Consider the following 57671-nt stretch of genomic DNA (forward strand, 5'->3'; position numbering starts at 1 on the left):
ACTAAATTTACCAAAATGGGAGACAATTTGTTCAGCAGCTTCTTGGTAGCTAATCTCTTTCGTATCCTTGAAAACTGGTGCTTCAAGGTCATACCAAGCTAGTTTTTCGACATGAAGAAGCTGAGCTTTTCGCTCTAAATATTGATAAAAGGCAGGCTTATTCTTAGTAATCGTATCCCACATAGTGGTTAACGTCTGCTTGCTCATACGGTTGTATGTAAGCGGCTCTTTAAGTACATCATCCCAACCACGGTGCTGGTAGACATGAAGTCTGAAGCCTGCTAAATGATTAAGCGTTTCTGTCATTAATTCGGCTTCTTCCTGCCATGCCTGTTCAAGCTTAGAAAAGGCTAGCTCACGGACTGATCGATCAGAATGATCTAATTTATTATTAACTTGTCCAACTGATAAACTCGCTCCCTCCCATTCTATAGTCATTTTACCTACAATCGTATCATACATTTCTTCCCAGGCTTGATAGCCGTCAATGCCAAGATCTGTTATTAATCCTTCCTGCTCTTCAGAAAGCTTGTCTTGTGCATGGGCACGATATTCATTTAACACAAAAGAAACTGATTGAATACTGGGGTGACTAGTCAGAGCCTGCCACTCTTTTGCTGGGATTTTGGCTAAGGCAAAACTAAAGCTATTTGTTAGCTTATCAAGTCTTGCACCTAGTTGTGCCCGTTTGGTTAACAAAAGCTTTGCTTGTTTATCCTTGACATCTTGTGCTGTTAAACAGCTAACAAAAGAAGCTATTTCATGAACAGATACGACCGATTGTCTTAAAAAGTTGAGCAATTCTTCAAAGTCATCAATCAATACTTGAGTTTGACTTTGTTTCAAATCAACTAGGCACTTCTCAAGCTGATCCAACCCCTTCTCTGCTTCCTTAACATATGAATTTAACTCATTAGACTGACTCCCGCCTTTAAAAATACTGTCTAAATCCCAAACCATAGAAAGATTTCGTTTCATTACTACCCTCTCCCTTCTAGATTAAATGCGCCTTGGCGTATTGCACCAGATTTTATCAAGCTTCACTCAATAAATGGCCGTTGAAAATCTGTGACACCTGCCTAAGGCTTTACTTTTTTACTTTTATTCAGCCTAGGTTTGTACCCGACTGAATGGAGGACAAATAAGCTCACCACTTTTAGATGCAAAAAAACTTCTGCTGAATAAAGTTAATTTTTATCGTAGTGTAACTGGCTGGGGCTGCGATTACTCGCCCCATCGAAGGGATTTTGTAAGGCTCCCCCTTCAAGAAATAAGGGAACATGTCATGTCTAAGCGGGAGATCCAACAGCCAGTAACGGCCCGATTGGTTCAACTAACGTTCAGTGGGGAGAGAGGAAGCTGACTAAGTTCGCGACGTCGTGTCGCAACGTCTGCACGAGTACATCCGTTGCGTCGTAACCCCCACTAAACGAAGATTCACTTTATTGTAACATATTTCCTTTATATGATGGGTCTTAATGAATCGACTTGTTGTTTACAATTGCCTGTTTTAAGCGTCTTTGCATATCCCCAATCCCTTTTGTCCCTAACAATGGATAGAATAACGGGACATTTGAGTTAAAGGTTCGATCAATAATCTTTTTATGCTTTTGACCAGTTAAGGCTATAATTTGATCATATTGATCTAATTTCTTTTGCTTAATTTGATTCATCAATGTTTGATGACTGATCACTAAATGTGTATTATTTGTTCTAAATGTAAGATCATAATTCCCTTTTATTATATCATTTTTTGAACAATAACCATACTTAGCTGACAATATTACCCAATCCGTGCAAAACTTCTCTGCGTATGCCCGTGTTAAGTGGTGTAGTACACCACAATAAGCTTCAGCAACCGTAACTGGACCTTTTGTAGGGTCTTTATCCCATATCTTCTTCTTCCCACAAGGGATAATCGCTAGTTGACGCATGATTAATCTTCCTCCCTGTCTATTCTTATTGTCCAAAGATTAGCTTGCGCTAATCATTTTAAGATGTCAACTATCTAAATTAAAGCCCTTCCAATCAGGATTTTTTAGTTCGTATTAAAAATTCAGAAAATTTTCACTAAACCTGTTGACCAATATAAAATTTGATTGTATGATTGTCGACAACTAATAAATTATTTTACTATTTAGACAATTAAAAAGCTTTATTTATAAGTATGTCTATTCAAAAATACCGGATTAGCAGTAAGCAGATTGAGACGGCGATGCGTTGATCAACGGAACGTATGCTTTTAAATACGTCAGTAGCATAAACGCGAGCCAACAATGAGATATCACGCTTATCATTTGGTCATTTTTGAACATCCTCAATAAAGCGATAAAGTCGTGTGATTGTCAAGGAAGGAGCATACAATATGAGAAGTGATATGATAAAAAAAGGTATGGACAGAGCTCCTCATCGCAGTTTATTGCACGCAACTGGGGTAAAAACAAAAGATTTAGATAAACCATTTATTGGTGTTTGTAACTCATATGTTGATATTATTCCAGGTCACAAGCATCTTAATAAGTTTGCTGAAGTTGTTAAAGAAGCTATTCGTGAAGCTGGAGGAATCCCCTTCGAGTTTAATACAATTGGCGTGGATGATGGGATTGCTATGGGGCATATTGGCATGCGGTACTCTTTGCCAAGTCGTGAAATTATTGCAGACAGTGCAGAAACCGTCATTAATGCCCATTGGTTCGACGGTGTCTTCTATATTCCTAACTGTGACAAGATTACACCAGGAATGCTAATGGCTTCGGTTAGAACGAATGTCCCTTCTGTATTTGTATCAGGAGGTCCAATGGAAGGTGGCGTGTCACCCACTGGCGAACACCTTTCTCTTGTATCGATGTTTGAAGGTGTGGGTGCTGTAAGTTCAGGAAAAATGACTGAAGCAGAATTAAAAGAATTGGAAACACTAGCCTGTCCAACCTGCGGCTCATGCTCAGGAATGTTTACCGCCAATTCTATGAACTCACTTATGGAAATGCTAGGGATGACAGTGCCCGGTAACGGCACCATTGTTGCAACTTCTGATGAACGTCATGATTTAATCTATCAAGCAGCACACCATCTGATGGACCTAATCAAAAACGATATTAAACCGAGAGACATTATTACCAAAGATACAATCGATGATGCCTTTGCTTTAGATATGGCTATGGGTGGTTCAACCAATACGGTTCTTCATACCTTGGCAATTGCTAATGAAGCCGGTATTGATTACGATCTAAAACGCATTAATGAGGTCGCCGAACGCATCCCCTATTTAGCAAAAATAAGCCCTGCTTCAGACTATACGATGCATGATGTCCATTTAGCAGGCGGTGTTAGTGCAATTATCCGTGAATTATGCCGTTTGGATGGAGCGATCCATCGAGATCGGATCACGATTACTGGCAAAAGTATCTATGAAAATGTGAAAGACCATAAAATTCTAAATGAGGCTGTTATACGGCCAATCGAAAATCCATATAGCCCAGTTGGAGGATTATCGATTCTACACGGGAACTTAGCTCCTAATGGTGCTGTCATTAAAGTCGGTGCTGTCGATCCTTCGATCAAACGTTTTGTCGGGAAAGCGATCGTATTCGATTCACAGGATGAAGCTCAGGCAGGTATCAATGATGGGACTGTAAAATCTGGTGATGTAGTTGTGATTCGCTATGAAGGACCAAAAGGCGGACCAGGGATGCCAGAAATGCTGGCTCCTACAGCTGCTATTGCCGGAAGAGGCTTAGATAAAGAGGTTGCCTTAATCACAGATGGCCGTTTTTCAGGCGCATCACGAGGGATCTCAATTGGGCATATCTCGCCTGAGGCTGCTGAAGGTGGTCCAATTGCTTTAATTGAATCAGGTGATGAAATTATTATTGACCTCCCTGCTCGTACCATAGAGCTAGCTGTCAGTGATCAAGAATTAGCAAAACGAAAAGCAAACTGGGTTAAACCAGAACCAAAAATTACAACGGGCTACTTAGGAAAATATGCTAAGCTTGTTACTTCAGCTAACACGGGTGGCATAATGAAATTCTAAAAAATAAATATTAGAAACACAATGATAAGAACAAAGGAATAAAACCTAGTGTATTAACAGAGAGCCGGGGTTGCTGGAAGCCCGGAAATACACTTTATTCTGACATCGTCTTGGAGTTACTGAGTTGAACGGATCACATCCCTTTAGATTCAGTCGGGTCAATCCGTACTGACCCGTTACCAAATTGAGCCAATCTTTGGCTTATTGAGGTTACATTCGTAAGAGTGTAATAAATCAAGGTGGTACCGTGAAAAGCATAAGATCTTTTCTCCCTTGCAATCCTGTAATCATTCATTACAGGTTATTCGTGGAGAATTGATCTTTTTTATTAGCTTTAAAATCAATGATTGACATGTGATCATCATCGATTGCTAACTTTCACTATAAATCTGATCTATTGGATTAACTTTGACTAATAACTAAAACAGGAGGAATTGATTATGGTAAAGTCAAAAGAAGAACAAAGTAGAACCATTACCCACCCACCAAAAACAGGGGCTGATTTGCTCATTGAGGCACTGCGTGATGCTGGCGTCGATACCTTATTTGGCTATCCAGGTGGAGCAGTCTTACCTATTTTTGATGCCCTATATAAGAAAAAGAGTTACTTTAATCAGGTCTTAGCACGTCATGAGCAGGGCTCCATTCATGCAGCTGAAGGTTATGCCCGCGTTTCTGGTAAACCCGGTGTTGTTATTGCTACGTCGGGCCCTGGCGCAACCAACCTTGTTACTGGAATTGCTGATGCAATGATTGATTCTTTACCATTAGTCATCTTCACAGGACAAGTGGCTCAAAATGTAATTGGAACTGATGCATTTCAAGAAGCTGATATTATTGGGATCACGACACCCATTACTAAACATTGTTATCAGCTTCGTAAGATCAGCGACTTACCAAGGGTTGTCAAAGAGGCCTTCCACATTGCAACAACTGGACGTCAAGGTCCAGTGCTGATTGACATTCCAAAAGATATCGCAGCTAATCCTTGTGCTGATTCATATGATAGTAGCTTTGAACTACCAGGCTACCAGCCAACGATAAAGCCAAATCCGTTACAGGTAAAAAAGCTAAAAGAAGCCCTTCTCGCATCTAACAAACCGGTAATTTTAGCTGGTGCAGGTGTCCAATTTGCGCAAGCCTCTGAGCAACTGATTCAATTTGCAGAGAAACACCAAATTCCTGTGGTCAATACGTTGTTAGGATTAGGCACCTTTCCTGGTGAACATGAGCTATTCCTTGGGATGGGTGGTATGCATGGAACGTACGCCGCTAATATGGCACTTTATGAAACAGACATGTTAATAAGTATCGGCGCACGCTTTGATGATCGTCTAACAGGAAACCTTGAGCACTTTGCTCCTTCTGCTATTGTAGCACATATTGATATTGACCCTGCTGAGATTGGAAAGAATGTTAACACACATATTCCCGTTGTCAGTGATGCTAAGTTTGCATTAGAAGAAATGCTCGATCAAATTGAAGAGACACCTGACTTTTCTGACTGGCGCACACATGTCTTTGCCAATAAGCACGATTATCCGCTTTGGTATAACCAACCTAAAGATGCCATGATCGGCCAATGGGTGACCGAACAGATTTATCAAGAAACCAAAGGCAATGCGATTGTAACCACCGACGTTGGTCAACATCAAATGTGGGCAGCTCAATATTATAAATTTAGTCAGCCAAATCGCTGGGTGACTTCAGGTGGACTAGGAACGATGGGTTTTGGTTTTCCAGCAGCAATCGGCGCTCAATTAGCCGCACCAAATGATACAGTTGTGGCAGTAGTCGGCGATGGTGGTTTTCAAATGACCCTACAAGAATTATCGATCCTACAGGAGCGTCAACTACCGGTTAAGATCGTTATTGTCAACAATGCTGCCTTAGGAATGGTACGTCAATGGCAGGAAAAATTTTATTCCGAACGCTTTTCTGAATCTATTTTCAGTATTCAACCCGATTTTGTTAAGCTTGCAGCGGCTTATCAAATTAAAGGAGTAAAAATCGAAAGCCCTGAGGAATTTAGTCAACAGCTTCCAGAATTGATTGCCTACAATGGACCAGTATTAATTGACGCACGCGTCCTACAACAGGAAAATGTCTATCCAATGATTGCTCCAGGTAAAGGCGTCCATGAAATGATAGGAGTGAAACCATGAAGCGAATTATAACAGCAAAGGTTAGAAATCGTAGTGGCGTATTAAACCGAATCACTGGCTTACTTCAAAAACGTCAATTTAACATCGAAAGTATATCTGTAGGTAGAACCGCATCAGAAGGAATCTCGCGAATTACCTTTGTCGTTGACGTCGAAGACTACCAAAAGCTAGAACAAGTCACTAAGCAACTCAATAAACAAATTGACGTGCTCAAAGTATCCGATCTTACCGATAAAGCAATTGTTGCAAGAGAACTCGCATTAATCAAAATCACCAGTAATGCACAGCTACGCACGGAAATTCAAGGTATCATCGAACCATTCCGAGCGAGTGTCATTGACGTTAGTAAAGATACACTCTCTATTCAAGTGACTGGAAAATCTGAAAAAGTTGAAGCTTTAATTGAATTATTAAAGCCTTATGGCATTAAAGATATTGCTAGAACAGGTGTTACTGCCTTTTCACGTGGTCAACAGCCACAAGCTAACTCAGACCAAGCACCATTTTCTTTACTCAATTAACTTTTAGTTAAATGTTTTAAACATTTACAAATACAAAAATAAAAAATGTGAGAGGATTGATTATTATGGCAAAAGTAGTATATAACAAGGACATTAATGAGGATATTTTAAAGGGTAAAAAAATTGCAATTATCGGTTATGGCTCACAAGGTCACGCTCATGCCCTTAATTTAAAAGAAAGCGGCTTTAATGTGGTTGTTGGTTTAAGAAAAGGTAAGTCTTGGGATAAAGCCTATGAAGACGGAGTTGAAGTCAAATCGGTAGCTGAAGCAGCGAAAGAAGCAGATATTATCATGGTCCTTCTTCCTGACGAATACCAGCCACGTATATATGAAGAAAGTATTAAGGATAATCTTGATGAAGGTAATGCCCTTGTTTTTGCTCATGGCTTCAATGTGCACTTTAGTCAAATTACACCACCTGAAAATGTTGATGTTTTCTTAGTAGCCCCTAAAGGGCCAGGACACCTTGTTCGACGGACTTATGAAGAAGGCGCAGGCGTACCAGCTCTATACGGTATCTATCAGGACTACACCGGAGAAGCTAAACAATTAGCACTCGCCTATGCAAAAGGAATTGGTGCAGGTCGTGCCGGTATTTTAGAAACTTCCTTCCAGGAAGAAACCGAAACAGATTTATTTGGTGAACAGGCTGTGCTTTGTGGTGGTGCTACTAGCTTAGTCAAAGCAGGGTTTGAAACTTTAACCGAAGCAGGTTATCAGCCTGAAGTGGCTTACTTTGAATGTCTACACGAGCTTAAGTTGATCGTAGATTTAATGTATGAAAGCGGACTTGAAGGAATGCGTTATTCCATTTCAGATACAGCACAATGGGGTGATTTCGTCTCTGGTCCACGTGTTGTTAATAGTGAAACGAAAGCACGCATGAAAGAAGTGCTAACAGATATTCAAACAGGAAAATTTGCTAAAGAATGGATCTTGGAAAATCAAGCAAATCGTCCTCAATTTAATGCTATTTATAAAGCAGAAAACAATCATCCAATTGAGAAAGTAGGTCGAGAACTCCGTGAGTTAATGCCTTTTGTTAAGCAAAAAGCCATTGCTAAGAAAGAAGTGATCTCTGATGACACAAATTAAGATTTTCGACACAACCCTTAGAGATGGAGAACAGTCACCCGGGGTAAACCTGAATCAGCTTGAAAAGCTCGAAATAGCTAAGCAGCTTGAGCGACTCGGTGTTGATGTGATGGAAGTGGGCTTTCCCGCTTCCTCACAAGGTGATTTTGATGCCGTTAAGAAAATTGCTGAGACAATTAAGTCTTCAACAATCGCAGCACTTGCACGTGCAAACAAATTAGATATCGATCGTGCTTGGGAGGCTATCAAAAATGCTGCTAAACCACGTATCCATGTATTTATTGCAACCTCCCCTATTCACATGAAAGATAAATTACGTAAAACACCTAAGGAAGTCATTGATATTGCAGTCAATATGGTGAAATATGCCAAGTCGAAGTGTCAAGATGTGGAATGGTCAGCAGAAGATGCTTCACGCTCAGAGCTTCCTTTTTTAGCGACCATTATTGAGAAGGTTATTGATGCGGGCGCAACAGTTATCAATTTACCGGATACAGTTGGTTATACGACACCAAAAGAATATGGAGACATGTTTAAATATATAAAAGAACATGTGCCCAATATTGACCAAGTAGATCTATCTACACATTGTCATGACGATTTAGGGATGGCACTTGCGAATTCAATTGCTGGCGTACAAAACGGTGCCACTCAAGTTGAAGGCACGATCAATGGTATTGGTGAGCGTGCTGGTAATGCCGCATTAGAAGAATTAGCCGTTGCATTTGAAATAAGGAAGAATTTTTACCCGTTTACAACACAATTGACGCTTAAAGAAATAAAACGGACCAGTGATCTTATTAGTAAGTTTACCGGTATGATGGTACCTGGAAATAAAGCGATTGTTGGCCGAAACGCCTTTGCTCATGAATCAGGTATCCATCAGGATGGGGTACTTAAAAATGCTCAAACTTATGAGATCATAACTCCCGCCCTAGTTGGTGTACAAAATAACGATCTTGTTTTAGGTAAGCATTCCGGACGCCATGCCTTTAAAGATAAACTCCAAAAACTTGGCTATAATTTAACCGATCAAAAGTTATCTGAAGCATTTGATGCCTTCAAGCAATTAACTGACCGTAAAAAAGAAGTAACAGATGATGACTTATTTGTAATCTTAATGGATATTCAAACAGATGTGTCAAATCGAAAACAGTATCAGCTCCGTTCATTTCAGGTCGATTATGATTCTGAACAGACACCTAGCGCAACTGTATCCTTGATTACTCCAGATGGTAAAGAAATTTCCAATAAGCACTCAGGCGCAGGAAGTGTAGAAGCACTTTATAATACAATTGAGTCTCTTATTGAAGAGGATATTCTGCTTACTGATTTCACTTTAAGCTCGATTGGCAGAGGTAAGGATGCTTTAGCTGAAGTCCATGTTAGCATGGAGGTAGACGGACGAACAGTAAGTGGTCGTGGCACCGCTCAGGATGTATTAGAAGCTGCTGTCTATGCCTTTCTCAATGCTGTTAATCGTATTTTTATTACTTAAAAAATGGCCTGATGGAGGAAACACTGATGAAAAAAAATATCGTACTTCTACCTGGTGATGGTATTGGACCCGAGATAATGGCAAGTGCTGTTAAGATCTTGGAGCAAATTGAAAGGAAATATAACCATCAATTTCATCTAGAGGAACAACTAATTGGTGGCATTGCGATTGATCAGGTCAATAATCCTTTACCTGAACAAACCTTAGCAGCAGCCAAAAAAGCAGATGCCGTATTACTTGGTGCAGTAGGTGGCCCAAAGTGGGATCAAAACCCGTCGCACCTTCGTCCTGAACGTGGTTTGTTAGGGATACGAAAAGCTTTAGATTTATATGCCAACCTCCGTCCAGTTAAAGGCTTTAAGCAATTACTTTCAGCCTCCCCTCTTAAAGAGGAGGTTATCTCAGGAAGTGATTTGCTGATTGTTCGTGAATTAACCGGTGGTCTTTACTTTGGAGAGCCTAGTCATCGAAGCAATGATCAACAATCTGTCATCGATACACTATCATATACCCGACAAGAAATTGAACGCATTGTCATTAAAGGATTTGAAAGTGCGCGATTACGAGATAAAAAATTGACATCTGTGGATAAAGCCAACGTGCTGGAATCAAGTAAACTATGGCGTGAAATTGTAGAAGAGCAAAAAGTGAATTATCCTGATGTTGAAACTGAACATATTTTAGTAGATGCTGCTGCGATGAAATTAATTACTCATCCAAGCTCATTCGATGTCATCGTCACGGAAAATATGTTTGGTGATATCTTGAGTGATGAAGCTTCTGTTTTAACTGGGTCACTAGGAATGCTCCCTTCTGCAAGTTTAGCAGAGAACGGTGTAGGGCTATATGAGCCCGCGCATGGATCAGCTCCCGATATCGCTGGATTAGGCATTGCTAATCCCATTGCAATGATTCTTTCAAGCGCAATGATGCTTCGCTATTCCTTTAACATGACAGAGGAAGCAACAGCGATTGAGCAAGCTGTTGAAGCCTGTATCAATGATGGTTTCCACACTGCAGATTTAAAAGTGGCCAAAGGTACACAACTATCGACAACTGAAATGACTGAAGCCATTGTGAATAAATTAAAAACTAACTAGATCAAAATTTGATCGTTTTAATGATTGATCGTGTAAAGGAGTGAAAAACGTGTCAAGTCCTAAAACAATCATAGAAAAAATTTGGGAGAAGAATGTCGTATATGAAGAATCAGGTAAACCTGCCTTATTATATATTGATTTACATCTTGTTCATGAAGTCACCTCCCCGCAAGCATTTGAGGGCTTGCGTTTAAAAGGAAGAAAGGTACGTCAACCTAAACGGACATTTGCAACAATGGATCATAATGTTCCTACTATCCATACCAATGTCATTAAAGATGAAGTTTCCAAGCTGCAAATGGATACCTTGAAAAAAAACTGTCAAGAATTTGGTATCCCAATAGCGGCTATGGGGCATAAACATCAGGGAATTGTCCATGTAATTGGACCAGAACTGGGCTTAACCCAACCTGGTAAAACGATTGTCTGTGGAGACAGTCATACGTCCACCCATGGTGCATTTGGTGCATTAGCTTTTGGTATCGGTACAAGCGAGGTAGAACATGTTTTAGCTACGCAAACAATTTGGCAAGCAAAGCCAAAAACATTAAATGTTAAAATAGACGGCCAGCTTGGTACAGGAGTAACCGCTAAGGATCTTATTCTAGCCTTAATTGCTAAATATGGTGTTAATTTTGGCACAGGATATGTTATTGAATATACGGGGGAAGCCATTCGGACTCTATCTATGGAGGGTAGAATGACGATTTGTAATATGTCGATCGAAGCTGGTGCCCGCGCTGGCCTTGTTAGCCCAGATCAAACAACAGTTAACTATCTTGAAGGTCGGGAATATGCACCTAAAGGGACAGAATTTGAGCAAGCAAAAGCCGAGTGGCTTAGTCTGGCTACTGATCCTGGTGCAAGATATGATCACACGGTCACGCTTAATGCTGATGAAGTCGAGCCACAAGTTACTTGGGGAACAAATCCGAGTCAATGTATTCCGATTAGTGGTCAAATCCCGAATCCGGATCAGGCTAAAAACCCCAATGAACAGAATGAAATTAAACATGCTCTCACTTATATGGGACTTGAAGCTGGAGTTCCGATTAATTCTGTCCCAATTGAACATGTCTTTATTGGTTCTTGCACTAACTCTAGGTTAAAGGATTTAGAACAAGCTGCAAGTATCATTAAAGGTCGTAAAGTGAATCCAAATGTTCGGGCAATTGTTGTACCTGGCTCCCAATCAGTCAAACAACAAGCTGAACAAAAAGGCTTGGATCAACTTTTTAAACAAGCAGGTTTTGAATGGCGCGAACCTGGCTGCAGCATGTGCTTGGCCATGAACAGTGATGTTGTACCACCAGGTGAACGCTGTGCTTCAACATCAAATCGAAACTTCGAAGGACGCCAAGGAACCGATGCTCGTACCCATCTCGTTAGTCCTGAAATGGCAGCAGCAGCGGCGATAGCGGGCCATTTTGTTGACGTTAGAACATTTGCATAAAAGGAGGCTCTTCTCATGGAACCGATCAAACAACATTCTGGGTTGGTCTATCCGTTAAATCGGGCCAATGTTGATACGGATCAAATCATCCCAAAACAGTTTTTAAAACGGATCTCTCGGCAAGGCTTTGGTCAGTTTTTATTCTATAACTGGCGTTTTGATGAAAAGGATCAGCCAAGGAAAGATTTTTCTCTTAATTCACCTAAATACAGTCATGCCTCAATTTTAGTGGGCGGTGAGAACTTTGGCTGTGGTTCTTCACGTGAGCATGCCCCTTGGGCACTTCAGGATTTTGGTTTTCGAGTCATTATCGCACCAAGCTTTGCTGATATTTTCTTTAACAATTGTACTAAAAATGGCATATTACCTATTGTATTAAAAGAAACTGAAACGCAACAACTGATTAAAAATGCGGAAGCAACTGATTATCAACTTACAGTCGATTTGACCACGAACAAGGTCTATGATCAAAATGGTTTTGAAGCAAGCTTTGATTTAGCTGAGTATCCAAGACAGATGCTTCTGAATGGCTGGGATGAAATCTCTGTTACCCTTACCCATGCCGATAAAATTACAGAATTCGAAAAAAGCCATATCGTCTACTAATAGAATAAGATAACAGATAACCCACTCATGAAATTGAATTTTATGAGTGGGTTGTTCTGTTTTAGGGGAACTAGCTTAGTGACATTGGCTTACATTCCTTTTTACAGTTACTATCAAATGCACCTTAGCGTATTTGCAACCAAATTTATCGAGCATCGATCAATAAATTTCCGCTAAAAGTCTATGGCACCTGCCGAGGCTTTAATTTTTATTCAGCCAGGATTCGAACCCCCACTGAATGGTAGACAAATAGACATTTATCTCACCACTTTTAGAAGTAGGAAACTTCTGCTAAATGAAGTTAAATTCTTTTGTTGTTCCTCCGTTTCTTGCAATAGTGAGATGACAGCAAATCACTCCAATAATGTGAGAATGCAGACGTTGCGGCACGACGTCGCGAACTTAGTCAGCTTCCTCTCTCCCCCACTGAACGTGAGTTGAACCAATCGGGCCGTTCCTGGCTGTTGGATATCCCACTTCCCCTATTTCTTGAAGGGAAGTCTTACAAAAGCCCTTCGATGTGCGAGTAATCGCAGCCCAAGCCTGTTACACTGTGATAAAACGGCTAGACTTAGCTTTTCTTGAATCAATAATCAAAACCCAAATATCAACTAAAAACATTTCAAATTTTATTCATTTTAAATACTATTTTGGAATAAAATTGATTAGTATTCAAATGTGAATAAAATGAATTTTCTGAAAAAAACATTGTAAAAAATTCTCACATGATCGTTCATTTGGACTTACATGTACTTTACAATCAATATTAGTTATTTACTTTTTTATACACTTTTTATTAAGGGGGACCATGATTTATGAAAGGTAAAATGAAATTAATCACATTCCTACTCTCGATTACCTTGATTGGTGCAGTACTTTTAGTAGGATGTTCGGCAGAAGGAGACGAAACAGCTGCTGAACCAAATGACACAGACCAAGCAGATACGACAGATGATAAAAATCAAGATGTAGATGGTAACACGTTAGCCACTGTTCTCGATCGTGGATATGTTATCGTCGGTGGAAATAACCAATTACCTGGATTTGGTTATTTAAATTCAGATGGAGAATATGAAGGATTTGATATCGACTTTGCTAAAACAATTGCCGCTGCCCTTTTTGATGACCCCGAAGCGATTGAAATTAGACCATTATCCGCACAGGAAAGATTCACAGCCTTACAAACTGGAGAAATAGATCTCTTAATTCGAAATACAACTTGGACGCTTGATCGTGATGTAGCCTTAGGTACGAACTTTACACCAACTACCTTCTATGATGGTCAAGGTATTATGGTAAGAGCTGATAGTGGAATTACATCAATCGAAGAGCTAGAAGGCGCACGGATTGGTGTGGAGACAGGTACAACAACAGAATCAAATTTAGCGGACGAATTCCGCAAGTATGGAATTACGTATGAACAAGTTTTATTCGACGATAGTGATGCTGTTGTTGAAGCATATGAATCAGGCAACATTGATGCATGGACAACAGACAAATCTGGGCTTGTATCACGTCAGGCAACGATGCAAGAGCCATCAGCACATGTCATTCTATCCGAAAGCCTTTCCAAAGAGCCTTTAGGACCTACTGTTAGACACGGGGATGACCAATGGTTCGATATTGTTAAATGGGTAACGTTAGCCACAATTGAAGCCGAAGAACTAGGTATTACATCAGCTAATTACGAAGATTTCTTAGACAGTGAAGACCCTGTTATTCGTCGCTTTATGGGTGATGAGGGTGAACTTGGTCAAATGCTAGGCATTGAAGATGATTTTGCCGTTCGTGTTATTAAGCATGTAGGAAACTATCAAGAAATTTACGATCGCAACCTAGGTCCAGATACAATCTTTAACTTGGAGCGTGGACTAAATGATCTTTACACAAATGGGGGAATTCTTTACTCTCCTCCATTCCGTTAACAATTTGGTGGTGAAAGAACCTGCTTACTGTATACATGCAGGTTCTTTCCATTAACTTTTTGATATTGAGGTGAATGAAAGTGCAAAAAGAAAAGCGTATATCTACTCCCTTCTGGCGTGATAATCGCATCCTTCCTATCCTGTTTCAAATCGTCTTTGTCATTATTGTTGTTGCCATACTTAGTTATTTTCTAAAAAACGCTATAACTGGATTAAATCGACTAGGGATTAATTTTGGTTTTCATTTCTTACGTCGAACGGCGTCCTTTAATATTTCAGAATCTTTAATCGATTACCAACCAACTGACCCGTATGCTCGAGCATTTCTTGTCGGGATGTTAAATACCTTACGGGTAGCCCTGATTGGTATTATGCTGGCTACTATTCTGGGAGTGTTCGTAGGAATAGGTCGTCTGTCAAAAAATTGGTTAATTAGAAAGTTAACTGGACTATACATTGAAGTATTTCGTAATACCCCCCTACTCGTTCAAATCTTTATTTGGTATTTTGCTGTTATATTACCTTTGCCGCAGGTTCAGGAAAGCTTTTCAATTGGGCATTTTTATTTTAATAATCGAGGTATTTCCATCCCTTGGTTTACTACGAACGATGCAACAGTCATTTGGATAGTCTGTTTTGTTCTTGGAATTATTGGTACGGTTTTGATGTGGAAATATCAATTGAATAAGCAAATGAAATTAGGTAAGCGCCAGTTCCCATCGATCTGGGCAGCTGGAGTATTATTCGTTAGCCTACTTGTCGCCTTTCTTGTCACACAATCGGGACCAGCTCATATTTCCACACCAGAACTCGGAAATTTCAACTTTACTGGTGGTTTACGTTTATCAGCTGAATTTTTAGCTATTCTTTGTGGGCTTGTTATTTATACTGCCACATATATTGCAGAGATTGTTCGTGCAGGTATTCAATCTGTTGCTAAAGGACAAAGTGAAGCAGCACAAGCATTAGGATTAAAAAACTCAATAACCATGCGACTTGTCATTTTACCACAAGCGGTTCGGATTATTATACCACCAATGACCAGTCAGTATTTAAACCTAACCAAAAACTCTAGTCTTGCGATTGCAGTAGGATATCAGGAATTAGTTAGTGTTGGAAATACTTCGATGAATCAATCGGGGCACGCAGTTGAAATCTTTATGCTAATCATTCTTGTTTATTTATTGTTAAGTTTAACAACCTCATTTTTTATGAATATTTTTAATCGAAGATCCCAACTTGTTGAGAGGTGAAAAGGATGAGTGTAGATTTGAAGATTATTGAGGCTAAACAAATCGCTCCTCCTAAGACATCTACAAATGCTTGGGAGTGGGCGAAAAAGAACTTATTTAATAGTTGGCTTAATACGATTTTAACATTTATCGCATCGGCGGTACTGTTTCAAATTATTTATGCAGTGTTTGGTTGGGTACTGACTGAAGCTCAATGGGATGTGATCACAGAAAATTATAAACTATTTATGGTTGGACAATATCCTGTTGCACAGTTATGGCGAATGTGGGCAGCGTTAACAACGCTTACGTTAATGTTTGGTTTATCAGCAGGCCGTTTTAAGGGAACCATGTTACGTCTCTCTGGTATACTACTTATCGTTTACCTTATCCATCTTGGCGCTCCTTTTACTAGCGGAAGCACTAAAATTTGGCTAGCGACTCAGATAAGCATTCTTGCTCTTGGCTATCTTATCGGACATTATTTCGTTCGTGCCAAACGATTTACCTTGATTGGTTGGGCGCTTAGTATACCTTTAATTCTTTTTTTCATTCAAGGCTTTGGTATTCTACCTGCTATCCGAACAAATGTATGGAATGGATTAATGTTAACTTTATTAATTGCTGTATTTGCCATATTGGTTTCATTTCCGATCGGAATATTATTAGCATTAGGACGGACCAGTCATTTACCTGTAATCAAATACTTTTGTATCGCTTATATTGAATTAATTCGAGGCATCCCACTGATCACGATTTTTTTCATGGCTCAAGTACTACTTCCATTATTTTTGCCAACTGGGCTAACGATTGATAATGTCATACGAGTTATGCTTGGTGCTACCTTATTCACTTCAGCTTATATGGCTGAAAACGTACGCGGTGGCTTACAGTCAATTCCGAACGGCCAATATGAAGCTGCTAAAGCAATTGGCTTAAATCCAGTACAAACCACCTTTTTTATTATTTTACCTCAAGCATTAAGAGCCATTATCCCAACGATCGTTGGGCAAAGTATTGCCATGTTTAAAGATACGTCATTAGTCGCTATCGTTGGTTTAGTCGACCTGCTCGGGATAGCACAATCCGTTAAGTCGAACCCTGAATTTTTGGGTAGACACATGGAGGTATATGTATTTGTCGCCTTTGTTTATTGGGTTATTGCTTACTCAATGTCATATTCAAGTAGACGAATTGAAAAGTCATTAGGCATAGGAGAACGATAAAAATCAGGCAAGGAGGAATGATGAATGGCACAGACACAAAGAAGTATCGAGGTGGGACCCGTGACCAAAACAGATAAAATGATTATTAAGTGTGAAGGGATCAACAAATGGTATGGTGATATGCATGTGCTTAAAGATGTTAATTTAAGCATAAATAAGGGTGAGGTGTTAGTAATTTTAGGTCCATCCGGATCAGGGAAATCAACGTTTATTCGAACGATAAATGGATTAGAGCCGATTCAGCAAGGACACATTGAAATTGATGGTGTCAGTTTGACTCATGATTTAAAGGATATAGAAGCCATTCGCAAAGAAACAGGCATGGTGTTTCAACAATTCAACCTATTTCCTCATATGACCATACTAAAAAATATAATGTTAGGTCCAATTTGGGTAAAGAAAAAACCGAAAGCAGAAGCCGAAAAGCTTGCGAGGGAATTATTAGACCGTGTCGGTATTCCTGAACAAGCTGATAAGTATCCAGGTCAATTATCTGGTGGTCAACAACAACGTGTAGCGATCGCAAGAGCTTTAGCGATGCAGCCCGAAATTATGTTATTCGATGAACCGACCTCAGCCCTTGATCCAGAGATGATTAAAGAAGTTCTTGATGTAATGAAAGAACTGGCACGGTCAGGGATGACAATGCTTTGTGTTACACATGAAATGGGTTTTGCCCGTGAAGTCGCTGATCGGATTGTCTTATTTGATGGTGGTGAAATAGTTGAAACAGGGACACCTGAGCAATTATTTGATCATCCTCAGCATGAGCGAACAAAACTATTCTTATCTCAAATCTTATAGTGCAACAATAACCAAACAGGTGAGACGGCACATTGTTGGGCATTAAGTGCTTAGATGAGAAGTGAATACGTGAGATTTGATAAAGTGAAACTTCATTCAGTGGGGGTTCGACACATAGAAGGTGCTCGTGCAGACGCTGCGACACGAGTCACGAACTTAGTCAACTTCCCCTCTCCCCCACTGAACGTTAGTTGAATCAATCGGGCCGTTACTGGCTGTTGGATCTCAGACATAACATGTTCACTTATTTCTTGTAGCGGGAGGCTTACAAAAGCCCTTCGATGGGGCGAGTAATCGCAGCCCCAGCCAGTTACACTGCGATAAATCACAACTTTCACACTACAACAAAACAATTTATAAATAGCTCATTACTGAAACGTAAGGAAGCATCAAAAAACTAAACGCTAAGGACCGACGCTTTTAAAGTTATAGTAAATCTAACTTTGCTGTCGATACCTTAGCGTTTGCTGTTGAGACTTACAGATCAATCAGACTTATAGGAACTTAAACATTAAACAATTTAACACAGACAACTTCTGGTGCAAATACTTCTGACTGCTTAAGTGTTAACGCTCCTGTTTCTAGATCTCGCTGAAATAGGGCTAATGAATTTGATTTTTGATTAGAAACGATTAAAAACTGATCATCAGGTGTCAAAACAAAATCACGTGGCCAATCCCCCTCTGAAGATGTCCATCCTATTAACTCTAATTGATGAGAGTCCTGATCAATTTTAAAGGTAGTGATACTATTGTGACCTCGATTTGCGACATAAACAAATTTTCCGTCTTTTGTAATATGAATCGCACTTCCATCATTAACTGTTACATGGTCTGATGGAATTGATTTAATAGCTTGTAATTGATTAAATTCACCAGTTTGGGCATTATAAGCTAATGTAAGAACTTCTGATGAGAGCTCGGTCATAACATAAGCATATGCCCCATTAGGTGCAAAAGCAATGTGACGAGGGCCACTACCTGCAGGTGCTTTAAATACATGTCTTTTGATTAATTTACCTGTTTCTAACTCATAAGTTGTAATTTCATCAGAGCCTAAATCAATAGCAATGACAAAGCGCTCATCCGGTGTAAAACCTGCAAAGTGCATATGCGGCTTTTCTTGGCGTTCATGAGGTCCTGAACCTTCATGTTCAGCAACAGTTACTTCTTGCTTAAGTGATCCATCTGAATGAGTTAAATAAGAGATAATTTGCTTTGTATGATAATTTGCTGTAACGACAGTTGAGCCATCTCCATTAACACTGACATGACAAGGAGCAGAGCCAACTTGTCCTAAGCTATTCAGTTTTGTTAATGCTGAGGTTTCTGGGTCGATCGAAAAAGCGGTAATACCACCCTCTTCCCCCTCTTTAGAAACAGCGTATAGATAATTATTATCATTTGAAAGTGTTAAATAGGTTGGATTATCCAATTTAGCTGCTAAAGTTAGTTCCGAAATTTTCTCTTCAGCTAAATCAAGGGTAAATTTGTATACACCTTGACTTTCAGCTTTAGTGTATGTACCAACAAAGCCCGTTAGCAAGTTTGTCATGATTAAACTCTCCTTTTTTCAAACATATTCTTTGGTCATTATAACAAAAAAAACAGACAATCACTATGAATACGATTGAAATTGCTAAATTTTCTGATATTATAACGATCGATATTGACTGAAAATAGTGGTTATACTACATAAAGTGAAACTTCGTTCAGTGGGGGGTTCGACGCATAGGGTTTGCTTGTGCAGACGTTGTGACACGACGTCGCGAATTTAGTCAGCTCCACTGTGATAAAAACAAATATTTAAAAGCACCGACATCTGCAAAATGTCGATGCTTTACGCATTAGTTCATTTTATCTGTGGCATTTCTAAACATCTGCGTCATGTTTTGAAAAGGATGGAAGTTCCCGTTATTTCTCATACTGTAATAGGTTGCACACCCAATACCGATTGAAGCAATTAGTGGGATAATCATGTTATTTCTTTGATTCATTGTCCATCACCTCCCTACTACTAGCTTACCCTGTTGGAGGCAAAGTATCTAAAGTAAATAATGTCAATCGTTATGCTGAGTAGATTTCTTTCAATTGTTTCCGTGCTCGGTGTAATCTCGTTTTTACAGCAGCTAAGGAAATATTTAACTCGTTCGCTATTACCTTATCCTTACTGTCATGGATTAGCTTCAATTGTAAAACTTCACGTAAGCTTTTAGGTAAGGTATTAATTGCTTGTTCCACTTGTTCATATTCTAATATGCGTTCAAATTGATCCTCTACACTATTACCTGTATAGCAATGCTCTCGACCGGCTTCTGTTTCCTCTTCCAGTGATAAGCAGGGATATTTTGTTTCTTTTCGATAAAGGTCAATAGCGGTACGGATCACAATTGTTCGTAGCCATGCTCTACGTTTAGAAGCATCTGTTAAATAAGTATAGTTTTTATAAGCCTTTAGGTAGGCCTCCTGGACAACATCTTCAGCACTATAATGATTATGGACAACGCGCAAAGCAACAAAATACATCTCTTGGTAATGATCATTGAAATAGGTATCAAAATCAGGAATAGCTTGCTCGACAGTTGCGTGCATAAGCGCGCACCCCTTTCTTTTTTTGAATTTTCTTAAAATACTTTTCAAGGCGTTATCACAAACGCCTTTAACCTTCTTTTAACAGCTTAATTAAAGTATTCCGTTACAAAATCTGGTACCAATACTGAATCCACATAAATAATGATTGGATCTAGTCGCTGTTTCAAATATAGAGCTACTATATATGTGTCATCTTCAACATACCCCATTTGTGTCTGATCTAGAATATCCTGCATAGCTTCCTCATCAGTTACTAATAATGTTTTAAAATCCTTTTGATCAAAATTGTGATTTTGAGCATATAAGATCTCCTCATAACTGGCACTATCAGATAAGATCATTCGATCGATATCATTTACGGTAATCATAGCTTGTTCATAGAGTTTGTTTTGCTTTAACCAGTTAATAATACGCTCGTCCTCAACGTAGATATACCTACCTAAATCAGCTTGATCGACCATATGAATATCGATATATGTCATTGTTTCTCTTGCATATTTAGGTTCTTCTAACACATCCTGTCTAAGTAACTCAATAAATTCTACTATTTGATCACGATCCGTTATCGTTAGTTCCTTATATGAGCCAATCGTAGAAAATCTCAACGAACTCGCCAATTGCTGATCAATTAAGAAAATAGGTTCGGTATATAATTTATATGTTGTACTATTGATAAGCTCTGTATAAATTGGAAATCTCTCAGGTAAATCAAGCATGTGATACTCCCTGACAAAATCTTTACCATTTTTTAATTTGTAACGTACGGTGATGTCCCAGCGATTATGATCTAAAAAGTCTGCTCGCCTTGATTGATCAATAAACTGGCGATGTAATGCTTGGACTTTTTCGATATCGGTTGGATCGGTAAAACCATTAAGATTACCGTAAAAAGATTCCCGATTGTTAAACATGTAAGTATCTGTAATCAAATAAGCCGTTTCAATCTCCTCTAGCTTTGGAATTCTATTCTCAAAACCAGTTATATCAAATACAATTAACACCATAAATATGATTGCACCGATACAAAAATAAAGATATTCACGCCATTGATGGAAAACACGCCATGTCTTTTGGACGATAACTTGACTGATTAAATAGCCAATAAGCGAGAATAATCCATAGCCAAATAAAATCCATCGAATATCAGTCTGGATTATCCCATAATAAAACCCACCAATTAAAGTAAAGCAAAAAGTAAAGCTATAGATAAAGATAGGTTTTAGTACTTGAAAAGCAATCGGTTGAGTAGCTGCTTCAACCGGGCGTTTCTTATATAGAAATAACCCCAAGCCTAGCATAATGATTGTCCCTAAAATATAAACCATCACTTTTAAAGGACTGGCATACTCTTCAACGGTTAATTGAGCCACATCTGTTATAGGTGAAAATTTATCCAATTCCCCTAAATAAAAGCTCTCTGGTATACCAATTAAAGCAAAATTCATATTAAATATGAGTAGTAAAGTAAAGCCAGCAGGGAAAAATAGAAAAATAAAAGTGAAAATCCCCTGTATAATTGAGATACCTGTCAACATTCCGACGACAATACTAACGCTAAAAGTAATGCTTAATATCAGTAGACTCATAAGGATCCAATAAGCTAAATTACTTAATGTGTATATGTGTGCGACATTGCTTACATTGGCAATGATAAATAAGATGAGACCCGTTAATAAAATCGGTAACCACAATGCAATAAAACCAAACCCTACATGATGAACGAATAGCTTCGTTCTAGAAATAGGGAGACTATGCATAAAATCACTGGCGTCTTTTTGATGAAGATAACGTAAAATAAAAATGGCCATAAGAACTGGAATCAAAAATAGAAAAATGAGTTGAAAACCAGCACCTAAGTGAAATAATTCATTGCGCCAAAGCTCATAATAATACTCTTCAACATTGCCTATATTCAAAATCACATTCATGACGACGAAAAAGAATAAGGAAACCATGTAAATTAAACTAATCCAACCAACTTGGCGAAAGTTTTGCTTAGCTAACTCATGACTAAACAAGGATGTTTTCAATCGCATAGCCAACACCCTCCATTTCATAAACGAAAATTTCTTCTAAGCTTAAGGGTAATAAATCATATACTAATGGTTCGAGCGACGCAATCGTTTCATCGATTTCGACACGGTCACCTCTGATAATAACCAAATAGACACTTCCACGTTTTTCTTTATGCAAAATTTGAAAGCTATCGATCAACTTGGTCGGCAGATCACCTTTGAAGGCAATTTGAATTTTATGGATATCAGATTTTAAATCATCTAAGTCTTTTTCAAAAAGAAATTGACCATGGTGTAGAATCCCAATATAATCGCAAATATCTTCAACTTCTCTAAGGTTATGCGATGAAACGATAACCGTCATTTGCCGCTCCGCAACGTCTTGGATAATTAAGTTTTTTATTTTCTTTCGGACGACTGCATCCAATCCATCAAACGGTTCATCTAAAACCAAGTATTCAGGCATTGCACTTAAAGCCAGCCAAAAAGATACTTGCCGCTGCATTCCTTTGGAAAACTGATGTACTTTATTATTTATATCAAGCTTTAAAATGCGTTGGATTTGCTGGAAACGTTCATGATTCCAATTTGAGTATAAATCTGCGTAAAACTCAGCCATTTGTTTCACGGTATAATGTGAGAAGAAATAGGGCTGGTCAGGTATAAAAATCATGCGCTGCTTAATTCCCACCTGATCAAATACCTTTGAATGGTCGACCATGACTGATCCTGTATCTTGTTTGATAATACCTGCAATGATTTTTAACAGTGTTGTTTTCCCGGCACCATTAGAGCCTAATAAACCATATATTGATCCTTTATTTACATGTAAATTAACATTTTCCAATACTGTTTTTTTGCTAAAATTTTTGCTTAATTCTTGCACAGTAATCATGAGTCGTTCCCCCTCCCTAACTGTTGCTCTATTTCATCAATCATGGCTAATATTTCCTGCTTGGTTAACCCTAAAAACATAGCCTCTTGCAAAATTTTCTTTAAGTCACTTTCTATTTCTTTTAGTGATACTTTTTTTTCAACGTCAACAATTGGAGCAACAAAACTCCCTTTGCCTTTTACTGAATAAATATAACCTTGAGCTTCCAGCTCTCGGTATGCTTTTTGAATCGTATTCGGATTAATCGTTAATTGTTGAGCCAGCGTTCGTACAGATGGGAGTTTTTCATCTGTCTCAAGTACATTATTAATAATAAGCGTCTTAAATTTATCAACCAACTGTTGATAAATAGGATCACGACTACGCAAATCTAAATCGAACATGAGACCCTCCCTTTCAACTGAATTATCTGTATCACGTGTATTAAGTGTATTAGATTATGTAATACAGTTAGTATAATACGTGATTCTATCCTTTTTGTAAAGTCCTAATTTTAAAAAAATCATGCATCGATAAAAGGAGCTAAGTTTGCCTTAATTCACTACTTGCAAAATTGAGAACCTTCTGCAAGAAGCTAAAAAAACGGGTAAGTAGCTATTACAGCCACATACCCGTTTCAATAACTGAGAGAATCTAAATAGTTTTAAAATTTAAAAATAACAACAAACTTGATCTTGTTTAAATCCAGACTAGGCTAACAGACAATGCGCACCCGTCAATCTTTTCTAAGTCTTGCAAGGAATTGAATTACTTAATATGGGTTTGATACCACTCATGGGCAGCCATTATTTCCGTCCTTGACAGCTGATGTCCATTCATTTCCCAGTGTAGGCTAACTTTAGCTCCACTTCCTAAAAGTAAATGAGCTAACTCTACTGATTCCCTTTGCGGACACAGTGGATCATTTTTGCCTGCCCCAATAAAAACAGGTAAGCCCGTTTGATCAGGTAGCTTGATATCCCTTCTCGGAACCATTGGGTGATGCAAGATCGCAGCTCGAAGTGGTTTGGAATAGTGAAATAAAAGACTTGCGGCTATATTTGCCCCATTTGAGTACCCTACTGCCACGATATTCTGGCGATCAAATTGATATTGTACACTAGCTTCATTTAAAAATGTGTTTAATGTCTTAGTCTGTTTAATTAAGTCCGCTTGATCAAACACACCTTCACTTAAACGTTTAAAGAAACGTGGCATACCATTTTCAAGAATATTTCCTCTTACGGCTAATATATTGGCCTCTGGATCAATCATTTCAGCGATCGGAAGTAAATCCCTTTCCGTTCCACCAGTTCCATGTAATAAAAGCAATGTATTTTGACTATCTTTTCCCTCTATAAAGATATGTTTCATCATTTTGCCTCGCTTTATATTTTGAATTCAAGATAATAATAACAAAAATAGCTGATAGACGTCAAACTATCAGCTGTTTTGCTTTACCAACCTATAAAAAACTTTATAACCATATCCAATATTATAACCTACCTATGTAAGCATTAATTTTTTTCCAAGAAGTTTAAGTTCACTTTAATCTGGAAATATTATAGTAAGTCACACTAATTAAATTGCCTTACAATTGCAATATACACCCAAATAATCAAAACAGTTAATGTTATTGTCCCTGTAATTGCACTTTTAATTCGATTAGATAGTCGATTAGGTATGATAAAAAATAATAAGGAAATAATAGCAATAGTCAAAAAAACTAAAAATGTTAAGTAAAGGAATATACCTAACAAATTATTAAAGGGTGATTTTAAAGCCTCTCCTATTACGTTCATTCACTCACCTCAGCATCAAAAAGCTTAAAAAATTTATACTATCAATCATAATAAAGGATTTTGACTGATTAGACAACTCTAGATTAGCCAAAATATAGTTATGATTTATTTTCTGAATTTTCAATCTTAAAAAGCGGATAAAAGAGGGATCGTTGATGCATCATTTAACTGATGAACAACTACTAGAAGCTTATTACACTGCGATTGCACTTAAGCTTGATCGAGATTTCATCTTGCTATTGAAAGCTGAAATTGTGTTTAGGCGCTTAAAGACAGCCTTCTAGCCTACAGGTTTGTACCCCCACTGATGGAATACATATTTGCACCTTATAGCAATGGGAGACTGCTGAATGAAGTTAAAATCTATATTAAGAACACCAAAGAAACTAGCTTTCCTCGGTGTTCTAGGCATTTATTTTATTGCAATGGTCATCTCTACATTTGGCGTCTTCTATTTTCCTCTGTCAAAAAACGGAAAAAGGGCTGTAAATCCATTTTTACATATTTCTTCACATGTGCAATATAGCGTTCTTTCTCATCAGCTTCCATTAATTCACTACGATTTATTCTTTCAACCATATAATTTTTGCCAATTTGATGAATTTGCTTTTTTAAAAAGTTTGACTCTTTAAATAAAGCGACCCCAATAGCTGCCACTAACGCATATACACCAGGGACAAGTAATGATTCCATACTAAACTCCTGATTTAAAAAAGGAATAACCATGTTAAAAATCCCAATCAGCATTAACGGAAAGCCAAACATAGAATAGGTTGAAACCTTTTTCATTAAAGGCCGAATTTTCTCTGAAATTTTATCCATTTCTCGTTTAATAAAAGGCGGTAATTGTTCAAACTGGATAGGATTCATAATTGTCTCCTTTCTCCTTCGTCAACTTGATCAGTTATGTTACTGTCATTATATAGTTATGTGCAATAGTGGTCAATGAATAAGCAAAACATTCAAATTGTATTTTTTAAGTAATATGTCAAAATAGCATGAGCATTGTATAATGGAATTCGTGTTAATAATAAAACGTCTCCTAAATCGTAACAGCTTAGACGATTCGGGAGACGTTCTCTTCATGCAACCAAAAAAACTTTATAAAATTTTTGCTAAAAAGTCCTTTGCCCGCTCTGATTGCGGATTCTCAAAAAATGCCTTCGGTTCACCGGTTTCAACAAGTCTTCCTTCATCTAAAAATAAGACTTGATCACCAACCTCACGAGCAAATCCCATTTCATGTGTAACGACAAGCATTGTTATTCCAGAATGAGCCAGATCTTTCATAACATCAAGCACTTCCTTTACCATTTCTGGGTCAAGTGCTGAGGTTGGTTCATCAAATAGCATTAGCTCTGGTTCCATAGCCAATGCCCGAGCAATAGCAACCCGTTGCTTTTGCCCTCCTGACAAGCTGTTTGGATAAGCGGTTTCCTTTTCCGCTAGCCCCACTCTTGCTAGTAAAGTGCGTCCTTTCTCTTCCGCCTCTTCCCTGGTCATTTTCTTAACTTTTGTTGGTGCATAAGTTAGGTTTTCTAACACTGTCAAATGAGGAAAAAGATGAAAATGTTGAAAGACCATGCCGATTTTTTCACGTGCCTTTGTTACATTCGTTTTTGATTCTGTTAAATCCTGTCCAGACACAAATATTTTTCCTTTTGAAGGTTGTTCAAGTAAATTAATACATCGTAAAAAGGTTGATTTTCCTGAACCAGATGGTCCAATGATTGAAACAACCTCACCTTTATTTATTTCGATTGAGATATCCTTGAGTACTTCATTATTGCCAAATGTTTTGGATAAGTGTTCGACTTTAATCACTGACGTTTAACCTCCGTTCTATCCATTTACCAATCAAGCTCAACACCATTATCATTGACCAGTATAAAAGACCAACAAAAAGCAAGGGCTCAAAATTCCGATATAAGTTGGCACCAACCACTTGAGCACGACGCATTAAATCAAGATAGCTAATCGTTGATACAATAGCCGATTCCTTAGTTAGTGTAATAAATTCATTCATTAATGCTGGTAAAATGTTCTTTAACGCTTGTGGCAAAATGATATCGATCATCATTTGGCGATAGGGTATACCTAAAGCCTTAGCGGCCTCCGTTTGGCCACGGTCGACAGCTTGAATCCCTGCACGAATAATTTCTGACACGTACGCTGCTGAATTTAAACCAAAGCCAAGAATAGCCGCTAAAAATGGGGAAATATCATAATCTAATAATTGCGGCGCTGCATAATAGATAATCATGAGCTGTAATATTAATGGTGTGCCACGAAAAATTGAAGTATAAACATCAGCAATCCTGCGCAGTATTTTAATTGAACCTATTTTAAATAATGCCAAAACGGTTCCTAAGACGAAACCGACAATAATGGCAACAATAACAAATTGTAACGTTACCCATATTCCTTCCAACATAAAAGGAATATAAGGCACGATTTGGCTAAAGTCCAAATTCATGCCTTACACCTCACTTCATTCTTATTTTAATCTTCTTCTGATAACCATTTTGCTTTTAATTCATCTAGCCAACCCGATTCAATGGCTTCCTCGATTACAGCATTAACATCATCTACCAGGTCGCTTCCTTTAGGGAAGGCAATTGCCATACCAGGTGAAACAGAGGTCGGATCATCGAAGCCAGCCAGATCCTGTGCTTCAATAAACCCAAGCGCTACTTCTTTATCAAAGTAAGCAATATCAATTCGATTTGTTAATAATTCTTGAATTAACGCTTGAGCATCATCTAACGCTTTAATTTCAAAGTCATAATCGTTTTGAAGTGTCTCAGCACCTTCTTGTTGAATGCTCCCTAATTGGACACCAATAACACTGCCATCAATATCATCAATTGAGGTAATATCTGAATCCTTTCTTGTCACAAACATTTCACTAGAAGGATTATACTCAATAGAAAAATCAACATTCTCTCGACGATCTTCAGTAGCTGACATACCAGACAAAACCATATCAGCTCGTCCTGATTGTAATGCTCCAATTAAACCATCAAAATTCATATCCTCAATTTCCAATTCATAACCGAGTTGTTCAGCAATATACTTAGCTAATTCAATATCAAAACCAATGAACTCACCATCAACATCACGTGATTCAAATGGTGGAAAATCAGCCGATGTTGCCATCACTAACGTGTCACCAGCTTCAGGCGTCTCTCCTTGGTCTTCATTTTGATCGGCTTGATCTTGGTTCGAATCATCATTATTCCCGCTTCCACAAGCAACGAGGCCAATGGATAAAACTGTAATTAATAAAAATAGTAATAACGTATGTTTTTTCATCATTCTTACTCCCCTTCAGCTACGATGTATATTTATTCATGATTATGAATTTTAACAAATAAACATGCATTTGGGAAGTGAATTTTCAAAAAAAATTAATTTACTTGAAATTCTTTTTTGATTTGTTCTAATAAATCCTGATTCATTATTAGATCATACCCAGTCATTGCCAATGCTAAGGCACCTCTTAACATGGCCTGTTGTCCTGCTTCAGTAATGGTTTGTTTTGCGAATTCAACTGTATGGGCGACTAATCCAGGATGGTCTAAACCGATGTACGGATGAATGGCTGGGACAACTTGACTAACATTTCCCATATCGATTGAACCCAAACTTCTTTTCGCTGGGTGAATCTGCTTTTCTCCTAGCTCCACCAAGTTTCGTTTAAAAGCCTGCGATAAAGTCTGATTCGTTTTCATGTCATCATAGCTTAGCTCGTAATTTCGAATAGATAAGGTAGCACCAGTCATCTCCGCTGCGCCTGCTGCAATCCGTTTGACCTGATCAACGACCTTATTTAGGTAGCTTCTCTGCTTGGCCCGGATATAAAATTGGGCAACTGCATAATCAGGAACAACATTGGCCGCCACACCACCTTCAGTAATAATACCATGGATACGGACATCTGATTTAACATGCTGGCGAAGTGCATTAATCCCATTAAATAATTGAATGACACTATCAAGAGCGTTGATGCCTTCCTCTGGCACCGCTGCAGCATGACTGGTTTTCCCACGATAGCTAAATTCAATCGCATCCATTGCGAGTGAATCGCCGCTCATACTAGACTCACCAGCTGGGTGTACCATCATTGCAACGTCAAGCTCATTAAATAAGCCTGCCTCTGCCATAGGTACCTTTGCCCCGTTTGTTTCTTCTGCTGGTGTACCATAAACAATCACTTTGCCACCAATTTGATCAAGTACTTTGCTTAATAGTATACCTGCCCCTATTCCCATGGTAGAAATCAAATTATGTCCACAGCCATGTCCCACTCCAGGTAAAGCATCATATTCTGCCATATAGCCAATTGTGGCTCCAGGCTTGCCACTATCATAAACCGCTCGAAACGCAGTTGGTCGGTCCACAATTCCTGTTTCAACCTTAAATTTATGACTTTGCAAATAGTCAGTAAGTAATTTCGCTGATTGATATTCTTCCCCACCTAGCTCAGGATTATCATATAAATGGCGACTTATCTTTCTGAGGTCTGTTTCAATGTTATTGATTTCTTGTTTTAATTGCTGTTTCATTTCCTTATGTCTCCTCGCTTTTATCCCCAACGAGCACCAGCTGGATCAGGGCATTTTTTATAGGCTAATTTTGCACGAAATGCAACAAAGCAGCCACAATAACCACAGGTTGTCTCATATTGCAAATGCGGACAGCTTTCACAAGTTACCAGCCTAGCCTGATAAACATCATCGTCAACTAAATCATCTTCTAACATGAGTTGTTCTTTAATTAATTCAGCAACTTCAGCTTGACTATGTCGAACTGAAGCTGAGCATCCTTTACATGTCATTTGATCACCTACTTAGCTAAAATGAGCTCAGCTACTATATTAGCAGAATCTTTTCCACTCGAATAGTTAGTTTGAAAAAATACCTAACAAACATCATAACCTTCTTATCCAAATTCTAGCGTTACGATAGCCGAATCACGATATCTATCCCTTCGTCAGTACGTCGGATCGATTAATTTAATCCCTACAAGGGGGTAGCACACCACGAAAAAACTGACCTAAAAGCTCAATTGAGCACTTTTAGATCAGTTAAATTGCTTATTATAGTAAGCCAACCATTTTCAATCCGTGCAGGATACCATCTTCTGATACATCTTTGGTGACAAACTTGGCAGCATCCTTTGCCTCGGGCTCACCATTTCCCATTGCGACACTATTTTTAATCGTTGCTAACATTTCAACATCATTTAAGCCATCGCCAAAGGCATAAACATGTTCCTGAGGAATATCGAGGACTTGTACAGCATGCTTAATCCCATTAGCTTTCGAACCACCTTTAGGTAAAATATCCACCGACACTGGATGCCAACGGACAAATTCAAACATAGGATATTTGTTCTGATAATACACTTCCTCACCTTCGGCACAGAAGAATAAGGATTGGTACAACTCACGTCCTTGATGGTAATTAGGGTCATGACTAGGAAAGCGGCCAATCTTTAATGATTCAATACTTTCATCAATGTATTCATGATTTGGCACATTAGCGCGCATATCTTGGTCATCCATGAAGACGATTGGATGATTTTGTGATAAGCCTTCCTCTGTTAAACGTAATAAATCTTCTTTACTTAATGGATTGGTAAAAACAACCTTTCCTTCAACTACTACATAGGAGCCATTATAGCTGACAAATGAATCAATTTCTAACTCTTGTCTTAACTCCTCATACATAAACGGTGCACGCCCCGTTGCAATAGCTACAACATGTCCAGCTGCCTTCAATTCTGCAATAGCTTGTTTAGTGGAGTCTGGCAATTTCTTATCATGATCAAGTAATGTGCCATCAATATCGAAAAAAATAACAGCTTGCTCACTCATTTAGCTGATCCCCCTTTATCTCTATCTCGATCACAGCCACCGGAGAAACAACGTCTTAACACGATGGCTATGCAATATACTAATTCTTTAATTTAAGTATAGCATATTTCTTTGATGGCTGCTGATTTTAATATCATCAGATTTCGATAGGCCCACTTTGGCCACTAATTTCGATTATAGTAATGAAAGGAGGTGTTGATATGGCTATCACCGAAACGATAGATTCTCGACTCCAGTTATTATTTGAAGTGGGTTTAAATGAACAAACTGGTGATCCTGTGACTAGAACTAAATCATTTAACAACATCAGCATTGAAGCTACATCGGAACAACTATTAAACGTAGCTCAAACACTTGCATCACTGCAAAAGCATCCACTTCATATGGTTCGTAGAAATGACACGGCTATTCTTTCTGAAGGTTAAACGAAAGTATGAAAATAACGTGATCGGAGGTGAACACAGTTGAAAACATTAGAACTTAAATTTAGAAATCAACAAAATCGAATAGTAACACTGACACTAGATGACCCCATTGAGCCAATTAATGAACAAGCGATTCGTGCAGCTATGGATCAAATTATTGCTATTCGTGCTTTCTCTACAGCTGGGGACAGTTTAGTAGAGAAAGCCAGTGCTAGAGTGATTGAGCGTCAGATTGAAGAAATAGAGCTTTAATTAGTGTATAACCGTTCCAATTGTAAGGGGCTCATGCTAATGTCAGCACAATACTGGGTTACAATATTAGCTGAGATCGGCTTTCCCAGTGCCGCCACCTTTTTATTTACTGCAAAAAATTGAGACGAACTTTTGCTATGCGATTAAAACTTTGTCAGAAATGGATCGCAAGTAGATCAGAAATCCAGCCAATAGCTACACAAATGGCTGGATTTCTTTATTATCAGAATAATCAAAATTAGCTGTTGCTGATTAAAGTAAAGATGGCTATAATGAACGATAATAGCTAGTCATGCGAAAAAGAGATTAGGGGGAGAATGAGATGCCAATCAACATACCAAAGGGGTTGCCAGCAGGCTCGATTTTAGAAAAAGAGAATATATTTATTATGGAGTCTGAGCGTGCTTCACATCAAGATATTAGACCGTTAAAGCTACTCATTTTAAATTTAATGCCTGAAAAAGAACGAACAGAGACACAGCTTTTACGTTTGCTTAGTAACTCGCCTCTACAAGTCTACGCTGACTTCATCCATACTGAAAGCTACCAATCAAAAAATGTAGCTCGATCACATTTAGATCAGTTCTATCAAACATTTTCAGATATCAAAGATCAGCGGTACGATGGCATGATTATCACTGGCGCTCCCGTCGAGCAATTTGACTTTGAACAAGTCGATTATTGGAACGAAATGGTTGATATTATGGATTGGTCAAACACACACGTCACCTCTTCATTGCATATCTGCTGGGGAGCTCAAGCTGCACTATACTATCACTATGGGATCGGTAAGTCTGAGCGTGAAGAAAAAATTAGTGGGATCTTTAGACATGACATTATTGTACCGACACACAAACTTGTTCGGGGGATCGATGATCAGTTTCGTGCACCACATTCTCGTTACACTAATATCGATCTTGAAGCCATTAAAGCGCATCAAGACTTAACCATATTAGACCACTCTGATCAAGCAGGACCATTATTAATTGTTTCAAATAATGGAAAGCATGTCATGATAACAGGTCATATTGAGTATGATGCTGATACTCTAGCGCAGGAATACCAGCGAGACTTAGTCAAAGGCTTAAATATTAATCCACCTGCTCATTACTTTCCAGACGATAATATAGCTAGCCAACCTAATAATAAATGGCGCTCATCAGCATATTTGATTTTTTCCAACTGGCTGAACTATCACGTCTATCAGGAAACTCCTTATAAGTGGACATAGCATGGATTTAAATAGTCAAATATGCCTTGGCGTATTTGAGGTTGGATTTTATCGAGCGAAGCTCGATAAATTTCCACTATGGAGGCTTTAACTTGATTCAGCCGGGGGTTGATAGACATTTATCTCACCACTTATAAAGTGAAACTTCGTTCAGTGTGGGTTTCGACGCATAGGATATGCTCGTGCAGACGTTGCGACACGACGTCGCGAACTTAGTCAGCTTCCTCCATCCCCCACTGAACGTGAGTTGAACAATCGCCGTTACTGGCTGTTGGATCGCCCACTTAGACATGACGTATTCCTTTATTGCTTGAAGTGGAGGCTTACAAAATCCCTTCGATGGGGCAAGTAATCGCAGCCCCAGTCAGTTACAATGCGATCAAGAGATACAATTATCTCAATTTTCCTTACCCATTTAGTCATCACAGCTTCTCACAATCTTTAACCTATCAAATGATTAGTTCTACTTTTACTAAGCTCTACAACGATATTTTAACAAGATAACGCACCTACAAAAAGCATCTACTTGATAAGTTTAACTATACAAGAGAGATAGAATCAGTATCATTCCAAAAGCTAGATGCAGTTTATTGGTTTGTGGCACAACTGCTCGTTCATTCGCTGCAATTAATTGAATACTTTTAATAGCCAGTGGAATCGTTAACCATGTTAATATTGCATGAGCTGGGACAAGCTTAGCCAATATGTAAACCACAACTAGACTATAAGAAAGAATAAGCAAACACACATATAGGCATTTGCTGAATTTAAATCCAAGCCTTACCGTCATGGTTCGAATGCCAAGCTTTTTATCCCGATGATAGTCACGTAATTCATTACTAAGCATTAAAACAGGGATGATTAAGCTAATTGGCATGCCAATTAAAATCGGTGACCAGCTAAATGTTTCTGCAAAAACCACGTAAGCTCCATATATCATTAAAGGTCCCATTAATAAGAATGACAGCGGGGTTCCTAAACCTCTTTTTTTATAAACAATTGGCTCACCCGTATACGCATAACTGCCGATTATACCTAGTATTCCGACTACCAATACAGCGCCCGAGCTAAGCCATAATAGAATCAGGCCTATTACACCTGTGATTACAAATGCAAGGACCCCAAGGAGAAAAATTGAAATATCAAATAATGTCCGTGTTTTCCCTAAGAAATGGTACCTTACTAAGCTCTGGTGTCGATCTTTATAATCACACTCAAAATAATCATTGATTAAATTGGCTCCTGTTTGAACAAATAGCCCTGCGACCGTTACAAGAAGAATTTTAATCCAATCCAAAAAAAATTCATCTTGATTAAACAAATAACCTTCATGATAGGCGATCACAATACCGATGGTCGTCGAGTAAAGAGCAAGTGTTAAAGATAATGGTCTTGTTGCAAAGAAATAATCTCTTAAAATAGCTTTTAATCGCTGTCCAAAATCATCTCGCACGAACGTTTCTTCCACTTTTGACTAACCCCTTTTATTCCTAATTTGAATAGACAAACACACTGGCCTTCATTTTACTCTTTTTTGTGAAATAGTCAACATGATAAAATCGTTTATTCCTTTATTTACTGACTTTATCAGTCAAAAAAGTTCATAAAATTGTGCTTATTTTCACATTGATAATTGTTGCTATTTTCGATAAACTAAAGGCTGTCTTTTCAATAGATTACTATTTTCAGGGGGATTACGATGAAATTAAAAAAGATAACTTTTATGTTGCTACTTACTCTTTTAACTTTATGGGGGTGTCAAGCAGCTGAGAACAATCAAACTAAAACCGATCAACAACAAAATAAAGACACGTTGAAAATAGGCTTAATGCCAGCCGTAGATTCCGCACCCATTTTTGTTGCTGAACGCGAGGGAATCTTTGCTGAGCTTGGACTAGAGCTTGAGGCAACAGTTTATTCAAATGCTAACAATCGCCAAAGCGCCCTTCAGGCTAACGAGCTGGATGGAGCGATGACTGATTTAATTGCTTTTTTAAACAACCTACATAATGGATTTGAAACTAAAATTGTTATGAGCACAGACGGGAGCTTTGCTTTTTTAACAAATGACAATTTTGTCGAAGATCAGACACAAGAACTTGGTTTAATGGAAATCAGTGTGTCAAACTATTTAGCGGATCAATATGTAGTCCCTCAATATGAGGTTAACAAAGTCTATATCGCTGAAATCCCTGCAAGACTAGAAATGATTGCAACTGGTCAGCTTGATATTGGCTTTATCCCTGAACCAGCTGCTTCACAAGGGGAACTTAATGGGTTAAACAAGCAGATCACGATAACAGATGATGAAGGGGAATCATTACAGGCTATGGTTTTTACATCTGAATCATTGGCCAATAATCAAGAAGCAATCATTAAATTCACTCAAGGTTATAATCAGGCTGTTGAGCTTATCCAAGCAAATCCCGAGTTAGCTTTAGATGCTCTAATTGAAGAGCTCGAGCTTAATCCTGAGATTCGCGATTTAATTACCTTACCTGACTACCACCTGGCACGTGTACCAAGTGAAGCCTACATCGATCAAGTTATTGAGTGGGTTGAATCCATTCAAGATATCAATTTAACTGTTAGTTATCAAACAATGATTGCTGATAAGGTCTATCAATCGAGACCATAGCTTACCTGCTTTTTAAACTGATAAAGTCATAACGAGCAAACAATACGATGAGACGCTTATCATTTGGATTTGGCCAAACCGCTAAAAAGGGATCTGTGAATATGATTAAAATTGAACAACTAACCATTCATTATCATCAAACATGTGCATTGAAAGAGCTTAGCCTGGCCATTAACGAACATGAAAGTGTTGCCGTTATTGGACCATCAGGCTGTGGTAAGAGTACATTATTATTAGCAATAGCTGGATTAATTAAACCAAGCCAAGGACATATATCGATTAACCAAGCTCAAGTATGTAAGCCTAGAGCTTCAACCGGAGTCATTCTTCAGGAATACGGACTGATGCCATGGAAAACGGTTCAACAAAATGTAGCACTAGGACTTCAGATTCGTCATTGTCCTAAACAGCAAATCAAACAGCAAGTTCAAGCGATCCTGGAGCAACTTCATATTGCAGAATACGCTGATCGTTACCCTATTCAGCTTAGTGGCGGTCAACAGCAGCGTGTAGCTATTGCTCGGGCACTTGCAATTGAACCTGATTTATTATTGATGGATGAGCCTTTTTCTGCACTTGATACAATCGTTCGAGAGGAATTACAGCAAGTCGTACTCGGGCTTTATCGAGTCAGAAGGATGGCCATGTTAATCGTTACCCACAACATTGAAGAGGCCGTATTTCTTGGAAAGAGAATCATTATTATGCAGCCAAACCCAGGACGAATTAAAACCGTTATCGATAACCCTTATTTCGGATCTGAGGATTTAAGAAGCCAGCTTGCTTACCACGAAATGTGTATGAAGCTTCGGTCTGAGTTGGAGCGTGTTGAACATGATTAAACGTTTAATTGATAAAAATCGAACGATCTATGCCACCTTAATGATTCTGGTTGGCTGGCTTTTACTGCATTACAGCTTAAATTCAGCCGTAGTCCCGCACCCACTTGCCGCGATTAATGTTTTTCTCTCTTTGATTACCGGATCATTGTGGCCACATTTAGGAGCAAGTTTCGCGCGTATATTTATTTCTGTTGTTATCGCTGTTCTAGTTGGTACAACAATAGGATTATGGTTAGGGTTACACGAACGTTATGACCGTTTGTTTGGTCCGATCATTTACTTACTCTTTCCACTACCCAAGATTGCCTTCCTGCCAATCTTTATGATTTTATTTGGTCTAGGAAATCGCTCGAAAATTATTTTAATTACAGTTATTATAGTGTTTCAACTTCTTGTTTCTATTAGAGATAGTGTAAAGGGATTAAATCAAATGTTGTTTTATTCAATACAATCTTTAGGCGCGACCAAGTGGCAAAGCTATCGGCATTTAATCCTACCTGCCATTTTACCAAAGCTACTGACCGCCTTAAGAATTAGTGTCGGAACAAGTATATCTGTTCTTTTTTTTGCTGAGAACTATGCAACGACCTACGGAATTGGCTACTTTATTATGGATGCTTGGATTAGAATTGACTATTTAGATATGTACGCTGGCATTATCGCGATTAGCTTACTTGGACTATTGATTTTTAAAGGGATTGACTTAATCGAACGGATTCTTTGTCATTGGGCATTACTTGAAAAAGGTAATCAAGAATCCTATTTTTAATCAACAAAGGAGAGAGCATTATCCCACTCTCTCCTTTTATTGTGTTTATTTTAATAGGTAAACGCGTGCTTCATATGGTCGTATACATAACTGGCAATGATTCGTTTCTGTAAACTTATAGTTACTCATTTTCAACTCAAATTGATCACTTAAATCTGATAAATCAAATTCAGTGTCACAATTAAACATATTAACAATAATCAAATAACGCTGATTAGCTCCTGTACGGGTATAAGCATACACATGGGGATGCTCTTCAGCAATCAAGTCATAGCTGCCATAGATTAAACTATCTGATGATCGCCGTAATGTAATAAGCTGACGATAATAATGATAAATCGAATCAGGATCACGTAACGCCTGCTCTACGTTGACTTCAGGATAGTTCGGATTCACCTTCATCCATGGCTTTCCGGTAGTAAAGCCCGCCTCTGGCTCACTTGACCACTGCATAGGAGTTCGAGAATTGTCACGTCCTGTTCTCCAAATAATCTCCATTACTTCTTTGTGTGTCTTCCCTAACCCCAATTGCTCATTATATAAATTTTTTATCGCTATATCATTATAATCATCAATTGAATCAAATTGCACATTGGTCATCCCGATTTCCTGCCCCTGATAAATAAACGGGGTACCTTGCATAAGGAAATATAAGGTTGCTAATGCTTTGGCTGAGGTTTTTCTTAAATAAGTATCATCCCCCCACGTAGAAACAGAACGAGGTTGATCATGGTTTTCTAGAAATAAAGCATTCCAACCGATTCCATCTAATCCTTTTTGCCAATTGGTTAATGCCTTTTTAAGTTTCGGTAAATCAAGACCACCATCAATGCTGTTTTGCCACAAGCCGAGATGGTCAAATTGAAAGATCATATTAAAATAACCCTTCTCTTCACCTACCCATTGCTCGGCATCCTCAATTTTCACTCCATTAGCTTCACCGACCGTCATAATATCATAATTCTTTAAGGTTTGTTCTCCAAATTCAGTTAAGAACTTATCGATTCCCGGTTGATTCATATGACCTGCGAAGGATTCTACATAAGCTTTACCTTCTGGGTTCGGTAAATTAGGAAAATCTTTTTGTTTTTTAATATGTGAAATGGCATCAACTCGGAAGCCGTCAATCCCTTTATCAAGCCACCAGTTAACCATTTGATATAGGCTATTTCTCACCTTAGGATTTTCCCAATTGAGGTCGGGTTGTTTCTTTGAGAAAACGTGCAAATAATACTCCTCAGTCGTTGCATCATACTCCCAAGCAGAACCACCAAAGATAGAAGCCCAATTATTTGGCTCCTTGCCATTCTCACCTGGCTGCCAAATGTAATAATCACGATATTGACTATCTTTTGATGAGCGTGATTCAATAAACCATGGATGCTCATCTGACGTATGATTAATAACCAAATCCATAATCAATTTCATGCCGCGTTGATGTGTCGCCGCTAATAGCTGATCAAAATCTTCCATTGTGCCAAAATCTTTCATAATTTCTTGATAATCGCTGATATCATAACCATTATCATCATTAGGCGATTGATAGATTGGGCTAATCCAAATAACATCAATACCCAGTTCCTTCAAATAATCCAATTTTTCAATGATTCCTTGTAGATCCCCAATGCCATCATGATTAGAATCTTTAAAACTCCTTGGATAAATTTGATAAGCAACGGCTTCCTTCCACCAAACCTTCTTCATTTACTTACTCCCCCTGTCAACGCTTATGATTTGTTTCCGTTTTACCCTGTAGCTTAAATGTAATAAAAGCATAACCGAAGGAAAACGATTGCATTAATTGGTTCACTATCCGATATATAAGATTACAGATAGTCATTTCATCTTATTCTAACACAAAAAGCAATCGATTGCGCAAATTTAATAAAAAAAATAACAGAATTAGCAAATACACCAATATTTATTTATCCGAAAAGTATTCAACTATAGAAAACCTTTCGCATGATTTCTAAATAGATGCCAAATTGCTAAGCAGGGATTGAGATTTTAAAGCTGAACTGGGATTAAACGTACCCTGTCACACTTTAACATGATTTTTCACAGGAGAAAGGAGCTAACCATGACTGTTAAATCCCGGATCTCCTGTAAAAAAACAACTTCATGCTTTGTCCTACTATAAAAAATTATTTTAAACTAAATTTAATTGGCTTTCTTCATTTGCTTGCTTCTTAATTGGCCACAAGCAGCATCAATATCTGAACCTTGTTCGACCCGCACGCCACAATTAATCCCTTCTTTTAGCAAGGTTTCATAGAAGGTAAGAATCGCTTGCTTCTCACTTCGATCATATTGATTATGCTCTTCAACTGGATTATAAGGAATTAAATTAACATACGAGAGATGGCGCTTATTCTTTAACAATTTAGCTAGCTCTAATGCTTCCTCTTTATGATCATTAACATTTTTAAGAAGAATATATTCAAACGTGATACGACGATTAGTTGTTGCTAAATAGTAGTCAATCGCATCCATTAATTTAGCGATTGGAAATGCCTTATTTATTTTCATTATTTTCGTTCGCAAGTGATCATTTGGGGCATGTAATGATACAGCTAAGTTAACTTGTAAGGGTTCGTTAGCAAAAGCTCTAATTTTATGGGCTAGCCCACTAGTCGATACCGTAATGTGACGAGCACCGATGGAAAGACCCTTTTGATCATTGACAATACGAAGGAAATTCATCGTGTGATCATAATTATCAAATGGCTCACCAATCCCCATCACCACGATATGACTAACCCGTTCACCTTGACTTTGCATATCTAAATAGTGCTGAACTTTCATAATTTGTCCAACGATCTCTCCGCTAGTTAAATCGCGGTTTTTTTTGAGTAGTCCGCTTGCACAAAAAGTGCAACCTATATTACATCCCACCTGTGTCGTTACACATACTGATAGTCCATAAGAAAAGCGCATTAATACTGTTTCAATTAAATGACCATCTGCTAATTTAAATAAAAATTTTATCGTGCCGTCTTTTGACTCTTGCTTGAGCTCTTCTACGAGCGGGTCAAGTGTAAAGCAATCCATTAATAACTTTCTGGTTGATTTATTTAGGTTAGACATCGAATCAAAATCACGGACTCGCTTGACATATAACCAGTCCCACACTTGTTTAGCACGAAATGCTTGATCTCCTCGATCTACAAACCATTCCGTTAATTGCTCTTGCGTTAATCCATAAATAGATTGTTTATTATTCATGTTAACCCCTCCACACAAAAGGTCGATCTCTTCGTCTGCAATACCTTTACTATACTATCTTTAATCACTACTCTATGCAAGATAAAAAATATGACATCACCTAAATGACAGTTGATCAAATTTTTTTGAACAAGCAAAAGACCATGTTATTTATGACAAAGCTATGATAAAGTGAAACTTCGTTCAGTGGGGGTTTCGACGCATAGGATGTGCTCGTGCAGATGTTACAACACGACGTCGCGAACTGAGTCAGCTCCCTCTTTAACCACTGAACGTTAGTTGAACCAATCGGGCCGTTACTGGCTGTTGGATCTCCACTTAGACATGATGTGTTCCCCTATTTCTTGAACTGGGAGTCTTACAAAAGCCCTTCGATGGGGCGAGTAAATCGCAGCCCCAGCCAGTTACACTGCGATAAAGGTGGATAGAAAGGGACAAATAATTCGATACTATTACCCCAAAAGTTAGCACACCAAATCGATTACTTTTTTGTTTTTAACGTAAAGGGTTGCATTTATCAAACGGTCTTGTTATAATGACAATAGCTATTTTGTTCGACAAAACACTTCAAGTAACTAACAACGTGAAAGTTTTCGTTTTGATGCTTGAGCAAGAATAGTAATACATTGTGTGGTATAACCACACTAGGAGGAAAAGTAATATGGCACAAGGTACAGTTAAATGGTTTAACGCAGACAAAGGTTTTGGTTTTATCGAAGTTGAAGGTCAAGATGATGTATTCGTACACTTCTCAGCTATTCAAGGCGAAGGCTTCAAAACTCTTGAAGAAGGTCAAAGTGTAACTTTCGATATCGAAGAAGGTAACCGTGGACCACAAGCAGCTAACGTTGTTAAAAACTAATACGGCTTACTAAAGAGAGCGATCTAATCGTTCTCTTTTTCATTTTTACAATATTTTTGCAAGTTTAATCTAAAAACAAATACGGAACAAATTACTGAATCAGCGTCACCCAATAGGTACCGGTCCCTAAAATCTTCTTTTGGGAACCGGTACCTTGCTTTTCCTTATATTTGATCCTTATTGCAACTCAAGATACGAGACCTTTATCGAATGACCAACTGTTTTTATTTTTGTATGTATCTGCAGTTCCAAGCGTAAGGCAGTACTTTAATTTGATCAATCTTCATATTCGGTTTAATAAGATCAAACAGCATTGTCTTTCTACAACTCGCTAGTTAGATCGTGACTTTATCCTCATTGGCATTGTCTTGCAAAAGTTTTTAAAAATGCTTCAATGGTTCAGTCATTGAGATGGATTAGACTCATTATGCTTAGAGATTGGCAGCCATTTTAATACGTGTTGAATATGATGGTCCCAGTAACTCCATTCATGTGAGCCAGAGTCAAAGGTTGTCGTTACCTCAAATCGAAGCCGATCAACTAGCTTGCTAAAATCAAGGTTGTCTTGGTATAGAAAGTCTTCGGTTCCACAAGCTTGATACAGCATCGGTTTATCTTGATCAGATCTTGCAAGTTTTTCAATCAAATAAAAGATATCATGCTCAGTATCCTTAATATCTTGACCCCCAAAAGCATTATACATCGTCAAGGCCATTGGATGATCATTATCCTTACGCTCAAGATTATGCTTAGCTATGTCTAATACACCTGATAAGGAAGCCGCTGCTGCAAATTGTTCAGGTTTATTAAGCGCCCATTTAAATGCACCATAACCACCCATCGATAATCCCGCAACAAAATTTTCTTCCCTTCTTGATGATAATGGAAAAAAAGAGCGTGCCTTTTCTGGTAGTTCTTCAGTTAAAAATGTCCAATACTTTTTCCCATAAGTCATGTCGGCATAAAAGCTATGGTCAACATCTGGCATGATTACAGCTAGACCTAATTCAGCAGCATAACGTTCAATTGATGTTCTTCTTGACCAGATCGAGTGGTCATCGCTATAGCCGTGAAGTAGATATAATGTTGGATGTAATCGTCCTTTATTGCCACTAGCTTGCTGATAAGACGATTCTGGTAACATCACCGTCATGGTCGTATTTAAAGAAAGCGCTTCCGAAAAGAAATCACATACAATCCTTGCCAAAATTATTACCGCCTTTCTGATCATTTATACTTTTATTATAACGAAAAAGCTAGCTTGTTAATAGTCATTATGATCCAAATATTTGAATATTTTCGTCTGTTAAAGTTATTACGAGTATAGTGTAAGAACTAACTCAACGTACTTTTCCAGTCGATAAAGTGAAACTTCATTCAGGAGGGGTTCGACGCATAGGATGTGCTCGTGCAGACGTTGCGACACGACGTCGTGAACTTAGTCAGCTTCTTCTCCCCCGCGGAACGTTAGTTGATCCACTCGGGCCGTTACTGGCTGTTGGATCTCACACTTAGACATGGCATGTTCCCTTATTTCTTGAAGCGGGAGGCTTAAAGCCAGTTATACTGGGAGAAAATCCGCTTGTGATCCGATAAACAGCAAATAAATAATGGGCAAGCCAACGCTTGCCCGTTCAAGTTCTTCGTGTACTCATTTCTATTTACTAAGATCTTTTTGTCTCATCCTCCTCTAGAATTATACACCCAAAAATGCAAGAACAGCAATGAATATCACAATTGGAGTAAAAATAAAGAACCAAAAGAAGAGTAGCGCTAAAGCCGCAATAATAGCCATTGATCTCCCTCCTCTCCCTTTACTGTGAGTACTCACATGATAACTTATGCTATCTCTAATAATGTTGAATGGATAAATAGAGGATATCTATTAAAAATAGATAATTAACTCATCGATGGTTTACTCATTTTTCAGCAAACGAAGAGAGATGACCGATACCAATCGCTAAGGTAGACATATAGTAGCAATATAATGATGCTGAAAGGAGGGGTTTCAAGACATGTCGCTAGTTACGATTAAAGTTAATGGCAGACGCCGCTTTATTCCTGCTGATCAAGCTAGCTCACTAACTTCAAAGCTTAATAAAAGCGAATGCCTTCATTCTTTAGTTCCAGAATCACAAAGAAATCGTGTCAATGAACAACTGCTCTATTTAGTTAAAGAGGTTAAAGCTCTATGGAAAAATCCAAAGGTTAGGACATACGTGCAGAATGTCTGTACTAAAGGAAAAAAACTATTAGTTTCAAGCAATCTACCTAAGCAATTGCTTAAAAAGGAGTTGGTAACGATGACGGATCAGCCTAAAGATATGAAAGAAATATTTAATCTGCTTAAAGATAATCCCGATCTCTTAGACAAATCTATGAATCTATTTCAAGACATGGTAAAAAAAGGAGAACTAAATGATATTATCTCCAACGTATTTAATGACGAATAATGAGCATAAATGATGCTCATTTTAGACTGTCGACAAACCTCCGATAAAATTGAATTTTATCAGAGGTTTGTCTGTTTTAAAAGTAAAAAAAGCTTAGCAGTTAGCAGTACGTGTTTTGATCATTAATTGTTCCATAAAAAGGCTTGTTGAACTGCCTATGAAAGGCCACAATATTTGTTTTTGTGCCAATCCCCTTTCAATTAGATAAGATTGACAATAACCCAGATCAAAGCAAAGCTTAGTAACATCGTGACATTTGAGGATGTTCCAATAAATTGTTTATCATATTTAAATTCAACACCATATGGTATTAACGACAGCGGAATAGGTAATAGGAATCCAATTAAAAGGGTCGATTTGATCATACTGTCTACCGGTAATAACCAATATAGTAATGGCGCAATGATAAGTGCAACACCATAGCGTAACCCGATAAACTTTGTCATTAAACGGATATGGAAGCGGTTTACACTAAAGTTAAGGTATAGTCCCAGCAGTAACAAAGATAACGGCATATTAGCCATAGCGATAATTTCCGCCAGATCAATTGCTATCCCTGGGATGTCAATTTGTAATATGCTGAGAATAAAAATAATAAAATAGGACATTAATGGAATCGATTGTGATAGTTTTCTGAAAGACGCTTTAACGGTAAGTTGACTATGATTATCTGCATAATAGCTGCCGATTAAATAGGACAAACCAAACACAATAAAGGCATTGCCAACATCAAACATACCAAAGTATTTAATCCCCTCTGCTCCCCATATGCCTTCTACTAATGGATAAGCAAACAAACCAATGTTATACCCAGGTAGCATCATCACTAGCATTCCTTTGATTGACCTCGATTCGCTATTAAAGCAAATAACCCCTAGTAAAACAAAGAGAAAGCCCATTAGAATACCAGCTGCTACTAAAATAAGTAACGACCAATCAAACTTAACTTGATAGAACGAAGTTATGATTAAAGCAGGTAAAGTTAAGTTAAAAATAAGGCGTGAGATTGCTTCACCATCTGTTTCCTTTAGTAATCCTGTCACCTTTAGTAAATAACCTAGCCCAATTAAAATAATGGATAGAATAAATTGCTGATTAAATCCTGACAAATATGTATCCCTCGCTTACTTTTGCTATTCTTTATTAACTATATCATAATATGCTAATATTGAACTACTAGACTGATTAAATGGGGGACAAACAATGCCAAAGATAAAAATTATTTTCCTTGATGTTGATGGTACCATCTTACTTCCTGACCATAGTATCCAGGCTTCCACAAAAAAAGCCATTGATTATGTAACAAGCCAAGGTATTCTTGTTTTTCTAGCAACTGGGCGCCCGCTTCATGAATTAGGGCCGATTGCAGATGAATTAGGTATTCAATCCATGATCGGCTACAATGGCGCATATGCAGTCTATCAAGATAAAGCAATTTACCAGAGGCCAATGGATCGATCTGTTGTAACCCATTATTTGAACGTAGCTTCAAAGCACGATCATGAGCTTGTCCTTTATACGAAAGAGGCTAATCTATTCACAAATTTGGATAAAAGCTATGTTCAACGCTTTATTACATACTTTAATATTAAACATAATCAATTATATCAGCCTGCATTTGTCGATGAGATATTAGGAATTACGATTATGAATCTTTCACCAGAACAAGAAGGTCTTTATCAAACTGATCAACCGATATTTTTTGCCCCAGTTAATGTTGAAGGAATGACCAATAATTATGACGTCATCCAAGATCATGTTAATAAAGGGAAAGCCATTAAACATATATTGAAATTACTTGAAATAAAACCTGAACAAGCTGTAGCATTTGGCGATGGACTTAATGATAGACAAATGCTTGCTACCGTCGGACAAAGCTTTGCAATGGGGAATGCTCACCCTGAGCTCTTTAAATATGCTAAATACCGAACGAGCACAGTGAATAATGATGGGATTTATAATGGTTTAAAACAACTGGGTTTAGTCTGATGAATAAACTGGATGTGACTTTAGTCAAAGGCGCCTTAGCGTATTTGTACTCAGATTTTATCAAGCTCAGCTCGATCAAAAATCTGCGGCATCCGCCGAAGGCTTTAACTTTATTCAGCTATTGATCCTTTGTAATGAAAAGGGTTTATAAGGAAAAACTAATCCTACTCTAGGGTTACCTTATCTGCCCAGAAAGTAACGCGCTTGTTTTTTTACTTGGCTTATGTGCATTGCATTGATGAGGTAAATAAGTTTAATTTTGCTAACCTTTACAAGGATATTACATTCAATTTATTGCTGTAAGGCAAAATCTCAGGTATGCTAAATAGAGAAATTAAATTATTTGATTGGTTTAGATAGGAGCGCTTTTTTATGGTAAAAATGATAGCAACAGATTTAGATGGAACATTACTATCACCACTTGGTGAAGTAAGTGAACGAAATGCACAAGCAATTCGCAACGCACAGGCAGCAGATATTGAAGTCGTTGTGGCAACAGGAAGATCATATCAATCAGCTTTTCGACCGATTCAGAAGGCTGGCTTAAATTGCCCGATTATTTGCTTAAATGGCGCAAATATGTATGATTTAAATGGAACATTTAAAAATGGTATTGTGATGGATAAAGCAGTAGTTAAGGAAATTCATTCCGTTGTCTCCAAAGAAGATGCTTATTTTGAGCTTTATACTAATCAAGGTGTATTTTCCATGGATCGCTCTAACTTTATGGATGTCCTTGTTAATATTATGCTCTCAGCTCATCCTGGCACAACACGGGAACAAATTGAAAAACGAGCAGAGCAACGTTTTCAAGAGGAAGAATTTATTTTTACAGAGGATTTCTCAGAAGTATTTAATAATCCAGAAATTAATGTATTTAAAGCACTTGCATTCTCTCTTGAAGCAGATGGCCTTGAACGAATTAAAGGTCCTTTCCGCAATCGAACTGACTTAATTGTTACATCATCTGGCTTTGACAATGCTGAGTTTAACCATCCAGAGGCACAAAAAGGGGTTGCCCTTAAGCTACTAGCTGATGAACGTGGTATTGACTTAGCCGACGTCATGGCGATTGGAGATAATTTTAATGATGTTTCCATGCTCAAAGTTGTGGGGCGTGGAGTTGCAATGGGGAATGCCGAGGCTGGTGTTAAGAAAACATGTAGCTATGTAACAGATACGAATGAGCAAGATGGTGTTGCCAAAGCAATTGAAGAGATTTTATAAACATATCCACATGTTCTTTTTAGCTTTAACTAACCCTTGTTAAAGTACAGCGTACTTGAACAAGGGTTTTTAGTGATTATTCTATAAAACGATGTTCATCTGTTTGAGGCTAAGCACAAAACAATAGTACTCTTTGTTACATAAGAAATTAATTAAGCTCCTTTTGTAATCTTTGTCCAGATTATCGGCCATTGTTATTACTCAATTTTTTATTTACGAGATGATTCTCAACTCTTAATAACCACAGCAATTTGAAAGGTGCTGAATAACGTTGAACCGAGACATTTGCCCTATCACGATTTAAAAATCGGGCATATGCTAAAGTAAATCCGGTTAAGGTGGTGAAGAAGTATGTATTACGGTGGTGGTTGTGGTTGCCACTATCCATCCCATGGCGGCTATGGCGGTGGATTTGCTTTAATTGTTGTCTTGTTCATTTTATTAATTATTGTTGGAGCATCTTTTTATTGCTAAAAAATAGGCTGATCTACAATAGATCAGCCTTTTCATTTAGCTTTATTTAAAAATATAAGTGGTGAACGCCTGTTTATACCATTCAGAGGGGCTTCATCCTTGGCTGTTTAAAGTTAAAGCCCCAAGCGGATGTTACAGATTTTTAGCGGAAATTTATCGAGCGCAGCTCGATATAAAGTAGCCTAAATCGGGATTTAGCTAGTATAGTCAAGCTTTCGTTTCCACTAATGGCAAACCACTCAATCCCCTTTTTCAGTATGATGTTTCACCAATGTAAAAATACTAAGCATTCATTTATTTTCGAGAAAAGCTTATCGCTTTTTTGTGCTCTTTTTGCTATTATAGAATAGTTAACAGACATGAGAGGAGATGGCTTAAGATGCATTCCGTACTTGTTGTTGATGATTCTTCTTTCATGCGCAAATGGTTAAAACGAATCATAGAACAGGACGGTTTCCGTGTAACAGCAGAAGCTACAAATGGGTTTGAAGCAATTCTACAATACCGCAAAACAAATCCTGACATTATCTTATTAGATATCCATATGCCCAAGCTAGCAGGTGTTGATGTTTTGAAGCGAATAATGTCTATTAATCCAAAGGCCAATGTTATTATTTGTTCTGCTATGGGGTCAAGCTTTCTCATAGAGGAATGTTTAAAACTAGGTGCTAAAGATTTTGTGAAAAAACCTCATTTTGAGGGATTGATTGAGAAAATGAACCGAGTACTAGAGGCTAATGAAAAAACCGTGGATGATTAAGCTAACGTCATGATTTTGAGCCAAATGAAAACACCTCCGAAATCGTATTGTCATAATACCTTTTCGAAGGTGTTTTTTATCGGTTAAGTCACAACAACGTTTTGTTCTATCCTAAGTATGCTTCAAGCATCCACATATGTTTTTCAATTTCCGTCTTGTAACCAATGAACAAATCTTCCGTAATATCATCATTAGCTTCACCCGCTAATTCAATTCCCTTTTCTAAGTCAGTGACAAGAACACGAAAATCCTCTAGCACGCTCTTTACCATATCAGCTTGCTTTACTTCCGTTGTATAAGGCTTCTCTTTTACTGTGGAGTGGTCTAGAAACTCCTGTAGCGTTGAATATGGCTCACCACCGATCGTTAATAAACGTTCAGCAAATTCGTCAAAATGTTCATTTATTTCATTATAAAGTTCCTCAAATTTCTCATGTAAGACAAAGAAGTTCGTTCCTTTTACAAACCAGTGATGTTGATGTAGCTTAGTAAAAAGTACACCATGTGTGGCAACTAATTGGTTTAAATGGTCTTGTAATGCTTTTTTTGCAGTCATTTAAAAAACCTCCATTTACTTTAATCCATTAATTTTTATTACGGTATTTCTTCTTCCCATTTTAACTCGACTTTAAACATCCTTGTCGATAGCTTGTGTTGTAGCTAATGAATCATTCACACTATTTTCACATTTCTTGAGTGCTTTCCTCTTCTGTCTTCCATAACTATGACAGAATCACCAATCTAACTATAAGGCCTCCTTTATTCTGTTTATTAATTTATAATAATTATAATATAATAATTATTTTCAGTCAATTGATATATACTTTTTTTATAATGGGATTGAATTAGGGCAAGCTATACTGATTCCAAAACCGCCACCAATACAACTAGCAGTTTGGGAACAAAAGCAGAAGGGTGTTAATTTTCAACTAAATTTACTATAATATATGTTGACAAATAATAAGGACGTGTTTTATTTGACTGAGGCTATATCCTTAAAAGAGGTTACCCTTTATGATCAGCAAACGCTCATTCTTGATCATATCTCTGGGCAAATACATAAAAACAAAATAACCACCTTTATTGGACCATCAGGTTCTGGCAAATCGACGCTTTTCCGTTTATTAAATGGACTACGAAGTGCTAACTCTGGTGATATTTTCATTCACAATCAAAATATTGAGGATATCGACCCAATCAAACTTCGAACCATGGTAGGCATTGTCTTACAAGAAGCAATCCTGTTACCAGGCACTGTTTATGATAATTTAGCTATCGCACCCCGGCTTCATAATCGAACCTTTACTAAAGAAGAAGCAGAGCAAGTATTAGATTCAGTTGGGCTTGAGCGTCATTTCTTATCTAAATCTGCCCATACTTTATCGGGTGGCCAAAAACAGAAGCTTTCGATTGCACGCACACTTGTAAACAAGCCTAATATTTTGCTATTAGATGAAATAACCTCATCACTAGATCAAGTTTCAGCCCAAGCGATTGAATCATTGATCCAAACGATTCATACTCAATATGATTTGACTGTTCTTTGGATTACTCATAATATCGAGCAAGCTATAAACGTTGGAGATCAGACATGGGTTATGATGGATGGAAAAGTGGTAGAGCAAATACCAAGTAAACAACTTTATCAATCGACTCATCCTCGTGTTGCGGAATTTGTGAAAGGAGGAATAAATTAATGTCCTTCCAAACCTTAGCCTTAACATTACTGTTTGTCCTCATTCCGCTAGTACTTGTTTATCTGTTAAAATTACAAATTGAAAAAGATATTATCATTGCAACGATTCGTTCAATCATTCAGTTATTACTAGTTGGTTATCTACTTCAATACGTCTTTAGTGTTAATAATCTGATCATGACAATACTAATGGTTGGCTTAATTATTGGGGCAGCAACACAAAATGCGCGTAAAAAAGGGGTAGCCATTAAGGGGATAACGTGGAAGCTCATCCTTACTTTTATTACGATTGAAGTCATAACACAAGGAATCTTAATCGGATTAGCTATCATTCCAGCAACACCTCAATATGTCATCCCAATTAGTGGGATGGTTGTAGGTAATGCCATGGTTTTAGCTATTTTATTTTTAAATCGATTTACTGATGAAGTAAACGATAAGGAAAAACAAATTGAGTTAATCCTATCACTAGGTGGTACACCAAAACAAGCTGTTCACCGACAATTAATCACATCGATAAAAGCAAGTACGATCCCAACAATAGAAAATCAAAAAACAATCGGATTAGTTCAGCTACCAGGTATGATGAGCGGTCAAATCATTGCTGGTGCAGATCCGATTCAGGCGGTTCAATTCCAGCTTCTAATTATTTTTCTCTTGTTGACTACAGCTGTTTTAACTAGTGTAATGCTCGGATTATTATCCTATCCAGCCTTGTTTAATAATCGTCTGCAATTGCTCAAAAACGTATTGAATGAACATCATTAAAGGCGTTGACTTTCAACGCCTAGTTAATCCAATAAATGAAATGCATCGACCATTTGTTGATAAGTTAAGGCTCCAAGCATTTTATACTGAATCATTCCTTTAGTGTCGATCATAAATGTTGTCGGAACAGAACGAATGCCATATTTAGCTTCTACAGCTGCAGCTTCATCTAAAGGAATGATAAAGCTTAACTGATATTCTTCTACAAATTCCTGGACATCCTCAATATATAATTCAGATTCAGTTAGATTAATAGCGATAACCTCAACATTATAGTCATTTGAAAAGCGCTCCATATCAGGCATTTCAGCTCGGCAAGGTGGACACCAGCTTGCCCAAAAATTAAGCATGATTCTTTTGCCACGGTAATCTGATAATCGGATAACCTCACCAGTTAATGTGATTAATTCAAAGTCAGGTGCTATTTCTCCAATATCTGTACCCACTTGGATCGTATCTTGCTGATCGTTTATTTGTTCATCTATTAAAGTAGGTTCAACTTGGTTTGATTTTGAATTGATCGCAAAATCATAAATTGCCCATCCCAGCATGGAAATCAAAATTATGAAAAAGATAATTCTTTTCAAATTAAAAACGCTCCCCTCATCCCAAATTGGTAAGCCATGTACTTTCGACAAATCTTAACAGCAAGGCTGACAAACGGGCGACTTGTCCAGTAAATAGTAAAAAGCCGAACAAAATCATGCTAACACCACCTAACTGCAAGATTCGTGCACTATATTTAACTAACCATTTCGTACAGCTTAAGAAAAAAGTTAAAAGGAGAAAAGGAAGCGCAAAACCTAATATATATAGGCTTATATAAAGCAAGCCTTGGGTAGGACTACTAATTGTTAAGATAAGAATCGATGCTAAAACAGGTCCTATACATGGGGTCCAGCCAGCAGCAAAACCAAGGCCAATTAGAAAACTAGAACAAAGACTAGATACATCACGCTTAATCATTAGTCGTTTTTCCTTCATAAGCTGTGGAACTTTAAGCCAACCTGTTACAATAAGTCCCATCATAATTAAAAATAACCCAGCAAAACGTTGAATAAACAAGCTAAAGCGACCTAACAAGATCGACTGCAGCCACTGTCCAAGAATAGTGGCCCCAAAACCAAGACTAAAAAAAATGGATGATACCCCTAAAAGAAAAAAAACAGCATGAAGTAATAAACGTGCCCGAATTTTGTAATCTAATTCTCTATGTAACACCTTTACACTAATACCGGTAGTATAAGATAAATAGATTGGAAAAACTGGTAAAGTACAAGGAGATAAGAAAGACATTACCCCTGCACTTAGTGCTAGCCATATGGTTAAATCTGTGGCTGAAGCCATTGAATAACCCTTCTTTCCCTAATAAGTGTTACTTTTCCTCTATCACCAGTATATCGTTTAGTCCATCTAATTATGCTTACTACCTAACCACTAGATTAATTTAAAATAATCATTTCCGATTGTGATAGTCTGTGTCCACTCTCAAATCAAAATTTAACGAATGCTGCCTTTTAACAACGGTAGATAGAATAGAAGCTGTTCAATAAGCAACACCTTTCACTTCTGCTCATTTTTCTGCACTTAAAATTTTAAAGATCATTACTCAATGGATTGCCGCCTCACCGGTTTTACTTATTTCGTTTTTTACAGATACTTACAGAAAAAAGTATATAGTTTTTCTCCTCATTCAGCCTTTTTAATATCTCCTGTCCATGCTAGCATCCCGTCGGCAACATTCGTCGCTTGGTAACCTAATTCCGTTAAATACTCAACAACTTGTCCACTTCTTTTACCTGATCTACATATAACGTAGTAATGTTGATTTGGATCAAGCTGGTCAAGATACGCTGGAATGTGATTCATTGGTACATGTCGTGCTGTTGGAATTTTACCAACAGCAACCTCGTGAGACTCTCGGACATCAATTATATTTAATGATTGATTTACTGCGATTTTGGCTGCTAAATCAGCACTAGTTATTTGATTCAATTTTATCTCTTGCTCCCTTCATTTAGTAAAGTGATCTGAAACTAAAATTATCCCTTAAATAATCATTAGAACAAATACAACAAGTCGTTCTTTAGCTTTATTTAGTATTTTTTAAATTGACCAGCAAATCACAGGACGGTGACTAAGGCATCGGTACAAATGCCATTCAATAGATAAGTAGCGGAAAAATGAACGAGATAACCATGTTATGCGATATCATTGGGTGTTTTGAACTTCTTTTAAGGGGTATCTATCCGCTCACTATTTTATCCACCATTCACCATATACGCAATTTACTTGCTTCAACTGATCCATTAAATTTAACAAGACACGGTAACCACTATGGGCTTCCGTGTCCGTTAAATTGAACATTAATTTTCTATCATCGTTATTCCGTTTTGTTTGACGCCGATCACATGCTACCACATAGCTTATAAGCCAACCAAATGCCCTTTAACGGATTACGTCCAGATTTTATCCAGCTTCACTCGATAAATGTCCACTGAAAATCTGTAGCATCCGCTAGCGGCTTTTACTATATTCAGCTGGGTATACCCCTACTGAACGATAGTTGAACCAATCGGGCCGTTACTGGCTGTTGGATCTCCCACGTAGACATAACGTGTTCCCTTATTTCTTGAAGTGGGAGCCTTACAAAAGCCCTTCGATGGGGCGAGTAATCGCAGTCCCAGCCAGTTACACTGCAATAAATATAGGATATTTCTGCTGAATCAAGTTAAACAATTTGCTAGCCTATGGGATCTCAATCAGATCATTTGGTGAAATCATCCCAAGTAATGGTTGATTTTGCTTACCATCTTCCGTAATAAGTAATGCATCCAAGCGCTCATGCTGTTTCATAGAGCTAATAAATAAATCTTCCGCTTGATAAATATTCGTATCTTTATTAATGAAACGATAATTAGCGGATTCGTTGTCCTGTGAGATCACTTCAGCTAATGGCATTTGAAACAAATTAGAAAAGTTTTGCTCCATTTGGGTCGCAATCCAATGCAAGATCATTTTGTCTGTTAATAACCCAACAAAGTCTTTATTGTGATAGACCGGAAATTGAGAATAACTGGTTTTGTTGACAACTTCCAAAACATCCTTCAGTTTCAAACCGATTTGAAGAGTTGTTAATGTTTTTTGAAAGGTGGGGATCACACGCTTAGGTGCTGTGATTTCCTCTACCATCCCTTCTATTGCTTCAACTACTTGATCATGGGGTTCTGCAATCGTATATTGTATTTCTGTACGTTCGTGAATAATCGCATTACGAAGCTCAGAAAATTCAAGCAGGTCATTAAGGTAACGATTAATCACGGTATTCGTTTGGCTTAGCTGTTGAGCAGCTCGAACAAATGGAACATAATGGGCATCATTAAGCTCTTGCTCAAAAAATTGCTCAATTTTATTAAAGGCTACGATAAAACGCTCAGCATTACTCACTTCTTGCACTCCTTGACGTCATCTCATTATGATAATTTAAATTTAACAACTGTTGTTTCTAATTGATTGGCTAACTTAGACAGCTGCTCTGCTGCGCTTGATACCTCTTCCATCGTCCCTAACGACTGTTCCGATGATGCAGCAGTCTCTTCTACCCCAGCCGCAGACTGTTCAGAAACCGAGGCAATTTCTTCGATCTCAGCCTGCATTTTTGCTGTCATATTTACAACTTGCCCTAATTCTGAAGAGATATGCTTTAGCTGTCCATCGATGGTTTCATATGCATCATTCATCTGATTAAATACTCGTCCTGTATCTGTGATTTGTTTCGCTCCATTATCAGCTTGTCGATACCCCTCTTCTAAGGCTTTAGCTACCGAATTTGAGCCAGACTGAATTCTTGATGAGATCTCTGTAATCTCTTCGATTGATCTTGCCACTTGTTCTGCAAGCTTCCTTACTTCATCGGCTACAACTGCAAATCCCCGTCCGTGATCACCTGCCCGAGCTGCTTCAATCGCTGCATTTAACGCAAGTAGATTAGTTTGTTCAGCTATATCTGAAACCACTTCAACAAGCTTAGTGATTTGTTGGGATTCATGGTCTAAATGCCTTACCTTCTCAACGGCATCTGTTACAATATGATAAACCTCTTTGACCTGCTTAACCGATGCCTCCATCGAAGTAGCACCCTGATTAGTCAAACTTAGTAATTGATTAGCATGGTCTGCAGATTGCTGGCTAATTTGATCTGCCTGATTAATTTGCCCTTTAAAGCCTTCCATCATTTCTGCTAAATGTGAAGCATGATCAGCCTGTGATTCTGCACCATCAGATAGTTCTTCCATCGTCGTTGCAATTTGTTTGCTTCCTTCCATGACTTCATGAGCGGATTGGCTCAAAACACTTGCTTGTTTTGTGACTTGTTCGGTTGCCTGCTTAATCTGTTGTAAAACTTGATGAACACCTGTACGCATCAGATTTGTGGCATTAAACAACATGCCGATTTCATCTCGTCTTTTCGTGACTAATGGTTTCCCACTTAGATCCCCTTGCGCTACAGACTCTAATTCATTGGCAACTTTTTTAAGTGGCTTACCAATAGATTGTCCTAAAATAATTCCTATCATGACAGCCAGGATCGTAGCACCAACCAACGTTGCAACCATCACGATGAGAGTGAGATGAAAAGCCTTATTATTCTGTTCATTTAAATGCAAAATTTGTTCACGGTTCAATACATTTAATGAAGCTAAATTGCCACTTGCCGGACTATAATAGACTGTAGATTCTTGAATCCCTTGTTGAGCCGCTTGGAACTGGCTATTTTCTAACAAAGTCATATTACGTTCAACTAAATCAATGAAATTATTCCAATTCACTTGGAATTCGTTTAATAGTTGTTGTTCATCATCAGTTAAAGGCGCCGCTTTATATGCCTCAATATGTGTATCAATTTGGTCAATATTACTTAATGCAACATCAGCGTAAGAATGATCACGAAATAATGCCGCTGATATAATATTAACCCGCGTATTTTCTGCTAATCTTACAATATCATTTAATTCGCCTAACGGAATGACACGCTCCTGATACATTCGATCTGCGTTAGCATTAATTCTGTATAATGAAAAAACAGCTATCATTCCAACTATAACTAAAGCGGTCACGATGATCATAATTCCACCAATTAACTTGCCTGTTATTCGCATGAAACACTCTTCCCTTCTTTCTAGTCCTTTTTTACTCCAGTATAGCATCAGTTAAAGTGTAATTATATAGAAATAATTTAACTTCATTCAGCAAAAGGCTCTCTCTTCGAAAAGTGGTGAGCTAAATGCCTATTTGTCATTGATTCAGTGGGGTTACTGGCTAAATCAATTTAAAGCCTACGGCGGATGCCATAGATTTTCAACGGAAATGTATCGAGCATACCTGATCAAACTTGGGCACAAATACGCCAAGGTGCATTTTTTTCTTAACATAGATTATATCGATCATTTTACTGCTAAGTTAAAGTAAATATGAGGTATATTTTTACATATCTACAGCAAAATAAAGTGAAACTTCTTTCAGTGGTATCGACGCATAGGATGTGCTAATGCGGACGTTGCGATACGACGTCGACTTCCTCTCCTCCCCACTGAACGTTAGTTGAACCAATTGGGCCGTTACTTGCTGTTGGATCTCCCACTTAGGCATGACGTGTTCACTTATTTCTAATGTAGAAGTCTTACAAAAGCCCTTCGATGGTGCGAATAATCGCAGCCCCAGCTAGTTACACTGCGATAAAATTTTCTAAAAAAAAAGATATAACTGAATCTGACTCAGTTATATCCAACCCTTGTTTTCCTTATTTTACTTTTGTATTTAACTTAGCTCATTTTAAACTATTCTAATGAATAACAGGTAAATGTTATGTTTTATGTCAAACATCTTTCCTTTCGGTCGACCGCTCTATCCTCCTTTAGCTTAACAAACAATCATTTTCATACAAAAACCTATACGACATGTCAATGAAGATAAAGTAATGATTAGGTAAAGGAAAGCTTAATGTTCGAATACGCTCACGGGTCTCAATATCGGCATATAACCCCGATAGCATGGCACGATTCCAATGCTGTATCTCCATAATGTTGGTTAGAAAATAAGGTCGAAATGCCCAATTTGACCCTTGATAACCCTCCTCGATTACCCAGTGATTATCTTTCTTATGATAATTAGGAGATACCTGACGTCCATTGCTATCACATATGTAGATTCGGAAGCTTTCGCTATCGAATAATTGACCTGCCTTTGTCAAAAAGGTAACAATCTCGTCTAAACTATTCCAACTTTCCGTTAGCTCAGTTAAGCGTTGCTCCCAATCAAGAATGAGCTCTAAACGGTGCTCAACGATCTCCTTTTGGCGATTAACAAACATTGAGGTAACCTCAGGCACATTAACGTTCATCCTAACCTTTTCGAGCCTCTCTAAATGAAGGTCAGCTAAGTAGTAGCCTTGATAGTATCTCCCACCATGCTTCCAAGCAAAATATTGTAAAAAATCATCTTCAATATCTTCAAATAACAAGGCCGCTCCAATTCTCTCGGCCAGCATTTCAAATGAATACATAATATCATCATAGCCTTCTGCTTCGTAGCTACCAATAACACGCGTGTTAATCTTTAGAATATTCGGCTCAAGCTGGCGAATTCGATCAAGATTGGAGGTTTTATTGCCAAGCTGATCTATTGCTATTTGAATACCACAGTTTTTATAATACAGCAACAAGTGATATAACTGATTATAGTATTGTTCTAAGTCCTGCTCTGTAATTTGTAATACAATTCGCTGTGGAGGAAAACCGTTATCATTAAATGTGTTAAGCAACTCTAACAAAGGCTCACCATCTTTGATGAATAGTTCTTGAGCTGTACGACTAATACATAAAAAAGTTGAGTCATCCTGTTGTATTTCTGCCAGAGCAAGCTTTAGTACGGATTGATCAACCTCTAACTTAATTTCATCTGGCACTTCCTCATCTAGAAAGAAGTGCTCCAGTGATTTAGACTCTCCCTCTTCAACCAATTGAGCAAATAACTCATAGCCTGCAACCTTATGTGTCACCGCACTAATAATCGGTTGGAAGGCGGGCTTAATCAGGTCAATTTTCTCAAGAACCTCTAATGCGTCCATTTTTTCACACTCCTCAATAACCTTATCCTTTATGCGGCTCACCACTACTGTTAAGGTGGATTTTCTTAAAATAATAATAAAATATGACATTCGCTACGGTTCCTACGATTA

57 protein-coding genes (2 of these 57 cut by a window edge) are annotated in these 57671 nt (G+C 37.9%); 27 read left to right on the plus strand and 30 right to left on the minus strand.

From position 1 onward, the window contains the following. Both ASE01S_RS06075 and ASE01S_RS06080 read right to left on the minus strand, forming a co-directional pair. On the minus strand, nucleotides 1-978 hold the 5' portion of the coding sequence (locus ASE01S_RS06075; RefSeq protein ID WP_067839903.1) for a M3 family oligoendopeptidase. The gene continues 801 nt to the left of window position 1, outside the view; only the first 978 of its 1779 coding nucleotides appear in the window; the start codon lies at nucleotides 976-978; its stop codon lies beyond the left edge, outside the window. Nucleotides 979-1475: 497 nt separating this feature from the next. After that, nucleotides 1476-1934 carry a DUF6884 domain-containing protein gene (locus tag ASE01S_RS06080; protein ID WP_067839906.1) on the minus strand — a complete coding sequence of 153 codons (459 nt, stop codon included), beginning with the start codon at nucleotides 1932-1934 and terminating at the stop codon, nucleotides 1476-1478. Nucleotides 1935-2365: 431 nt separating this feature from the next. Here ASE01S_RS06080 and ilvD point away from each other — a divergent pair, with 431 nt between their 5' ends. The 12 genes from ilvD (at nucleotide 2366) to ASE01S_RS06140 (ending at nucleotide 17660) form a co-directional block, all read left to right on the plus strand. Continuing rightward, nucleotides 2366-4033: a dihydroxy-acid dehydratase gene (ilvD, locus tag ASE01S_RS06085; RefSeq protein ID WP_067839909.1), complete on the plus strand. Its 1668-nt coding sequence runs from the start codon at nucleotides 2366-2368 to the stop codon at nucleotides 4031-4033. Nucleotides 4034-4473: 440 nt separating this feature from the next. Beyond that, entirely contained in the window at nucleotides 4474-6198 is a 1725-nt protein-coding gene (gene ilvB, locus ASE01S_RS06090) for a biosynthetic-type acetolactate synthase large subunit (protein WP_067839912.1), read from the plus strand. After that, on the plus strand, nucleotides 6195-6719 hold the full coding sequence (gene ilvN / locus ASE01S_RS06095; RefSeq protein WP_067839915.1) for an acetolactate synthase small subunit: 525 nt from the start codon (nucleotides 6195-6197) through the stop codon (nucleotides 6717-6719). Before ilvB ends, ilvN begins: the two co-directional genes overlap by 4 nt. A 65-nt stretch (nucleotides 6720-6784) precedes the next feature. Next, on the plus strand, nucleotides 6785-7816 hold the full coding sequence (gene ilvC / locus ASE01S_RS06100) for a ketol-acid reductoisomerase (RefSeq protein ID WP_067839919.1): 1032 nt from the start codon (nucleotides 6785-6787) through the stop codon (nucleotides 7814-7816). Continuing rightward, nucleotides 7803-9314 (plus strand): 2-isopropylmalate synthase, encoded by a 1512-nt coding sequence (locus ASE01S_RS06105; RefSeq protein WP_067839923.1) that lies wholly within the window; start codon nucleotides 7803-7805, stop codon nucleotides 9312-9314. Before ilvC ends, ASE01S_RS06105 begins: the two co-directional genes overlap by 14 nt. A gap of 26 nt (nucleotides 9315-9340) precedes the next feature. Next, nucleotides 9341-10414: a 3-isopropylmalate dehydrogenase gene (gene leuB, locus ASE01S_RS06110; RefSeq protein ID WP_067839926.1), complete on the plus strand. Its 1074-nt coding sequence runs from the start codon at nucleotides 9341-9343 to the stop codon at nucleotides 10412-10414. Nucleotides 10415-10463: 49 nt separating this feature from the next. Further along, nucleotides 10464-11867 (plus strand): 3-isopropylmalate dehydratase large subunit, encoded by a 1404-nt coding sequence (gene leuC, locus ASE01S_RS06115; RefSeq protein WP_067839930.1) that lies wholly within the window; start codon nucleotides 10464-10466, stop codon nucleotides 11865-11867. A gap of 15 nt (nucleotides 11868-11882) precedes the next feature. Further along, entirely contained in the window at nucleotides 11883-12473 is a 591-nt protein-coding gene (gene leuD / locus ASE01S_RS06120; protein WP_067839935.1) for a 3-isopropylmalate dehydratase small subunit, read from the plus strand. A gap of 815 nt (nucleotides 12474-13288) precedes the next feature. Continuing rightward, nucleotides 13289-14398, plus strand: a complete 1110-nt coding sequence (locus tag ASE01S_RS06125; RefSeq protein WP_067839938.1) for an amino acid ABC transporter substrate-binding protein — start codon at nucleotides 13289-13291, stop codon at nucleotides 14396-14398. Nucleotides 14399-14472: 74 nt separating this feature from the next. Next, nucleotides 14473-15651 carry an amino acid ABC transporter permease gene (locus tag ASE01S_RS06130; RefSeq protein ID WP_067839941.1) on the plus strand — a complete coding sequence of 393 codons (1179 nt, stop codon included), beginning with the start codon at nucleotides 14473-14475 and terminating at the stop codon, nucleotides 15649-15651. Nucleotides 15652-15656: 5 nt separating this feature from the next. Further along, entirely contained in the window at nucleotides 15657-16856 is a 1200-nt protein-coding gene (locus ASE01S_RS06135) for an amino acid ABC transporter permease (protein ID WP_067839944.1), read from the plus strand. Nucleotides 16857-16934: 78 nt separating this feature from the next. Next, nucleotides 16935-17660 carry an amino acid ABC transporter ATP-binding protein gene (locus tag ASE01S_RS06140; RefSeq protein WP_281176882.1) on the plus strand — a complete coding sequence of 242 codons (726 nt, stop codon included), beginning with the start codon at nucleotides 16935-16937 and terminating at the stop codon, nucleotides 17658-17660. Between the two features lie 504 nt (nucleotides 17661-18164). Here ASE01S_RS06140 and ASE01S_RS06145 read toward each other — a convergent pair. The 8 genes from ASE01S_RS06145 to ASE01S_RS06175 all read right to left on the minus strand — a co-directional run bounded on the left by ASE01S_RS06145 (nucleotide 18165) and on the right by ASE01S_RS06175 (nucleotide 24942). Beyond that, complete coding sequence (locus tag ASE01S_RS06145; protein ID WP_067839950.1) at nucleotides 18165-19214, minus strand: lactonase family protein; 1050 nt, start codon at nucleotides 19212-19214, stop codon at nucleotides 18165-18167. Between the two features lie 292 nt (nucleotides 19215-19506). Next, complete coding sequence (locus tag ASE01S_RS15970) at nucleotides 19507-19656, minus strand: hypothetical protein (protein WP_169793090.1); 150 nt, start codon at nucleotides 19654-19656, stop codon at nucleotides 19507-19509. Between the two features lie 70 nt (nucleotides 19657-19726). Then, nucleotides 19727-20251: an RNA polymerase sigma factor gene (locus ASE01S_RS06150; RefSeq protein ID WP_067839952.1), complete on the minus strand. Its 525-nt coding sequence runs from the start codon at nucleotides 20249-20251 to the stop codon at nucleotides 19727-19729. Nucleotides 20252-20337: 86 nt separating this feature from the next. Continuing rightward, nucleotides 20338-22287 carry an ABC transporter permease gene (locus ASE01S_RS06155; RefSeq protein ID WP_067839954.1) on the minus strand — a complete coding sequence of 650 codons (1950 nt, stop codon included), beginning with the start codon at nucleotides 22285-22287 and terminating at the stop codon, nucleotides 20338-20340. Continuing rightward, the gene (locus ASE01S_RS06160; protein ID WP_067839956.1) at nucleotides 22262-23161 is read right to left on the minus strand and encodes an ABC transporter ATP-binding protein; all 900 of its coding nucleotides are present in this window, start codon (nucleotides 23159-23161) and stop codon (nucleotides 22262-22264) included. The genes ASE01S_RS06155 and ASE01S_RS06160 overlap by 26 nt, the downstream gene beginning before the upstream one ends. Further along, nucleotides 23158-23544, minus strand: a complete 387-nt coding sequence (locus ASE01S_RS06165; protein WP_067839958.1) for a GntR family transcriptional regulator — start codon at nucleotides 23542-23544, stop codon at nucleotides 23158-23160. Before ASE01S_RS06165 ends, ASE01S_RS06160 begins: the two co-directional genes overlap by 4 nt. Before the next feature lie 364 nt (nucleotides 23545-23908). Then, complete coding sequence (locus ASE01S_RS06170; protein ID WP_067839962.1) at nucleotides 23909-24514, minus strand: alpha/beta hydrolase; 606 nt, start codon at nucleotides 24512-24514, stop codon at nucleotides 23909-23911. 203 nt (nucleotides 24515-24717) lie between these two features. Continuing rightward, entirely contained in the window at nucleotides 24718-24942 is a 225-nt protein-coding gene (locus ASE01S_RS06175) for a hypothetical protein (RefSeq protein WP_067839965.1), read from the minus strand. 155 nt (nucleotides 24943-25097) lie between these two features. On the opposite strand from ASE01S_RS06175, the gene ASE01S_RS15490 reads away from it, so the two are divergent. Next, nucleotides 25098-25226 carry a sporulation histidine kinase inhibitor Sda gene (locus ASE01S_RS15490; RefSeq protein ID WP_083512033.1) on the plus strand — a complete coding sequence of 43 codons (129 nt, stop codon included), beginning with the start codon at nucleotides 25098-25100 and terminating at the stop codon, nucleotides 25224-25226. Nucleotides 25227-25377: 151 nt separating this feature from the next. On the opposite strand, the gene ASE01S_RS06180 is transcribed toward ASE01S_RS15490, so the two are convergent. The 7 genes from ASE01S_RS06180 to ASE01S_RS06210 all read right to left on the minus strand — a co-directional run bounded on the left by ASE01S_RS06180 (nucleotide 25378) and on the right by ASE01S_RS06210 (nucleotide 30823). Further along, on the minus strand, nucleotides 25378-25812 hold the full coding sequence (locus tag ASE01S_RS06180; protein ID WP_067839968.1) for a DUF5392 family protein: 435 nt from the start codon (nucleotides 25810-25812) through the stop codon (nucleotides 25378-25380). A gap of 231 nt (nucleotides 25813-26043) precedes the next feature. Next, on the minus strand, nucleotides 26044-26766 hold the full coding sequence (locus ASE01S_RS06185) for an amino acid ABC transporter ATP-binding protein (protein ID WP_067839971.1): 723 nt from the start codon (nucleotides 26764-26766) through the stop codon (nucleotides 26044-26046). Next, nucleotides 26759-27418, minus strand: coding sequence for an amino acid ABC transporter permease (locus ASE01S_RS06190; RefSeq protein WP_067839975.1), 660 nt, complete (start codon nucleotides 27416-27418; stop codon nucleotides 26759-26761). Before ASE01S_RS06190 ends, ASE01S_RS06185 begins: the two co-directional genes overlap by 8 nt. 26 nt (nucleotides 27419-27444) lie before the next feature. Continuing rightward, complete coding sequence (locus ASE01S_RS06195; RefSeq protein WP_067839978.1) at nucleotides 27445-28260, minus strand: transporter substrate-binding domain-containing protein; 816 nt, start codon at nucleotides 28258-28260, stop codon at nucleotides 27445-27447. A gap of 92 nt (nucleotides 28261-28352) precedes the next feature. Beyond that, complete coding sequence (locus ASE01S_RS06200) at nucleotides 28353-29510, minus strand: M20 family metallopeptidase (RefSeq protein ID WP_067839981.1); 1158 nt, start codon at nucleotides 29508-29510, stop codon at nucleotides 28353-28355. 20 nt (nucleotides 29511-29530) lie between these two features. After that, complete coding sequence (locus ASE01S_RS06205; RefSeq protein ID WP_067839984.1) at nucleotides 29531-29782, minus strand: DUF6171 family protein; 252 nt, start codon at nucleotides 29780-29782, stop codon at nucleotides 29531-29533. Between the two features lie 261 nt (nucleotides 29783-30043). Then, nucleotides 30044-30823, minus strand: a complete 780-nt coding sequence (locus tag ASE01S_RS06210; RefSeq protein ID WP_067839987.1) for a Cof-type HAD-IIB family hydrolase — start codon at nucleotides 30821-30823, stop codon at nucleotides 30044-30046. Between the two features lie 200 nt (nucleotides 30824-31023). Between ASE01S_RS06210 and ASE01S_RS06215 the strand changes: the two genes are divergently transcribed. The 3 genes from ASE01S_RS06215 to metA all read left to right on the plus strand — a co-directional run bounded on the left by ASE01S_RS06215 (nucleotide 31024) and on the right by metA (nucleotide 32731). Further along, a complete protein-coding gene (locus ASE01S_RS06215) occupies nucleotides 31024-31248 on the plus strand; it encodes a DUF1659 domain-containing protein (RefSeq protein WP_067839990.1) in 225 nt (74 codons plus the stop codon). Nucleotides 31249-31287: 39 nt separating this feature from the next. After that, nucleotides 31288-31500, plus strand: coding sequence for a DUF2922 domain-containing protein (locus ASE01S_RS06220; RefSeq protein WP_067839994.1), 213 nt, complete (start codon nucleotides 31288-31290; stop codon nucleotides 31498-31500). 322 nt (nucleotides 31501-31822) lie between these two features. After that, nucleotides 31823-32731 (plus strand): homoserine O-acetyltransferase MetA, encoded by a 909-nt coding sequence (gene metA, locus ASE01S_RS06225; RefSeq protein WP_067839997.1) that lies wholly within the window; start codon nucleotides 31823-31825, stop codon nucleotides 32729-32731. A 535-nt stretch (nucleotides 32732-33266) separates the two neighbouring features. Here the strand turns inward: metA and ASE01S_RS06230 are convergent. Beyond that, nucleotides 33267-34199, minus strand: a complete 933-nt coding sequence (locus ASE01S_RS06230) for a prenyltransferase (RefSeq protein WP_067840001.1) — start codon at nucleotides 34197-34199, stop codon at nucleotides 33267-33269. A gap of 231 nt (nucleotides 34200-34430) precedes the next feature. Here ASE01S_RS06230 and ASE01S_RS06235 point away from each other — a divergent pair, with 231 nt between their 5' ends. The 3 genes from ASE01S_RS06235 (at nucleotide 34431) to ASE01S_RS06245 (ending at nucleotide 36980) form a co-directional block, all read left to right on the plus strand. Further along, nucleotides 34431-35369: an ABC transporter substrate-binding protein gene (locus ASE01S_RS06235; protein WP_067840005.1), complete on the plus strand. Its 939-nt coding sequence runs from the start codon at nucleotides 34431-34433 to the stop codon at nucleotides 35367-35369. Between the two features lie 101 nt (nucleotides 35370-35470). Beyond that, the gene (locus ASE01S_RS06240) at nucleotides 35471-36211 is read left to right on the plus strand and encodes an ABC transporter ATP-binding protein (RefSeq protein ID WP_217995641.1); all 741 of its coding nucleotides are present in this window, start codon (nucleotides 35471-35473) and stop codon (nucleotides 36209-36211) included. Continuing rightward, nucleotides 36204-36980, plus strand: coding sequence for an ABC transporter permease (locus tag ASE01S_RS06245; protein ID WP_067840011.1), 777 nt, complete (start codon nucleotides 36204-36206; stop codon nucleotides 36978-36980). Before ASE01S_RS06240 ends, ASE01S_RS06245 begins: the two co-directional genes overlap by 8 nt. 45 nt (nucleotides 36981-37025) lie before the next feature. Here the strand turns inward: ASE01S_RS06245 and ASE01S_RS06250 are convergent, their stop codons facing one another. Together ASE01S_RS06250 and rlmN are read right to left on the minus strand one after the other, a co-directional pair. Then, a complete protein-coding gene (locus tag ASE01S_RS06250) occupies nucleotides 37026-38684 on the minus strand; it encodes a glycoside hydrolase family 13 protein (protein ID WP_067840013.1) in 1659 nt (552 codons plus the stop codon). A 456-nt stretch (nucleotides 38685-39140) separates the two neighbouring features. Beyond that, nucleotides 39141-40205, minus strand: coding sequence for a dual-specificity RNA methyltransferase RlmN (gene rlmN, locus ASE01S_RS06255; RefSeq protein ID WP_067840016.1), 1065 nt, complete (start codon nucleotides 40203-40205; stop codon nucleotides 39141-39143). 661 nt (nucleotides 40206-40866) lie between these two features. On the opposite strand from rlmN, the gene ASE01S_RS06260 reads away from it, so the two are divergent. Further along, entirely contained in the window at nucleotides 40867-41067 is a 201-nt protein-coding gene (locus ASE01S_RS06260) for a cold-shock protein (protein ID WP_067840020.1), read from the plus strand. 403 nt (nucleotides 41068-41470) lie between these two features. On the opposite strand, the gene ASE01S_RS06265 is transcribed toward ASE01S_RS06260, so the two are convergent. Beyond that, the gene (locus ASE01S_RS06265) at nucleotides 41471-42274 is read right to left on the minus strand and encodes an alpha/beta hydrolase (RefSeq protein WP_067840024.1); all 804 of its coding nucleotides are present in this window, start codon (nucleotides 42272-42274) and stop codon (nucleotides 41471-41473) included. A gap of 808 nt (nucleotides 42275-43082) precedes the next feature. Here ASE01S_RS06265 and ASE01S_RS06270 point away from each other — a divergent pair. Next, nucleotides 43083-43520: a hypothetical protein gene (locus ASE01S_RS06270; protein ID WP_067840027.1), complete on the plus strand. Its 438-nt coding sequence runs from the start codon at nucleotides 43083-43085 to the stop codon at nucleotides 43518-43520. Between the two features lie 200 nt (nucleotides 43521-43720). Here ASE01S_RS06270 and ASE01S_RS06275 read toward each other — a convergent pair whose 3' ends face one another. Continuing rightward, nucleotides 43721-44629 (minus strand): AEC family transporter, encoded by a 909-nt coding sequence (locus ASE01S_RS06275; protein ID WP_067840031.1) that lies wholly within the window; start codon nucleotides 44627-44629, stop codon nucleotides 43721-43723. Between the two features lie 94 nt (nucleotides 44630-44723). Here ASE01S_RS06275 and ASE01S_RS06280 point away from each other — a divergent pair, with 94 nt between their 5' ends. From ASE01S_RS06280 to ASE01S_RS06290, 4 genes are all read left to right on the plus strand, one after another. Then, on the plus strand, nucleotides 44724-45509 hold the full coding sequence (locus ASE01S_RS06280; protein WP_067840035.1) for a Cof-type HAD-IIB family hydrolase: 786 nt from the start codon (nucleotides 44724-44726) through the stop codon (nucleotides 45507-45509). 372 nt (nucleotides 45510-45881) lie between these two features. After that, nucleotides 45882-46736: a Cof-type HAD-IIB family hydrolase gene (locus tag ASE01S_RS06285; protein WP_067840038.1), complete on the plus strand. Its 855-nt coding sequence runs from the start codon at nucleotides 45882-45884 to the stop codon at nucleotides 46734-46736. A gap of 351 nt (nucleotides 46737-47087) precedes the next feature. After that, the gene (locus ASE01S_RS15495; protein ID WP_083512034.1) at nucleotides 47088-47210 is read left to right on the plus strand and encodes a YjcZ family sporulation protein; all 123 of its coding nucleotides are present in this window, start codon (nucleotides 47088-47090) and stop codon (nucleotides 47208-47210) included. Between the two features lie 379 nt (nucleotides 47211-47589). Continuing rightward, complete coding sequence (locus tag ASE01S_RS06290; protein ID WP_067840041.1) at nucleotides 47590-47970, plus strand: response regulator; 381 nt, start codon at nucleotides 47590-47592, stop codon at nucleotides 47968-47970. A 106-nt stretch (nucleotides 47971-48076) separates the two neighbouring features. Here ASE01S_RS06290 and ASE01S_RS06295 read toward each other — a convergent pair whose 3' ends face one another. Next, on the minus strand, nucleotides 48077-48526 hold the full coding sequence (locus ASE01S_RS06295) for a Dps family protein (protein WP_067840044.1): 450 nt from the start codon (nucleotides 48524-48526) through the stop codon (nucleotides 48077-48079). A 421-nt stretch (nucleotides 48527-48947) separates the two neighbouring features. Between ASE01S_RS06295 and ASE01S_RS06300 the strand changes: the two genes are divergently transcribed. After that, nucleotides 48948-49667, plus strand: a complete 720-nt coding sequence (locus tag ASE01S_RS06300; protein WP_245630332.1) for an ABC transporter ATP-binding protein — start codon at nucleotides 48948-48950, stop codon at nucleotides 49665-49667. Beyond that, complete coding sequence (locus ASE01S_RS06305) at nucleotides 49667-50434, plus strand: ABC transporter permease (protein ID WP_067840048.1); 768 nt, start codon at nucleotides 49667-49669, stop codon at nucleotides 50432-50434. The genes ASE01S_RS06300 and ASE01S_RS06305 overlap by 1 nt, the downstream gene beginning before the upstream one ends. A 23-nt stretch (nucleotides 50435-50457) precedes the next feature. On the opposite strand, the gene ASE01S_RS06310 is transcribed toward ASE01S_RS06305, so the two are convergent. From ASE01S_RS06310 to ASE01S_RS15975, 7 genes are all read right to left on the minus strand, one after another. Beyond that, a complete protein-coding gene (locus tag ASE01S_RS06310) occupies nucleotides 50458-51021 on the minus strand; it encodes a TlpA disulfide reductase family protein (RefSeq protein WP_067840052.1) in 564 nt (187 codons plus the stop codon). Nucleotides 51022-51037: 16 nt separating this feature from the next. Continuing rightward, nucleotides 51038-51781, minus strand: a complete 744-nt coding sequence (locus ASE01S_RS06315; RefSeq protein ID WP_067840055.1) for a cytochrome c biogenesis CcdA family protein — start codon at nucleotides 51779-51781, stop codon at nucleotides 51038-51040. Nucleotides 51782-52123: 342 nt separating this feature from the next. Then, nucleotides 52124-52429, minus strand: coding sequence for a rhodanese-like domain-containing protein (locus ASE01S_RS06320; protein WP_306303213.1), 306 nt, complete (start codon nucleotides 52427-52429; stop codon nucleotides 52124-52126). A gap of 753 nt (nucleotides 52430-53182) precedes the next feature. Continuing rightward, the gene (locus ASE01S_RS06325; RefSeq protein ID WP_067840060.1) at nucleotides 53183-53881 is read right to left on the minus strand and encodes a CBS domain-containing protein; all 699 of its coding nucleotides are present in this window, start codon (nucleotides 53879-53881) and stop codon (nucleotides 53183-53185) included. Between the two features lie 26 nt (nucleotides 53882-53907). Further along, nucleotides 53908-55593 carry a methyl-accepting chemotaxis protein gene (locus ASE01S_RS06330; RefSeq protein WP_067840062.1) on the minus strand — a complete coding sequence of 562 codons (1686 nt, stop codon included), beginning with the start codon at nucleotides 55591-55593 and terminating at the stop codon, nucleotides 53908-53910. Nucleotides 55594-56348: 755 nt separating this feature from the next. Next, on the minus strand, nucleotides 56349-57560 hold the full coding sequence (locus ASE01S_RS06335) for an EAL domain-containing protein (protein ID WP_067840064.1): 1212 nt from the start codon (nucleotides 57558-57560) through the stop codon (nucleotides 56349-56351). Nucleotides 57561-57582: 22 nt separating this feature from the next. Further along, on the minus strand, nucleotides 57583-57671 hold the 3' end of the coding sequence (locus ASE01S_RS15975) for a hypothetical protein (RefSeq protein WP_067840066.1). The gene runs 121 nt beyond the window's last position; only the last 89 of its 210 coding nucleotides appear in the window; the start codon falls outside the window, past its right edge; it ends in the stop codon at nucleotides 57583-57585.

This window comes from Amphibacillus sediminis NBRC 103570, assembly GCF_001552275.1.
Taxonomy (GTDB): Bacteria; Bacillota; Bacilli; order Bacillales; family Amphibacillaceae; genus Amphibacillus_B; species Amphibacillus_B sediminis.

Coding starts and splice junctions, on each gene's coding strand:
- ASE01S_RS06080 (WP_067839906.1), bottom strand. CDS start 1,934: ATGCGTCAACTAGCGATTATCCCTTGTGGGAAGAAGAAGATATGGGAT.
- ilvD (WP_067839909.1), top strand. CDS start 2,366: ATGAGAAGTGATATGATAAAAAAAGGTATGGACAGAGCTCCTCATCGC.
- ilvB (WP_067839912.1), top strand. CDS start 4,474: ATGGTAAAGTCAAAAGAAGAACAAAGTAGAACCATTACCCACCCACCA.
- ilvN (WP_067839915.1), top strand. CDS start 6,195: ATGAAGCGAATTATAACAGCAAAGGTTAGAAATCGTAGTGGCGTATTA.
- ilvC (WP_067839919.1), top strand. CDS start 6,785: ATGGCAAAAGTAGTATATAACAAGGACATTAATGAGGATATTTTAAAG.
- ASE01S_RS06105 (WP_067839923.1), top strand. CDS start 7,803: ATGACACAAATTAAGATTTTCGACACAACCCTTAGAGATGGAGAACAG.
- leuB (WP_067839926.1), top strand. CDS start 9,341: ATGAAAAAAAATATCGTACTTCTACCTGGTGATGGTATTGGACCCGAG.
- leuD (WP_067839935.1), top strand. CDS start 11,883: ATGGAACCGATCAAACAACATTCTGGGTTGGTCTATCCGTTAAATCGG.
- ASE01S_RS06125 (WP_067839938.1), top strand. CDS start 13,289: ATGAAAGGTAAAATGAAATTAATCACATTCCTACTCTCGATTACCTTG.
- ASE01S_RS06130 (WP_067839941.1), top strand. CDS start 14,473: ATGAAAGTGCAAAAAGAAAAGCGTATATCTACTCCCTTCTGGCGTGAT.
- ASE01S_RS06135 (WP_067839944.1), top strand. CDS start 15,657: ATGAGTGTAGATTTGAAGATTATTGAGGCTAAACAAATCGCTCCTCCT.
- ASE01S_RS06140 (WP_281176882.1), top strand. CDS start 16,935: ATGATTATTAAGTGTGAAGGGATCAACAAATGGTATGGTGATATGCAT.
- ASE01S_RS06145 (WP_067839950.1), bottom strand. CDS start 19,214: ATGACAAACTTGCTAACGGGCTTTGTTGGTACATACACTAAAGCTGAA.
- ASE01S_RS15970 (WP_169793090.1), bottom strand. CDS start 19,656: ATGAATCAAAGAAATAACATGATTATCCCACTAATTGCTTCAATCGGT.
- ASE01S_RS06150 (WP_067839952.1), bottom strand. CDS start 20,251: ATGCACGCAACTGTCGAGCAAGCTATTCCTGATTTTGATACCTATTTC.
- ASE01S_RS06155 (WP_067839954.1), bottom strand. CDS start 22,287: ATGCGATTGAAAACATCCTTGTTTAGTCATGAGTTAGCTAAGCAAAAC.
- ASE01S_RS06160 (WP_067839956.1), bottom strand. CDS start 23,161: ATGATTACTGTGCAAGAATTAAGCAAAAATTTTAGCAAAAAAACAGTA.
- ASE01S_RS06165 (WP_067839958.1), bottom strand. CDS start 23,544: ATGTTCGATTTAGATTTGCGTAGTCGTGATCCTATTTATCAACAGTTG.
- ASE01S_RS06170 (WP_067839962.1), bottom strand. CDS start 24,514: ATGAAACATATCTTTATAGAGGGAAAAGATAGTCAAAATACATTGCTT.
- ASE01S_RS06175 (WP_067839965.1), bottom strand. CDS start 24,942: ATGAACGTAATAGGAGAGGCTTTAAAATCACCCTTTAATAATTTGTTA.
- ASE01S_RS15490 (WP_083512033.1), top strand. CDS start 25,098: ATGCATCATTTAACTGATGAACAACTACTAGAAGCTTATTACACTGCG.
- ASE01S_RS06180 (WP_067839968.1), bottom strand. CDS start 25,812: ATGAATCCTATCCAGTTTGAACAATTACCGCCTTTTATTAAACGAGAA.
- ASE01S_RS06190 (WP_067839975.1), bottom strand. CDS start 27,418: ATGAATTTGGACTTTAGCCAAATCGTGCCTTATATTCCTTTTATGTTG.
- ASE01S_RS06195 (WP_067839978.1), bottom strand. CDS start 28,260: ATGATGAAAAAACATACGTTATTACTATTTTTATTAATTACAGTTTTA.
- ASE01S_RS06200 (WP_067839981.1), bottom strand. CDS start 29,510: ATGAAACAGCAATTAAAACAAGAAATCAATAACATTGAAACAGACCTC.
- ASE01S_RS06205 (WP_067839984.1), bottom strand. CDS start 29,782: ATGACATGTAAAGGATGCTCAGCTTCAGTTCGACATAGTCAAGCTGAA.
- ASE01S_RS06210 (WP_067839987.1), bottom strand. CDS start 30,823: ATGAGTGAGCAAGCTGTTATTTTTTTCGATATTGATGGCACATTACTT.
- ASE01S_RS06215 (WP_067839990.1), top strand. CDS start 31,024: ATGGCTATCACCGAAACGATAGATTCTCGACTCCAGTTATTATTTGAA.
- metA (WP_067839997.1), top strand. CDS start 31,823: ATGCCAATCAACATACCAAAGGGGTTGCCAGCAGGCTCGATTTTAGAA.
- ASE01S_RS06235 (WP_067840005.1), top strand. CDS start 34,431: ATGAAATTAAAAAAGATAACTTTTATGTTGCTACTTACTCTTTTAACT.
- ASE01S_RS06240 (WP_217995641.1), top strand. CDS start 35,471: ATGATTAAAATTGAACAACTAACCATTCATTATCATCAAACATGTGCA.
- ASE01S_RS06245 (WP_067840011.1), top strand. CDS start 36,204: ATGATTAAACGTTTAATTGATAAAAATCGAACGATCTATGCCACCTTA.
- ASE01S_RS06250 (WP_067840013.1), bottom strand. CDS start 38,684: ATGAAGAAGGTTTGGTGGAAGGAAGCCGTTGCTTATCAAATTTATCCA.
- rlmN (WP_067840016.1), bottom strand. CDS start 40,205: ATGAATAATAAACAATCTATTTATGGATTAACGCAAGAGCAATTAACG.
- ASE01S_RS06260 (WP_067840020.1), top strand. CDS start 40,867: ATGGCACAAGGTACAGTTAAATGGTTTAACGCAGACAAAGGTTTTGGT.
- ASE01S_RS06270 (WP_067840027.1), top strand. CDS start 43,083: ATGTCGCTAGTTACGATTAAAGTTAATGGCAGACGCCGCTTTATTCCT.
- ASE01S_RS06280 (WP_067840035.1), top strand. CDS start 44,724: ATGCCAAAGATAAAAATTATTTTCCTTGATGTTGATGGTACCATCTTA.
- ASE01S_RS06285 (WP_067840038.1), top strand. CDS start 45,882: ATGGTAAAAATGATAGCAACAGATTTAGATGGAACATTACTATCACCA.
- ASE01S_RS15495 (WP_083512034.1), top strand. CDS start 47,088: ATGTATTACGGTGGTGGTTGTGGTTGCCACTATCCATCCCATGGCGGC.
- ASE01S_RS06290 (WP_067840041.1), top strand. CDS start 47,590: ATGCATTCCGTACTTGTTGTTGATGATTCTTCTTTCATGCGCAAATGG.
- ASE01S_RS06295 (WP_067840044.1), bottom strand. CDS start 48,526: ATGACTGCAAAAAAAGCATTACAAGACCATTTAAACCAATTAGTTGCC.
- ASE01S_RS06305 (WP_067840048.1), top strand. CDS start 49,667: ATGTCCTTCCAAACCTTAGCCTTAACATTACTGTTTGTCCTCATTCCG.
- ASE01S_RS06315 (WP_067840055.1), bottom strand. CDS start 51,781: ATGGCTTCAGCCACAGATTTAACCATATGGCTAGCACTAAGTGCAGGG.
- ASE01S_RS06330 (WP_067840062.1), bottom strand. CDS start 55,593: ATGCGAATAACAGGCAAGTTAATTGGTGGAATTATGATCATCGTGACC.
- ASE01S_RS06335 (WP_067840064.1), bottom strand. CDS start 57,560: ATGGACGCATTAGAGGTTCTTGAGAAAATTGACCTGATTAAGCCCGCC.